59 protein-coding genes and 1 pseudogene (1 of these 60 running past the window's edge) are annotated in these 55,342 nt (G+C 62.4%); 38 read left to right on the forward strand and 22 right to left on the reverse strand.

Annotated features, from left to right (window positions below):
* The 5 genes from QPK29_RS20550 to merR form a co-directional block, all read right to left on the reverse strand.
* Window positions 1-249, reverse strand: partial view of a TniQ family protein gene (locus QPK29_RS20550; RefSeq protein ID WP_003465063.1) — the 5' end (the start) only. Its footprint begins 969 nt before the window's first position; the window shows 249 of its 1,218 coding nt (coding positions 1-249); the start codon lies at window positions 247-249; its stop codon lies off the left edge, out of view.
* On the reverse strand, window positions 246-1,154 hold the full coding sequence (locus QPK29_RS20555) for a TniB family NTP-binding protein (RefSeq protein WP_003465065.1): 909 nt from the start codon (window positions 1,152-1,154) through the stop codon (window positions 246-248). The genes QPK29_RS20550 and QPK29_RS20555 overlap by 4 nt, the downstream gene beginning before the upstream one ends.
* A gap of 2 nt (window positions 1,155-1,156) precedes the next feature.
* On the reverse strand, window positions 1,157-2,836 hold the full coding sequence (locus QPK29_RS20560) for a Mu transposase C-terminal domain-containing protein (RefSeq protein ID WP_003465068.1): 1,680 nt from the start codon (window positions 2,834-2,836) through the stop codon (window positions 1,157-1,159).
* Window positions 2,837-2,937: 101 nt separating this feature from the next.
* Window positions 2,938-3,111, reverse strand: a complete 174-nt coding sequence (locus tag QPK29_RS20565; protein ID WP_449820726.1) for a recombinase family protein — start codon at window positions 3,109-3,111, stop codon at window positions 2,938-2,940.
* A 142-nt stretch (window positions 3,112-3,253) separates the two neighbouring features.
* Window positions 3,254-3,652, reverse strand: coding sequence for an Hg(II)-responsive transcriptional regulator (merR, locus tag QPK29_RS20570; RefSeq protein WP_371771095.1), 399 nt, complete (start codon window positions 3,650-3,652; stop codon window positions 3,254-3,256).
* Between the two features lie 75 nt (window positions 3,653-3,727).
* Between merR and QPK29_RS33545 the strand changes: the two are divergent.
* The 5 genes and pseudogenes from QPK29_RS33545 to QPK29_RS20600 all read left to right on the forward strand — a co-directional run bounded on the left by QPK29_RS33545 (window position 3,728) and on the right by QPK29_RS20600 (window position 9,883).
* Window positions 3,728-4,362, forward strand: a pseudogene (locus QPK29_RS33545) (mercuric transporter MerT family protein).
* Between the two features lie 7 nt (window positions 4,363-4,369).
* On the forward strand, window positions 4,370-4,582 hold the full coding sequence (locus QPK29_RS20585) for a GDCCVxC domain-containing (seleno)protein (RefSeq protein ID WP_371771098.1): 213 nt from the start codon (window positions 4,370-4,372) through the stop codon (window positions 4,580-4,582).
* A gap of 41 nt (window positions 4,583-4,623) precedes the next feature.
* The gene (locus tag QPK29_RS20590) at window positions 4,624-7,593 is read left to right on the forward strand and encodes a Tn3 family transposase (RefSeq protein ID WP_371771099.1); all 2,970 of its coding nucleotides are present in this window, start codon (window positions 4,624-4,626) and stop codon (window positions 7,591-7,593) included.
* Between the two features lie 526 nt (window positions 7,594-8,119).
* A complete protein-coding gene (locus QPK29_RS20595) occupies window positions 8,120-9,139 on the forward strand; it encodes a DUF6685 family protein (protein ID WP_371771100.1) in 1,020 nt (339 codons plus the stop codon).
* A 102-nt stretch (window positions 9,140-9,241) separates the two neighbouring features.
* The gene (locus tag QPK29_RS20600) at window positions 9,242-9,883 is read left to right on the forward strand and encodes a DUF6012 family protein (RefSeq protein WP_371771101.1); all 642 of its coding nucleotides are present in this window, start codon (window positions 9,242-9,244) and stop codon (window positions 9,881-9,883) included.
* A gap of 257 nt (window positions 9,884-10,140) precedes the next feature.
* Here the strand turns inward: QPK29_RS20600 and QPK29_RS20605 are convergent, their stop codons facing one another.
* Window positions 10,141-10,833, reverse strand: a complete 693-nt coding sequence (locus QPK29_RS20605) for a hypothetical protein (RefSeq protein WP_371771102.1) — start codon at window positions 10,831-10,833, stop codon at window positions 10,141-10,143.
* A gap of 197 nt (window positions 10,834-11,030) precedes the next feature.
* On the opposite strand from QPK29_RS20605, the gene QPK29_RS20610 reads away from it, so the two are divergent.
* The 3 genes from QPK29_RS20610 (at window position 11,031) to QPK29_RS20620 (ending at window position 12,654) form a co-directional block, all read left to right on the forward strand.
* Window positions 11,031-11,438, forward strand: coding sequence for a hypothetical protein (locus QPK29_RS20610; protein WP_371771103.1), 408 nt, complete (start codon window positions 11,031-11,033; stop codon window positions 11,436-11,438).
* A 22-nt stretch (window positions 11,439-11,460) separates the two neighbouring features.
* Entirely contained in the window at window positions 11,461-12,036 is a 576-nt protein-coding gene (locus tag QPK29_RS20615; protein WP_371771104.1) for a hypothetical protein, read from the forward strand.
* A 156-nt stretch (window positions 12,037-12,192) separates the two neighbouring features.
* Window positions 12,193-12,654: a hypothetical protein gene (locus QPK29_RS20620; RefSeq protein ID WP_371771105.1), complete on the forward strand. Its 462-nt coding sequence runs from the start codon at window positions 12,193-12,195 to the stop codon at window positions 12,652-12,654.
* A gap of 44 nt (window positions 12,655-12,698) precedes the next feature.
* On the opposite strand, the gene QPK29_RS20625 is transcribed toward QPK29_RS20620, so the two are convergent.
* A complete protein-coding gene (locus tag QPK29_RS20625) occupies window positions 12,699-15,266 on the reverse strand; it encodes a hypothetical protein (protein ID WP_371771106.1) in 2,568 nt (855 codons plus the stop codon).
* Between the two features lie 131 nt (window positions 15,267-15,397).
* Window positions 15,398-16,639, reverse strand: coding sequence for a DNA methyltransferase (locus QPK29_RS20630; RefSeq protein WP_371771107.1), 1,242 nt, complete (start codon window positions 16,637-16,639; stop codon window positions 15,398-15,400).
* Between the two features lie 127 nt (window positions 16,640-16,766).
* Between QPK29_RS20630 and QPK29_RS20635 the strand changes: the two genes are divergently transcribed.
* From QPK29_RS20635 to QPK29_RS20645, 3 genes are all read left to right on the forward strand, one after another.
* A complete protein-coding gene (locus tag QPK29_RS20635) occupies window positions 16,767-17,051 on the forward strand; it encodes a hypothetical protein (RefSeq protein WP_371771108.1) in 285 nt (94 codons plus the stop codon).
* Entirely contained in the window at window positions 17,048-18,376 is a 1,329-nt protein-coding gene (locus QPK29_RS20640; protein ID WP_371771109.1) for a hypothetical protein, read from the forward strand. Before QPK29_RS20635 ends, QPK29_RS20640 begins: the two co-directional genes overlap by 4 nt.
* 63 nt (window positions 18,377-18,439) lie before the next feature.
* Window positions 18,440-19,018 carry a hypothetical protein gene (locus QPK29_RS20645; RefSeq protein ID WP_371771110.1) on the forward strand — a complete coding sequence of 193 codons (579 nt, stop codon included), beginning with the start codon at window positions 18,440-18,442 and terminating at the stop codon, window positions 19,016-19,018.
* A 67-nt stretch (window positions 19,019-19,085) separates the two neighbouring features.
* On the opposite strand, the gene QPK29_RS20650 is transcribed toward QPK29_RS20645, so the two are convergent.
* Window positions 19,086-19,910, reverse strand: a complete 825-nt coding sequence (locus QPK29_RS20650) for a hypothetical protein (RefSeq protein WP_371771111.1) — start codon at window positions 19,908-19,910, stop codon at window positions 19,086-19,088.
* 304 nt (window positions 19,911-20,214) lie between these two features.
* Window positions 20,215-20,928: a hypothetical protein gene (locus tag QPK29_RS20655; protein ID WP_371771112.1), complete on the reverse strand. Its 714-nt coding sequence runs from the start codon at window positions 20,926-20,928 to the stop codon at window positions 20,215-20,217.
* A gap of 105 nt (window positions 20,929-21,033) precedes the next feature.
* Here QPK29_RS20655 and QPK29_RS20660 point away from each other — a divergent pair, with 105 nt between their 5' ends.
* A complete protein-coding gene (locus QPK29_RS20660) occupies window positions 21,034-21,252 on the forward strand; it encodes a hypothetical protein (RefSeq protein WP_371771113.1) in 219 nt (72 codons plus the stop codon).
* A complete protein-coding gene (locus QPK29_RS20665; protein WP_371771114.1) occupies window positions 21,245-22,090 on the forward strand; it encodes a nucleotidyl transferase AbiEii/AbiGii toxin family protein in 846 nt (281 codons plus the stop codon). Before QPK29_RS20660 ends, QPK29_RS20665 begins: the two co-directional genes overlap by 8 nt.
* 215 nt (window positions 22,091-22,305) lie before the next feature.
* Here the strand turns inward: QPK29_RS20665 and QPK29_RS20670 are convergent, their stop codons facing one another.
* On the reverse strand, window positions 22,306-22,983 hold the full coding sequence (locus QPK29_RS20670) for a hypothetical protein (protein ID WP_400189814.1): 678 nt from the start codon (window positions 22,981-22,983) through the stop codon (window positions 22,306-22,308).
* Between the two features lie 11 nt (window positions 22,984-22,994).
* Window positions 22,995-24,764 (reverse strand): competence protein CoiA family protein, encoded by a 1,770-nt coding sequence (locus QPK29_RS20675; RefSeq protein WP_371771116.1) that lies wholly within the window; start codon window positions 24,762-24,764, stop codon window positions 22,995-22,997.
* On the opposite strand from QPK29_RS20675, the gene QPK29_RS20680 reads away from it, so the two are divergent.
* The 5 genes from QPK29_RS20680 (at window position 24,757) to QPK29_RS20700 (ending at window position 27,853) form a co-directional block, all read left to right on the forward strand.
* A complete protein-coding gene (locus QPK29_RS20680; protein ID WP_371771117.1) occupies window positions 24,757-25,131 on the forward strand; it encodes a response regulator in 375 nt (124 codons plus the stop codon). The genes QPK29_RS20675 and QPK29_RS20680 overlap by 8 nt on opposite strands.
* Window positions 25,132-25,973: 842 nt before the next feature.
* Window positions 25,974-26,096 carry a hypothetical protein gene (locus tag QPK29_RS20685; protein ID WP_400189815.1) on the forward strand — a complete coding sequence of 41 codons (123 nt, stop codon included), beginning with the start codon at window positions 25,974-25,976 and terminating at the stop codon, window positions 26,094-26,096.
* Between the two features lie 3 nt (window positions 26,097-26,099).
* Complete coding sequence (locus tag QPK29_RS20690; protein WP_371771119.1) at window positions 26,100-26,573, forward strand: hypothetical protein; 474 nt, start codon at window positions 26,100-26,102, stop codon at window positions 26,571-26,573.
* 82 nt (window positions 26,574-26,655) lie between these two features.
* Window positions 26,656-27,069: a hypothetical protein gene (locus QPK29_RS20695; RefSeq protein ID WP_371771120.1), complete on the forward strand. Its 414-nt coding sequence runs from the start codon at window positions 26,656-26,658 to the stop codon at window positions 27,067-27,069.
* Window positions 27,070-27,163: 94 nt separating this feature from the next.
* Entirely contained in the window at window positions 27,164-27,853 is a 690-nt protein-coding gene (locus QPK29_RS20700) for a YkgJ family cysteine cluster protein (RefSeq protein WP_371771121.1), read from the forward strand.
* A gap of 89 nt (window positions 27,854-27,942) precedes the next feature.
* Here QPK29_RS20700 and QPK29_RS20705 read toward each other — a convergent pair whose 3' ends face one another.
* The 4 genes from QPK29_RS20705 to QPK29_RS20720 all read right to left on the reverse strand — a co-directional run bounded on the left by QPK29_RS20705 (window position 27,943) and on the right by QPK29_RS20720 (window position 29,581).
* The gene (locus QPK29_RS20705; protein ID WP_371771122.1) at window positions 27,943-28,260 is read right to left on the reverse strand and encodes a hypothetical protein; all 318 of its coding nucleotides are present in this window, start codon (window positions 28,258-28,260) and stop codon (window positions 27,943-27,945) included.
* A 95-nt stretch (window positions 28,261-28,355) separates the two neighbouring features.
* Complete coding sequence (locus tag QPK29_RS20710) at window positions 28,356-28,802, reverse strand: DNA ligase LigA-related protein (protein WP_371771123.1); 447 nt, start codon at window positions 28,800-28,802, stop codon at window positions 28,356-28,358.
* A 14-nt stretch (window positions 28,803-28,816) separates the two neighbouring features.
* Window positions 28,817-29,152 (reverse strand): hypothetical protein, encoded by a 336-nt coding sequence (locus QPK29_RS20715; protein ID WP_371771124.1) that lies wholly within the window; start codon window positions 29,150-29,152, stop codon window positions 28,817-28,819.
* Between the two features lie 144 nt (window positions 29,153-29,296).
* Window positions 29,297-29,581 carry a hypothetical protein gene (locus QPK29_RS20720; protein ID WP_371771125.1) on the reverse strand — a complete coding sequence of 95 codons (285 nt, stop codon included), beginning with the start codon at window positions 29,579-29,581 and terminating at the stop codon, window positions 29,297-29,299.
* A gap of 195 nt (window positions 29,582-29,776) precedes the next feature.
* Between QPK29_RS20720 and QPK29_RS20725 the strand changes: the two genes are divergently transcribed.
* Window positions 29,777-29,917, forward strand: a complete 141-nt coding sequence (locus tag QPK29_RS20725; RefSeq protein ID WP_371771126.1) for a hypothetical protein — start codon at window positions 29,777-29,779, stop codon at window positions 29,915-29,917.
* Between the two features lie 69 nt (window positions 29,918-29,986).
* Here QPK29_RS20725 and QPK29_RS20730 read toward each other — a convergent pair whose 3' ends face one another.
* The gene (locus tag QPK29_RS20730; protein ID WP_371771127.1) at window positions 29,987-31,837 is read right to left on the reverse strand and encodes a DNA cytosine methyltransferase; all 1,851 of its coding nucleotides are present in this window, start codon (window positions 31,835-31,837) and stop codon (window positions 29,987-29,989) included.
* Window positions 31,838-32,230: 393 nt separating this feature from the next.
* Here QPK29_RS20730 and QPK29_RS20735 point away from each other — a divergent pair, with 393 nt between their 5' ends.
* From QPK29_RS20735 to QPK29_RS20760, 6 genes are all read left to right on the forward strand, one after another.
* Entirely contained in the window at window positions 32,231-33,043 is an 813-nt protein-coding gene (locus tag QPK29_RS20735; RefSeq protein ID WP_371771128.1) for a hypothetical protein, read from the forward strand.
* 143 nt (window positions 33,044-33,186) lie between these two features.
* The gene (locus QPK29_RS20740; RefSeq protein ID WP_371771129.1) at window positions 33,187-33,456 is read left to right on the forward strand and encodes a hypothetical protein; all 270 of its coding nucleotides are present in this window, start codon (window positions 33,187-33,189) and stop codon (window positions 33,454-33,456) included.
* 267 nt (window positions 33,457-33,723) lie between these two features.
* Window positions 33,724-34,305 carry a hypothetical protein gene (locus QPK29_RS20745; RefSeq protein WP_371771130.1) on the forward strand — a complete coding sequence of 194 codons (582 nt, stop codon included), beginning with the start codon at window positions 33,724-33,726 and terminating at the stop codon, window positions 34,303-34,305.
* Complete coding sequence (locus tag QPK29_RS20750) at window positions 34,302-35,075, forward strand: hypothetical protein (protein WP_371771131.1); 774 nt, start codon at window positions 34,302-34,304, stop codon at window positions 35,073-35,075. The genes QPK29_RS20745 and QPK29_RS20750 overlap by 4 nt, the downstream gene beginning before the upstream one ends.
* Before the next feature lie 83 nt (window positions 35,076-35,158).
* A complete protein-coding gene (locus QPK29_RS20755; RefSeq protein ID WP_400189816.1) occupies window positions 35,159-36,520 on the forward strand; it encodes a hypothetical protein in 1,362 nt (453 codons plus the stop codon).
* A 54-nt stretch (window positions 36,521-36,574) separates the two neighbouring features.
* Window positions 36,575-37,060 (forward strand): hypothetical protein, encoded by a 486-nt coding sequence (locus QPK29_RS20760; RefSeq protein WP_371770896.1) that lies wholly within the window; start codon window positions 36,575-36,577, stop codon window positions 37,058-37,060.
* A 25-nt stretch (window positions 37,061-37,085) separates the two neighbouring features.
* On the opposite strand, the gene QPK29_RS20765 is transcribed toward QPK29_RS20760, so the two are convergent.
* Window positions 37,086-40,697, reverse strand: a complete 3,612-nt coding sequence (locus tag QPK29_RS20765) for an ADP-ribosyltransferase-containing protein (RefSeq protein ID WP_371770897.1) — start codon at window positions 40,695-40,697, stop codon at window positions 37,086-37,088.
* A 445-nt stretch (window positions 40,698-41,142) separates the two neighbouring features.
* Between QPK29_RS20765 and QPK29_RS20770 the strand changes: the two genes are divergently transcribed.
* The 3 genes from QPK29_RS20770 to QPK29_RS20780 all read left to right on the forward strand — a co-directional run bounded on the left by QPK29_RS20770 (window position 41,143) and on the right by QPK29_RS20780 (window position 43,163).
* Window positions 41,143-42,663 carry a hypothetical protein gene (locus QPK29_RS20770; RefSeq protein ID WP_371770898.1) on the forward strand — a complete coding sequence of 507 codons (1,521 nt, stop codon included), beginning with the start codon at window positions 41,143-41,145 and terminating at the stop codon, window positions 42,661-42,663.
* 135 nt (window positions 42,664-42,798) lie between these two features.
* Window positions 42,799-42,990 carry a hypothetical protein gene (locus QPK29_RS20775; protein WP_371770899.1) on the forward strand — a complete coding sequence of 64 codons (192 nt, stop codon included), beginning with the start codon at window positions 42,799-42,801 and terminating at the stop codon, window positions 42,988-42,990.
* Window positions 42,990-43,163, forward strand: a complete 174-nt coding sequence (locus QPK29_RS20780) for a hypothetical protein (RefSeq protein ID WP_371770900.1) — start codon at window positions 42,990-42,992, stop codon at window positions 43,161-43,163. The genes QPK29_RS20775 and QPK29_RS20780 overlap by 1 nt, the downstream gene beginning before the upstream one ends.
* Window positions 43,164-43,425: 262 nt before the next feature.
* On the opposite strand, the gene QPK29_RS20785 is transcribed toward QPK29_RS20780, so the two are convergent.
* Both QPK29_RS20785 and QPK29_RS20790 read right to left on the reverse strand, forming a co-directional pair.
* A complete protein-coding gene (locus tag QPK29_RS20785; protein ID WP_371770901.1) occupies window positions 43,426-43,779 on the reverse strand; it encodes an H-NS histone family protein in 354 nt (117 codons plus the stop codon).
* Between the two features lie 68 nt (window positions 43,780-43,847).
* A complete protein-coding gene (locus QPK29_RS20790) occupies window positions 43,848-44,402 on the reverse strand; it encodes a hypothetical protein (RefSeq protein ID WP_371770902.1) in 555 nt (184 codons plus the stop codon).
* 153 nt (window positions 44,403-44,555) lie between these two features.
* Here QPK29_RS20790 and QPK29_RS20795 point away from each other — a divergent pair, with 153 nt between their 5' ends.
* The 5 genes from QPK29_RS20795 to QPK29_RS20815 all read left to right on the forward strand — a co-directional run bounded on the left by QPK29_RS20795 (window position 44,556) and on the right by QPK29_RS20815 (window position 48,727).
* Complete coding sequence (locus QPK29_RS20795) at window positions 44,556-45,266, forward strand: hypothetical protein (RefSeq protein ID WP_371770903.1); 711 nt, start codon at window positions 44,556-44,558, stop codon at window positions 45,264-45,266.
* Between the two features lie 260 nt (window positions 45,267-45,526).
* Complete coding sequence (locus QPK29_RS20800) at window positions 45,527-45,730, forward strand: hypothetical protein (RefSeq protein ID WP_371770904.1); 204 nt, start codon at window positions 45,527-45,529, stop codon at window positions 45,728-45,730.
* The gene (locus QPK29_RS20805) at window positions 45,730-46,725 is read left to right on the forward strand and encodes a deazapurine DNA modification protein DpdA family protein (RefSeq protein WP_371770905.1); all 996 of its coding nucleotides are present in this window, start codon (window positions 45,730-45,732) and stop codon (window positions 46,723-46,725) included. Before QPK29_RS20800 ends, QPK29_RS20805 begins: the two co-directional genes overlap by 1 nt.
* Window positions 46,722-48,023 carry a hypothetical protein gene (locus QPK29_RS20810; RefSeq protein WP_371770906.1) on the forward strand — a complete coding sequence of 434 codons (1,302 nt, stop codon included), beginning with the start codon at window positions 46,722-46,724 and terminating at the stop codon, window positions 48,021-48,023. Before QPK29_RS20805 ends, QPK29_RS20810 begins: the two co-directional genes overlap by 4 nt.
* A 68-nt stretch (window positions 48,024-48,091) precedes the next feature.
* Complete coding sequence (locus QPK29_RS20815) at window positions 48,092-48,727, forward strand: N-acetylmuramoyl-L-alanine amidase (protein ID WP_371770907.1); 636 nt, start codon at window positions 48,092-48,094, stop codon at window positions 48,725-48,727.
* Between the two features lie 587 nt (window positions 48,728-49,314).
* Here the strand turns inward: QPK29_RS20815 and QPK29_RS20820 are convergent.
* Window positions 49,315-49,551: a hypothetical protein gene (locus QPK29_RS20820; RefSeq protein WP_371770908.1), complete on the reverse strand. Its 237-nt coding sequence runs from the start codon at window positions 49,549-49,551 to the stop codon at window positions 49,315-49,317.
* 279 nt (window positions 49,552-49,830) lie between these two features.
* Window positions 49,831-50,100, reverse strand: a complete 270-nt coding sequence (locus tag QPK29_RS20825; RefSeq protein WP_371770909.1) for a hypothetical protein — start codon at window positions 50,098-50,100, stop codon at window positions 49,831-49,833.
* A gap of 167 nt (window positions 50,101-50,267) precedes the next feature.
* On the opposite strand from QPK29_RS20825, the gene QPK29_RS20830 reads away from it, so the two are divergent.
* The 5 genes from QPK29_RS20830 to QPK29_RS20850 all read left to right on the forward strand — a co-directional run bounded on the left by QPK29_RS20830 (window position 50,268) and on the right by QPK29_RS20850 (window position 55,079).
* Complete coding sequence (locus tag QPK29_RS20830; protein WP_371770910.1) at window positions 50,268-52,223, forward strand: adenine nucleotide alpha hydrolase family protein; 1,956 nt, start codon at window positions 50,268-50,270, stop codon at window positions 52,221-52,223.
* 193 nt (window positions 52,224-52,416) lie between these two features.
* Entirely contained in the window at window positions 52,417-52,950 is a 534-nt protein-coding gene (locus tag QPK29_RS20835) for a DUF4262 domain-containing protein (RefSeq protein ID WP_371770911.1), read from the forward strand.
* Window positions 52,947-53,261: a hypothetical protein gene (locus QPK29_RS20840; RefSeq protein ID WP_371770912.1), complete on the forward strand. Its 315-nt coding sequence runs from the start codon at window positions 52,947-52,949 to the stop codon at window positions 53,259-53,261. Before QPK29_RS20835 ends, QPK29_RS20840 begins: the two co-directional genes overlap by 4 nt.
* A 27-nt stretch (window positions 53,262-53,288) precedes the next feature.
* Complete coding sequence (locus QPK29_RS20845; protein ID WP_371770913.1) at window positions 53,289-54,275, forward strand: coiled-coil domain-containing protein; 987 nt, start codon at window positions 53,289-53,291, stop codon at window positions 54,273-54,275.
* Between the two features lie 453 nt (window positions 54,276-54,728).
* Window positions 54,729-55,079, forward strand: a complete 351-nt coding sequence (locus tag QPK29_RS20850) for a hypothetical protein (protein WP_371770914.1) — start codon at window positions 54,729-54,731, stop codon at window positions 55,077-55,079.
* Window positions 55,080-55,342 lie beyond the last annotated feature (263 nt).

Genomic DNA, 55,342 nt, shown 5'->3' on the forward strand with positions numbered 1-55,342 from the left:
CGGCACCCAGCCTGCAAGACTCATGCTGCGCAACCGCTCCAGCTCGACGCCACTGCGCTGGCAGAGCGCCGTCAGCAACGACAAGGATGGTGCGGTATCCAGGTCATCAAGTTGGCTGTGACCAAGATCGTGGGCCAGCAGCTCGTGCACGTCCATCTGGTAGCAGGCGGCGACCCGGTTGAGCCATGAGGACAGGGCTTCGCCTTCCTTGGGTGCCGGATGCAGCGGCCAGCGCGGCGCGGACTTCACATCAGTTCCCGCTCGAACTGTCGCCGCCGCTCACTGGGGCCGATGTAGTCGGCCATGCTGAGCGTGCGGTGGTTGATCGCTTCCTCGCCACTCTCCACGGCGGCGACGGCCGCCGCCACCAGCAGATGTGCAAGCTCGCCGATGGTGCCTTCGCTCCGGGTGAGCAGGTAGCGGGCCATGTCCAGCGTGGCAATCGGGGATGGCCGCCGTAGCGGGAGTGACGCCGCGAAGCTGGCCAGCAGCGAGCAGCAGTCCTCATTGGCCTCCCACGGCGGCAGCAGCATCGGCTCGAAGCGGTTTTCCAACTGATCGTCCGAACGGATGGCCAGGTACGCCTCGCGCGTGCCGACCCCGACCAGGGGGATACGCAGCTCGTTGCCGAGGAAGCGCAGCAGGTTGAGGAACTCGCGCCGGTTAACGCTGTTGCCAGCCAGTACATTGTGCAGTTCGTCGATCACCAGCATGCGCACGCCGACCTTGCGCAGCAGGGCCAGCGCCAGTTGCTCCATTTCCGGCAGCCGTGGGCGCGGGCGCAGCGGCGCGCCCATCGCAGCCAGCAGCGCGACATAGAAGCGGATCACCGATGGCTCTGACGGCATCTGCACGACCAGCACCGGGATATGTTCTTGGTCAGCGTCGGTGCCGACCGGGTGCGCCCGCCGGAATTTCTCGACGATCATCGACTTGCCGTTGTTGGTGGGGCCGACCAGCAGCAGGTTTGGCATGCGTTGCTTGTTCGGCCACGCATACAGAGTTTCCAGCCGGTTCAGCGCCTCGACCGCGCGCGGGTAGCCGATCCAGCGGTCGGCGCGAATGCGCTGGATGCGCTCGTCTGCCGGCAGCCTGGCCAAACCCTGTGCCGCTGGCAGCAGGTGGGACAGGTCAATGACGGGATATTCGTCCACGGCTACCACTCCTCGATCTGATCGAACGGTTTGGCCGGCGGCAGGTTGTCTGCCTGCGGGTCAGCCATGTCCACATCCGGCGGTATGGGCTTGGCCGGTGGCTCCGACGTCTTGAGGTGCTGGCGGCGATCAGCGTCGCGCCGCGCCTTGCGCGTGGCCTTCTGGGCGGTGGTCACGATCTCGCGCATCTGCCCGATCATGCGGAACAGCGCCGACTCGTCCACCTGCTCGCGCCCGAGCTGACGCAATTTGGCCAGCGCCTGGCGTTGTTCCCAGAGGGTGACGGCCGGATGGGACAAGGTGCGGTAGTGGATCTCCAGATAGTGCTGACCTTCCGGTTCCAGTACCCAGATGCGGCTGATGTCGCGCGGATCGCGCCGGATCAGGAAGGCGGGCAAGCGCTCGCGCCGGGCAATCCACGGCTTGAGGGCGTCGGCGTAGTAGTGGATGTGGTCGATGACAAAGCCGGTGCGGGTCAGGGTGCGGCGGATCACCGGCAGGAAATCGACCAAAAACGCGGTGGGGCGGGTAACGACGGCCGGGACGCCAACGCGCTCCACGGCCTCGGCCCAGCGCGCGGCCGGCGGCTGGAGCAGGCCGTTGTGCACGGAGCCGTGATAGGTGCCTACCGCCAACGCGAGCCAGCGCTCCAGCTCGCGCAGCGTCAGGGTGGCCATCTTCTCGGAATCGTACTCGCCGCGCTGGCCGGGATTGGAGAAGGTCGTCCCCGGTAATTCGTCGTGGATCATCTGCATCGCCGTGCCGATGATCCGTTCCACGATGCCGCCGTAGTGCGGCTGGCCTGGTGGGCGATAGTCCAGCCGGATGCCATGCTGTTCGCAGCCACGGCGCAGCGCTTCGCTTTTGAACTCGGCCGCGTTGTCCAGATAGAGCAGCCTGGGCTTGCCGCTCATCGGCCAGTCCATTTCCACATTCAGCCCTTCCAGCCAGGGCCGCTTGTCGCAGGCGGCATGCGCGAGGCATAGGCCGACCGAGACGGCGGACGGCGCTTCCAGCGTGACCACCATGCCGAGTACGCAGCGCGTGAACACGTCGATGGCGAGGGTCAAATATGGGCGGCCAATCGGTTGCCGGTCGCGCTCGTCGACCACGATCAGGTCGATGACGGTGTGGTCGATCTGCACCTGTTCCAGCGGCATGGTGACTTCTGGCGGAATGCCACCCGCGCCTTGCAAGGGACGGGCAGCGTCCTGCCCGCCCCGGCTGCGGGCTATTTTCGCCGGGTGTAGTCCGGCAATCCGCTGGGCCACGGTGTTGCGCGCCGGCACCGGCAGCTTCTGGGTTTTGCACGCCTGCGCGACTTCGCGGTGGAACGCCGCCAGGCTGCGTTTCTGCTTGGTCAGGAAGCGCTTTTGCAGCAGCTCGCGGATGATGCGCTCGACCGGTTCCGGCAAGCGCCCCTTGCCTTTGCCGCCGCCGGATCGGCCGGGCGTCAGGTCTGTTACCAGGCCAGTACCCTGCCGGGCGCGACGGATCAGGACATATACCTGTCGCCGGGACAGGCCCAGCGCTTGGGCTGCCTCATCGGCGGCTTCATGCCCGACCACCTCAAGCGCTGCCAGTGGCCCGATGATTTCCGTCCGGTGCCGGGCTTGCGCCCATGCCTCGTCGGGCAGGGTGGCCACGCCTTGCGCGGCAATCGGTGGAGTGTCTGATGTCATGCCCAAACCTCGCTTTGGTGCACACGAGTATTGAGCATAGTCGAGATTGGTGCAGACGACTCCTGATATTGGGCTGTCAGGAGCCGTATGCACACCAGGCGTTACATCCAGTCAGATGGTGCGGTCGTCTTCTGAAAACGACACTGCGGCCGCAAAGTATCTTTACCCGATGCCTTGTCGATGAACTGCTTATCGACCTGGACGTGATCGAGTTGGCGTTCTGGGTTTTGGTCGAAACTGCTGACTCGGATGTAGCCGATGCGTTGACCGTGCAAGATGCGTCTCCAGGTGGCGAAAGTGTCAGGGCAACTCTATGACCCTTTGCGGCACCTGTCAAGAAATTAGGATTTGCACCCTATTCGGACTGATCTATTCAAGCTATCCTGACATAAGGTTAGGGTATAGCCTAACTAGACACTATCCCCCGGCCAGGACGTCGATGATTGGGCAGGTTGTATGGCCGTCACCGGCATCACACTGCTGCACCAGACTGCCTAGTGCCTGCTGCATTGCGGCCAGATCCGCCAACTTTTGGGCGATCAGACCCAGCTTGCGCATGGCGAGCGTTCGCGTCTCGTTACAGGCACCGGCTGCATCCAGCGTCAGTAGCGCACCCACTTCATCCAGCGTGAAGCCAAGTGCCTGCGCTCGCTTGATGAAGCGTACCCGTTTGGCTTGTTCCGGTGCGTAGCGTCGATGCCCGCCCAGCGGTTTGGCCGGCTCGTCCAGCAGGCCGCGCCGCTGGTAGTAGCGGATCGTTTCGATATTTACCTCCGCAGACTTCGCTAGCATGCCGATGGTCAGTTCTTCCGTCATCACATTCCCCTTGATACCGTACTTAGGTACGGAGTGTAGAGTAACACCTGGACAAATCGAACCTAAAAAAACTGTATGGCACTACTTACTGGAAAAGGCTCGTTGATCGCAGGGGTACTCGCCGCTATTGGCGCGTCCGTGTGCTGCGTCGGCCCGCTCCTGCTGCTGGCCCTTGGCATCGGCGGTTCCTGGGTGGGCAATCTGACCGCGATGGAGCCGTACCGGCCCGTCTTCATTGGTCTGACGCTGCTGTTTCTCGGGCTCGCCTTTCGCAAGCTCCACCTGGTGCAGCAGGTCTGCGCGCCGGGCACGTCGTGCGCCGATCCGCGCACGATCCGGCGACGGCGCCTCATGTTCTGGGTCGTTACCGTGTTTCTGCTTGCCTTGCTGGCCGTCCCGTGGTTCGCCCCACTGTTCTACTGAAAGGAAATTCCATGCGCAAATTACTAATTGCCGTTCTCGCCGCGCTGCCTCTGGCAGTGTTCGCCGCTACCCCTACAACCGTCACGCTGGCCGTGCAGAACATGACCTGTGAGATGTGCCAGGTCACGGTCAAGAAGTCGCTGGAAAAGGTGCCTGGTGTGAGCCTGGTAAAGGTGGATTTCGACAAGAAAACGGCCACCGTCACATATGACGCTGAGAAGTCGCAGGCGGAGACGCTGACCAAGGCCACGATGAACGCGGGCTTTCCGTCCAACGTGCAGAAGTGACGACACGATGAGCGCCGTCATTCTTGAATCCGTGCTGACCTGTCCGCACTGCGGGTCTGCCAAGCAGGAGACCATGCCCACGGACGCCTGCCAGTTCTACTACGAGTGTGAGCGCTGCAAGGCGATGCTGCGCCCCAAACCGGGCGACTGTTGCGTGTTCTGTTCGTTCGGGTCGGTGCCATGTCCGCCGATTCAGCAGCAGACCGGGTGCTGCGGCTAACGCATTGGTGTTGGTCGCCATGATCTAGACGCTTCCGTTCGATGCCACGCCGCTCGCTCCTTTCCGAAACCGAACGCGTCAGTTTGTTGGCATTGCCGGAAAATCAGGATGACTTGGTCCGGCAATACAGCTTCACCGACGCGGATATGGCCTTGATCCGGCAGCGGCGAGGCGCGGCCAACCGCCTTGGCTTCGCAGTTCAACTATGCCTCCTGCGTTACCCGGGCTACGCGCTGGCTAGCGACACCAGGTTGCCGGATCCGGTCATCCATTGGATCGCCAAGCAGGTAAAAAGCGAAGCCGAGGCGTGGTCCGAGTACGGTGACCGGGAGAAGACGCGCAACGAGCACCTGCATGAGCTGCGTGCTTACCTGGGACTGTCCGTGTTCGGACTGTCGGACTTTCGCAAGTTGGTGAACAGCCTGGGCGACCTCGCGCTGCAGACCGATAAGGCCATGGTTCTGGCTGCGCATGCCCTCGATACACTGCAGCAGAAGCGCATCATCCTGCCCGCACTGACCGTCATCGAACGGGCCTGTGCCGAGGCGGTGACAAGGGCGAACCGACGCATCTACCGCGCGCTGATCGAGCCATTGGAACGCCGCCACCGGCGCGCTCTGGACAACCTGCTGAACGTCATGCCAGACAAGAGTATCACCTGGCTAGTCTGGCTGCGCCAGTCGCCCATGAAGCCCAATTCCCGCTACATGCGCGAACACATCGAACGCCTCAAGGTGTTCCAGTCATTGGCCCTGCCGGAAGGACTCGGCCGCCAAATCCACCAGAACCGGCTGCTCAAAATGGCGCGCGAGGGTGCGCAGATGACGCCGCGCGACCTTGCCAAATTCGAGGACGAACGGCGCTATGCGACGCTCGCGGCGCTGACCATCGAGGGCATGGCCACGGCGACGGACGAGCTGGTCGACCTGCACGATCGGATCATGATCAAGCTGTTCAGTGCGGCCAGGAACAAGCATCAGCAGGACTTCCAGAGGCAGGGCAAGGCGATCAATGACAAGGTTCGCTTGTTCTCGAAGGTCGGCCGGGCGCTGGTTGAGGCCAAGGACTCTGGCGGCGACCCGTACGCGGCGATCGAGGCGATCCTGCCGTGGTCGGATTTCGCGCAAAGCGTCACCGATGCAGGCAAGCTAGCGCAGCCTGAGTCGTTCGATCACCTGTCCCTGGTTGGTGAGCAGTACAGCACGTTACGCCGCTACACGGCCGAGTTCCTGGACGTGCTCAAGCTGAAAGCGGCGCCGGCCGCGCAGCCGGTCCTCGACGCGATCGACGTGCTGCGCGCGATGAACAGGACCGGTGCGCGCAAGGTGCCTGACGATGCGCCGGCCACCTTTGTCAAGGCGCGATGGAAGCCGCTCGTCATCACCGACGAAGGGCTTGATCGCCGCTTCTACGAAATCTGCGTGCTATCGGAGTTAAAGAACTCGCTGCGGTCCGGCGACATCTGGGTGCAGGGATCGCGCCAGTTCCGCGACTTCGAGGAATATCTGCTGCCGGCGGCCAACTTCGGCGCCATGAAGACGGCGCATGAACTGCCGATCGCGGTCAACCAGGACTGCGACCAATACCTGCATGACCGCTTGCTGCTGCTCGAACAGCAGCTGGCCACGGTCAACCGCCTGGCACTGACCAACGAACTGCCCGACGCGATTATCACCGAGACGGGACTGCGGATCAATCCGCAGGACGCCGTGGTGCCGGACGGGGCGCAAGCGCTGGTCGACCTTACCGGCGGCCTGCTGCCTCGCATCAAGATCACCGAGCTGCTGATGGACGTGGACGACTGGACCGGGTTCACCCGCCATTTTGTCCACCTTAAGAGCGGAGAACCGGCTAAGGATCGCACGCTGCTGCTGTCGGCGATCCTGGCCGACGCGATCAACCTCGGCCTGACCAAGATGGCAGAATCGAGCCCTGGCGCGACCTACGCGAAGCTGTCATGGTTGCAGGCCTGGCACATCCGGGACGAAACCTATGCGGCGGGCCTGGCCGATCTGGTCAATGCCCAGTTCAAGCATACGTTCGCCGAGAATTGGGGCGACGGCACCACGTCGTCGTCGGACGGCCAGCGCTTCCGCGCCGGCGGCCGGGCGGAGAGTACAGGCCACATCAACCCAAAATATGGCGCCGAGCCGGGCAAGCTGTTTTACACCCATATCTCCGATCAGTACGCCCCATTCAGCACGAAAGTAGTCAACGTCGGCGTGCGCGACTCAACCTATGTGCTGGACGGCTTGCTGTACCACGAATCGGATCTGCGCATCGAGGAGCACTACACCGACACCGCCGGCTTCACCGACCATGTGTTCGCGCTGATGCACTTGCTGGGCTTTCGGTTTGCGCCGCGTATCCGTGACCTGGGCGACACCAAACTGTATGTCCCCGGCAAGGTGTCGGACCACCCGGCGCTGCGGTCAATGATCGGCGGCAGTTTAAACATCAAGCACCTGCGGGCTCACTGGGACGACGTGCTGCGCCTGGCCGCCTCGATCAAACACGGCACCGTCACGGCGTCCCTCATGCTGCGCAAACTCGGCAGCTACCCGCGGCAGAACGGCCTGGCGATCGCGCTGCGTGAACTGGGCCGCATTGAGCGCTCTCTGTTCATCCTGGACTGGCTGCAAAACGTGGAATTACGCCGGCGCGTCCACGCGGGTCTGAACAAAGGGGAGGCGCGGAACGCCCTGGCCAGGGCAGTCTTCATTCATCGGCTGGGCGAGATCCGCGACCGGACGTTCGAACAGCAGCGGTACCGCGCCAGTGGGCTAAATCTGGTCACGGCTGCCATCGTGCTGTGGAATACGGTCTACCTGGAGAGGGCTGCACAGGCCTTGCGGGTCTTCGGCAAGCTTCCGGACGAAGGCATGCTTCAATTCCTGTCGCCGCTGGGATGGGAGCACATCAACCTGACTGGGGATTACGTCTGGCGGCAGAGCCGGAAGGTCGACGAGGGCAATTATCGGCCGCTGCGCGACCTCAAGGGTCGGCAGTAGGGCTTAGCGCCCGATTTTTCCCGTTTTCCCTGTTCACCCCAAATAGGGCAGCGGTGGCGTCACCGGCCGCCGTTCCGCTGGCCGCCCGTCGCCGGTGACCTCGGTTGTGCCCCTTCATGGATTGTCCGAATCGGGGTTGGGGGAACCCCAGGGATTGGGTAAAACATGGATTGGCGAGAACCAGTTTTTTGTCCGAAACATGATCCGGGCGAGCCCAGGGGCGCGGCGGGCCTTTTGGATTGTCAGGCACAAGGGGTTTGTCAGGGACCAAGGTTGGGGAGGATCCCGGCCTGGCAGGGACCAGGGTCCGCGGCGGATCGGTACTGCCTGTTTAGTATAATTATCCGACCGTTAATTGCAATTCCAATAGCGGTGGCGCGGACTGGAGACAACCAGAAGAGGGGACGTGCTTCGCACGTCCAGGAAAAAGAGGGCGCGGGTTCCGCCGGCACAGGAGCAATGGTACTGATGTCAAGCAGACGTGGTTGCAACAGCGCAAGTGTTTTTTGTGTCGTATCATACGCATATGACGAAACAACAGGGCCACCTCCCTCTCAGCGACATGAGCTCCTTCATCCAGACCCTCGGCGACCACGTTCGCGAATCCCTCGGCAACCCGGCGCGCCTGCGCCGCTTCCTGGGTGACCGCCCGGACTTCAAGGTCGACCTGCTGGCGCCAGAGGACAACATCGACATGGGTCGCGTGCCCCGGTGGCACCACCTCACCTCGGCCTCGGCACAGCGCCGGCGCGCCGATCGCGTCGAGCTAATGGGCTGGCGCATGCAGGGTGGCCAGATGTCCAGCTTTATCCAATACGACGCGGCGCTGGATAACCTCGTGCGCCGCACGACCGTCCACGCCTGGTCGTGCGACCTCCAGGACGTGCACGGCTTCGCACATTCGAAATCGGATCTTGAGAAGTTCCGCTCGACCGATGAGATGGTCAAAGCCAATTCGCAGGAAATGATCGGCGACGTCTCGATCAGCGGCCTGCGCAAGAACCTGGCCCACGACGAAATCCGCCTGCTGCGCGAGCGGCCGACCGACTGGCTACAGGTGCACCAATGGGACGGGCGCATGTTCGTGGTCAACGATGGCGGCTCGCACCACCTCGCCGCAGCCAAATACATCGCCGGGCGGATCGGCGCACCGGTACCGCTGCGCGCGCCCCTGCATTACTACTCGATCGACCCGAACGCGGTGGCGCTGCTGCGCGGCGATTACGACATCTACCTGGTCAAGGACGAACCCGAGCTCGCGAACGCATTCTTCGATGCGATGCAGTCATACGGCGCCACCTGGCTCTGGCACGACCTGCCGCAGCCGTATGAAAAGGCGAGGGCGGTCTTCCTGCCGCGCGCGGAGGATCGCTCGATGCGCGTGTCCCAGGCCTTCCGCGAGGCCGGGTTTGCCGAGCTCGGCCAGCACCTCGAAGACGTGGCGCGCAGCGGCATGCCGGAAGTCCTGCAGCGGCGCCTGCACAGCCAGTGCCAGGCCGAGCAGGACGAAGAGACCGAGGCCGACAGCGACGCGCCGCGGGCGTGATAGACCAGAGCCCCGTCGAGCAGAAGCGCTTCGCAGGGAGACCAGAAAGCCGCGCCGCTGGCGCGCCGCCCCGGCCGGTAGCCGAGCCACAGAGGAACGACGATGCTGATCCATATCACCCCACGCTTTTACACCGGCAACTACGCAATTCCCCTTCAACTGGTCGATGTAACCGTCGAACCGCTGGGCCTCGTTCTGCGCGATGGCGTGGACCTTGTCATGCGCCAGCCTTTTCCGAACAAGCGGATCTACGTCGCCAGCCGCAAGGCGGGCCGTAAAGCCATGAACGGCCTGCTCATCGATACCGGAACGGCGCGTGTCAAAGAGTTCGAAGTCATTACCCGATGGGCGGTTTTCGCCGACGACGTGGTAACCCATCGCGTGAAGCATGTTGTGCTCGACGACGAATTCGATGCGGTGTCCACCGAAATGGCTCTCTGGCACGCCATGTGCGAAAGCCTGGGCGGCTGGGAGTCGCGCATGCCGGCGCTGCCAGCCAATGCGTCGCCGGCCAGCCATATGCCGCGCATGGCGATCATGCCGGAGGACCGGGACCAGCGAACGGGTGATGTCGTCGATAAGCTGAACGGGGCCGGCATGCTGACGGAGCGCCTTGAAGTGTTCACGATGCCGACGATTCAGCCGGAGCGCCTGCAAAATCGTCGCATGGACCATCGATTGCCGCAGCTGCAGGATGCCTTCATGATCCCACGTGACCAGGCTGGCCAGCGCGCGGCCGCATAATCGGACTGCCGGACAATGCCGAAGGCGCCCTACGACCATGTGAAGCTGCGCGTGACCTGGCACGGTTCCGAGCCGTGCCAGGTCGGCGACGAGCTTGTGACCCGGACCGGCCGGCGGTACCAAGTTTTGACGATGAAGGGCAAGCAATTTGGCTGCATGGTGTTGCCTCCAGCGGCCAGCGTTCAAAGTAAGCAGTGGTGCCTGACGTGGAACAGGTGACGTTAGAAAGCCTTGCGCTACCGAGATCAGGAGGTGCGCTATGCCCGGTGGACGTGATTCAGCCGATGGAGCTGCGCGCGGCCACCGGCCAGCTCCACCAGGACCCGGCCGGTGAGGATAAATACTTGATCGAAGACGTCGAAGGGATCGTCGGCCGCAAGGTGCCCCTGCAGGAGAGCGATGGCGTGCTGGCGCTCCAGCGCGAACGATGGCCAGTTGTCGTAGATGACGAGCCACTGCTCGTCGTAGACGGCGTAGCCGGGCTTTTGGGCGCTGGCCACCTTCCTCCCGATGAAGTGCGCCATCGCCTCGGCCCAGCGCCGCTCTACCGAGTCACCAACCATTGGCGGCGGGAACCTGTTCTCCTCGATCTCCTTCAGTAGCTGCTTGCGTGACTTTCTGGGCTCACCGACCACCGCCGGCATTACCAGGTGGACTCCGCCGCCCAGGGCCGCGCGCAGCCTGCTCTCGTGTGCTGTGTTTTCCGGCACCGCCTCCGTGTGTTCGATCCCTATCGACCGGCCGCCCAGCTGCAGGGCGAAGTCCGGCCGCTCCCGTTTTGCGAGCTGCAGAGGGAAGTCGTCGGAGCAGAGCGGGATACTGCCCAGCAGGTGGACGACCGAATATAGCTCTGGCGTCTCGCCGCGCGGCGCTGGGTGCGGCGGCACCTCGAAGTTCAGGCCGGGCAGGCGATCGTGTAATTCATCAAGCGTTTGGGCGGTGAGCAGCATGGTGTAGCCGAGGAGCGCGGAACCGACATGATAGGGCATGGCGGCGGCCCCGAAAACCGGCGCAGCGTCCCGTCGAGGCATTTTCCACGTCAGGAATCTAACACGTTTCCTTGTGAGAACGGGCAGGCGCTACATAGAATTGCCATATAACGGAACAACAAGCGCCGCCGGCGCCCGAAAACATGAAGGAGCACCTGATGGACACCCGCTATATCGACGCCGAGCGCAAGCTCGCCGCATCCCTCGAGTGGACTGAAGCCGCATTTGCCGGCGCCGTCGACGAGCCATCCTGGCGCACCGTAGGCCTGACGCCGCGCGCGATCGAGCGCTCGTGCATCCCTGCATGGGCACGCTCCAACGACGACTGCGTGACCTTGATGATCGAACATGTCTGCTTCGTTCACAAAGAGAAGACCACCGCTGGCGAGTCGGTGATGGTGGCCCGCTGGCACGACAAGCACGGCTTCGTCGAACGCATATCCGTGCCGATTTCCGACCACGCCAGCGAAGCTGCCGCCTTCCGATACGCCGCCGTGCTGGGCGTGACGTCGAAGGTCGACACCGAGAGCCGCGCTCGCGAGCTCGGTGAGATGGTCGCCGCATGAGCGCGGAGAAGGCTTGATACAGATGAAGACCTATACCCTCGAACAGCTGGCGTACTTCACGGACAGGGGCATGGACCGGCGGGTGATGCTACGGTCGATGGTGGCGCTGGGCCTGGACGAAGACGCGAGCTTTGCCATCCGTTCAGCAGACGCCACCCGAGACGGCGACGTCGTCAGCCTATACTGGGACTACGGTGGCCAGTATGGCGCGCAGCTGGAAGCGCTCATCGACTGGCACCTGGCCCAGGAGCCCGATAATTCTCGCAACGTTGCCGCCGCGGGCGCGCCAACGTACGCGCTCGGCCAGTTGGCTTGGATTCACGCGACAGGGATGTTCCAGAGCGATGTGGCCCGAGACATGCTGGCGCTGGGCATCACCGGCGGCGTAGCGCAGGACCTGGTGACGTCTGCGGCAGCGCACCGCACGGTCATCGGCGTCTGGAAGCAGCATGGCCAGCGTCACGCCTTGGCGATTGGGACATACCTGGCCAAGCGCCTCGAATCCTACCGAGCCGGCTGGCCACACTTCCCGGCCGCCAAGACATCGGACGTGGAGCAAGGCGTCGACGAGCTGGCAGAGAGCGCGCCGACGCTGTAGGCGCTTGCTCCAGCGAGTGGGTGAGGCGGGTGCGAAAAAATAAATCCCATCTGCTATTCAAATAACCGGACCTTTCAGCCCTCTCTGGGGCCGACAGGCGCCGTACCGTTCCTATACTTTCCTGGAACACTCCTCAACCCACAAACTGGAACCACCATGCGCTCTACCAAGTACACGAAAATCCCAACTGCCCGCCGCCAACTCCTCACTACTGCCATCACGCTGCTGCTCTGCATTCTCTTCTTCTATTTCTTCAACCCCGACGCGCAGCTTTCGGCCGAGATGAAGCGCTTCATGAACCGTGCTGGAGCCGCCTCCATTATGGAAAGCGGTGTCCTGGGGGCCTTCGGCCTCATCTGGGCGGCGAAAAACGCCAGGAATCGCCACCAGGCGGACCGGTACCTTCGGGAGCATGTCGAAGCGATGCGCCGCTTGACCGGTCAGGGCAAGGACCTTGCCGCGATTGCTTTGTTTCTCGAGCAGGCCGACCAAGACATGGTTGAGGCGGCCGAGGTGAGCGCGCTCGCTTCGAATTTCGACAAGACGGTTGCCAAGGTGGGAATCGGGGCACTTGCCTTCCTGGTCGCGGGAACAATCTTGCAGTTTTGGGCCGCTTGACCCTGCTGGCGCTCTCGGCCGGCTGGTCGAAGAGCGCCATCATCTCAGGTAGCCTGCTGATGTAGCTGGCCAGCGCCAGTATCCTCGAACAGCTGCGCCAGCGGCACAGTGAACGCCCGGTCCCCGAAGCCCAAGAAAGCATCGAAGAGCGTGAAGCTCAGGTGGGTGCGCCGGACCTCCCGCGGCCGGGTGTAGTTCGCCACCTCCCATTTCTTTGCGCGAGCCAGGTCGATGCGCCGCTGGCAATTACCGACGATCGCATTCCCCGCATGCACGGCCGAGACATTCCTGCGCTGCTTGAAGTCGGCGGACGCCGCAGCGCCCTGCCAGCAGAATGCGTAAGTCTGCGCGACCGAGTAGCTGGTAAGCGCGTTTTCGATCATGAGCATCGTTTTTTCACCGGTTGGCATCGGCAAGGTCCGATCGTCAGCGCAATGCCGCAGGTACGCGAGGCACTCGTGGGCAGCCAACTCGCGCGCTACCTCGGGCGCCTGGTCCCGCCAAGATTCTGGACCGCCACCAGTCAGGCAGGCCTGCTCGATCTCGCGAACGAGCCGCATCGTTGCCGCCGGCAGCTCCCAGAACAGGTCCTGGAGCACGTAGGCAGTGACCCGCGCCGGGGACTGCTCGACGGTGAAGGCAGACGCCGGCGTCTGCCGCGAGATCCTCACCACGCCTGTACGTAGGAGCCGGAACAGCGGTTGCAGGAGCTCTGGCGTCGGCGCGAACGGATGCTCGCTCGCACCAAAGGGCTCGAGCTCGAGATCCTGCTCGGCGCCACTGCACGCTCTGTACAGCGCCAGCAGGTACAGGGCCTCTTGGAGAGTGAGCTCCGCGATCGAGGTCGGCGTCTCCATGTCCTGGAACTCCTCGATTGCCCGGTCGATGATGATCCGCTTTCGGGCGTCGAACGGAACGAGCATCAGCTGGTTCGCGCACGCGGCCGCGTGGTGGTGATCCTGGGCGAGACATGCTTCGTACCCGGCCAGCGCCTGGTCAATGCGTCCGACGTACTGGCAGGCGAGGCCGTAATCGAACCAGACGACCGGCGTCGGCTCGGCGCCGGCCGCCCGGTGCGCATCCACGATAGCATCCATCAGCGTGTGAAAACGCGTGTGTAGCTTGTGTTGCAGCAGCGGCGTCCGCAAGTAGGTCGCGGCGATTTCATATAGGTGATCGACCAACCAATCCCCCTGGCCGCGCGTGCCGGCGGCGAACGCCTCTACCATGCCCTTCGCGAACTGGTCGACCACCTGCTCGTCGTTGAAAGGCTCATCGTCGAAGATTGAATCGTTGTCGTAGGCAGACCAGGTTGCCGGCGCCTCGGCCGCGCGCGCCAGCTCGAATCGTGCGAACGCCCTGCCGGCGTCTACGAAATGGCCGGTATCCATCGCCGCCCAGCCGACGTGACGCTGGATGAAAGGGCTTGCGCTCTCTTGACCTGCGGCCAGCGTAAGCTCGGTCGCCTGGTCGGTCGACAGGGTCGCGTACGGCCCGTCATGGCTCGCGTACAGCACCGTCAGGAGCGCCCGCACATCGGTGTCGGCCACGGCCCGTAGGATCTCTTCCCGCAGCGGCACGAGGTCGGCGGACACCTGGTACGCGATCGACTCCGCGCCGACGGTGATCAGCACCAGGTCAGGATCCAGAGGGGATGGCTGGTCGACCACGGCCATGACGCCATACCGACAGAAAGCGGCTGCCAGCGCCTTGGCTGCGTCCGCGATCGCGCCGGCGTCGCCGCGGGCTACACTCACCTGCAGCAGGGCCTTTGTCGCATGCAGCGCCACCTCGCGCTCGTGGTCGTCGTCCAGGTTCAGCGACGCGACGAGTGCCTGGAGGCCGGCAGCCGCACGGTCGAGATCACCGGCAAGGACATGGACATCCGTCTCTACCAAGGCGAGTGCGAGTCGATCCGGGCGGCCGCTGGCGCTGGCCAGCCGGCGCACCAGCGCCAGCGCTTCCGGGTGGCGCGCAAAGCTCAACAGGATCTCGTGCCCCTGCCAGAGGTCCTCCGGAGCGGAATCGACCGGGGCCGCCGCTTCGCGCACCAGGGCGCAAACGTCCGCTTCCGGGGCGCCGGCCGCCCATAGCGCGCGGGTGTATCGGCGTCGAAGCGCGACCTCTGCGGGGAAGCTCTCCCACCCCTTGCGCAGCGCCTGCAGGCGCAGCACCGGGTCGATCACGTGAACGTCGGCCAGTTCATAGAAGTGGGGGGCCGGGTCAGGGAGAGCCAGCAGGGCACGCACCAGACGGTCGATTTCTGCGTCCCGATCTCCGGCACGGCTGTTCATGCCAGCAAGGCAGCGAATCAGCGCCAGCAGCGGCAACGTTTCGCCGCGGCGCGCAGCCTCTCCCAGATATTTCGCGCCGGCGTCCCACTGCTTGAGATGGGAGCAGCACCATCCCATCTTGGCGCGCAGGCGCCAGGATGCGCCACGTGCAGCTCGGTAGGACGCAAAGGCGTCGGCATAGCGGGCTTGCGACAGGGCCAAGTCGCCCTCCAGCTCCAGGGCGATCCGGTCCGGAACCCCGGCCTCGGGCGTAGGCGGGGCGTATCCGGTCGCCAGGACAGAGGTGAGAGGGGCAGGATCGGGATGCGCAGGGATCATGTGTATCGGTGCCGTGAACGAAACTTGTCGACCGCGATATTACCGCGTGTAGGAGAGAGTCATGTACGTCAAGGTGGCCAGCAGGACCGGCCCCAAGGCTTGGCGCCGGTCCTCCGCCAGCGAGACGCGCATCACCCGGCGCCGCGCACTTCTTCGAACCCTGGGTTGATCTCGAACCCAGGGAACTGCCGGAAAAGCTCGGCGCTCGGGCGGATGTAGTCGAGAATGTTCTCGGTCACCATCCAGCGACGCCCCAGCCGCTCCGCCGCCAGTCCGGTCTTGAGGGTACCGCCGAACATGTCGACCACCAGCTGGCCCACTTCCGTCAGAAAGCGGATGAAGAAATTCGGGATCGAGTGGGGGAACGGCGCGCCGTGCGTGGCGAACCCCAGGTCGCGCGCACGGCGGCGGTGCGCGGCCGAGTCGGCGCACTGGTGGCCAAAGGCCAGGACGTTGCGAGGGATCGCGCCTGCCGTAGGGTTCCCGAAGCTGCCCGGATTGATGCGATAGGCGCCGTCGCCGAAGACCGCCTGACGCTGCTCACCACCACGAGCGATTAGAGCCGCGTGGCGTGCGCTGTGCGGCTGCAGGACACGGCGGTTGTCCGCGTTGACGCGCAGCGGGTCTGCAGCGAACCAGTACACCGGCTCGTATGCGACGTTGACCTGCACGCGCTCTTTGCTCGCCCACTGGATCGGGCCCGGTGGTTTGCTGGCGTTGTGCCAGACGAAGCGATCCATCAAATGCAGGCCCAGGCGATCGCAGATGGCCAGTACCAGGCGCTCGTTGTAGGTGGAGCGCGCGGGGCTGCGGCTCATGAAAATGTCCTGGCTCACATTCAGCACTATCGACCCTTCCGGCGCCAGGTTCTTGACGATCGGCTCCAGCGAGCGGACGACGAAATCGACATATTCCTGCTCGTTGACGTTGCCGTAGGCACGCGCGCAGCGCAAAGGGTAGGGCGGCGACGTCAGCGCGAGCATGATGGGCTGGCCCAGGTGCGGGTAGACGTCTTGGTTCGAACCCCAGATGGCCACACCCAGCTTCGTCGAGAACGCGACCATCTTTACGCTGGACTGGCTCCTCTTGAGTTTTCGGCCCGCCTCCTCGGTGAGGCGCCAAACGCCCCGTGCATCGGGCACTTTTTCGATGACGCCCATCGCGCGCAGATCCTGCTGGTACCAGCGCACGGCGCGCTTGATAGGGCTGCGCTGCGTGCGCGCCTTTCCGATCGGGACGGTTGCGTTCATGGCGCCGATGTCGATGCCTGCGCGGTCGGCGACTGCCCTGTAGAGGGCGTCGTTGGTCAGTTCGCCATCACTCGCGCTGGCGTAAGCGCCGGTGATATGGCTGAAGAGGTCGAGCTGGTTCATGGATGAGCTAAAGCAAGGATTCGATGCCTCATTTTATGGATCGACACCTAGGTCTCACAAGGAAACGTGTGATGTTTTATAGCAACGATGTAGAATTCACAAACGAACAGCACGTGCACTCGAAACCATGCCCATACCCAGCCAGCCGTCCATCCACGCGACCGTCGTGTTCGCACAAAACAAGCCCGGCGCCATACTCAGCATTCCGCCTTTGGGCGTGCCGACGACGTTCGTCATGCGGGCCGGCGGCTTCTTCACGGCCGAGGGGCGCGAGCTGGTGATCTCAGACGCCCAGGCGCGCGCACGCGTGCTCCGAGCCTTCGAGGAAAACACCGAGAGCGTGTTCGTGGTCGAGACCGGGCCTCTGGGCTTCGTTGCGGACTATCCGATTGTGAAGGAAGGCCAGCCATGAGCGCGCAGCTGAGCCGTTTGCAAGCGTTTCTCGCTGGCGCCGGCGAGCTTGAGGTCGTCGCGCCAGCGCCAGCAATTCGCCCAGATTACTTCGGCCGGTTTGCCAAGCTGATGGGCGCTACGGTCGTAGTCGCGCATGTCGCTTCGGCTGCTGCTGCCGGCCCGGCTCCACAGCCCGCGCCAGCAGCAGCAGCGGCGCCGGCCACCGCCGCAGCGCCGACCGCGCGCGATCGCGCCTCTACGCAGGCATCGATCATTTCGGTCAAGAAGATCGCCGCGCGCTACCTTTCGGACGGCCACTCGCCCCTCAAGCCTGTGATCACGATGATGAACCCGGAAGAGGAGCCGGACGTCGGCCCAACGGCATCGGCGCTTCCCGGCGACAAGTGCGTCATCGAAGGGGTTCGTACCGACTACGGCAAGACGAAGCACCTGGCGACGATGGCCGGAACACCGGAGCAGCGCGCCCAGGTGCTGGTACACGAGAGCATGCACTGCCGGCTGGGTCCTGCGCTGCTGCGCTATGTGGCGCACAACCCATCGGCGGCCAGCTTCGCGGTCACGTTCAGCGAATCCTCCGCAGACGCGATGGCTATCCTCACGACGGCCCGGAAGGACGGTGTCCCGGCGGCGCTGGCCGCGCTCGACCACTGGTATAAAATCCGCGAGACAGAGGCGGCATCGCCTGACTCGGATGGCCTACACGACTCTCGCGAGACACTGAACCGCATCCGCGAGCTGCTGACCACAGCGCCGGAACGGATCGACTCGGACGGCGTGGCGTTCGCTCTGGCGATCACGGAAGGCTTGGCCGGCGCCTCGAAGACGTACGCGGCCGCGCTCCCATCCGAGCGCAAAGACTACATCGCCAGCACGGAGTTCCAGGCCCACATGGCTGGTTTTCACCAGGCGGTGGAGGAGATGGCGCACGGGTATCTCGAAGGCCCGTATCAACTTGGCGCGCCCGAGATTACCCTCAACGACCAGACCCTATCATCGGGTGCACCGCCCGTGCCGAGCGCCTGGCAACTGCTTGCGATGAAGCTGGGCGGGCAGCCGTTCACGGCCGCGGACCTGCGCCGGCAAGTGGAGGCGATAACGGGCTCGTTCATCAATGCGGCTGGAGGCTCGACCTCGCAGATGCTGACCGCCACCGCGCCAGCGCCGGCGGCAGCGCCAGCAACACTCGTTGGCGCGGCCGGCGCGATCGCCCGCCTCAAGTCGCACCTGAACTCGATCTACGTCGATCCGGTACCAGTCGTCGAGACCCAGGTTCCTGACCTCGACAACCGCTCGGCTATCGAACCTGGCCAGCCGGCTATGTGACCACCGCAATCCGCGGCTCGATCGCGCCATGTCCCTGTAGAATCTCACCGTTGTGGAATGAACATGAACCAGTCCCCCCATTTCGTCACCGTCTCTGTTGGAGCGCGATCGCCGTTCCCGGCACTTCCGGCCGACCAGCTCACCGTCATGATGTCGCTCGCTCAGTCGAATCCCGTGGTGATCGTCAGCCTGCCTGACGTCACGGACGAAGACATCACCAACATCAAGGCGCCACCTCAAGCCGTGGCGTTACGCCGGTCCGCCAAGATGCCGGCCGGCGCGCTCCTGTTGGTACTTAAGACGAACGAGGAGGAGGTCTGGCCCATCAGCGTGCCCTTCCTGGACGAAGCGATACTGATGCGCTCTTGGGCGCGTACCCAGACCGATAGCAACATCATCTTGCTCGTCTTGGTAGACGCCCAAACCCAGATCGTCCGCGCCCAGCGCACGATCGGGCTCCCGCCCAGGCTATTGGAAATGGTGCGTCAGGGGATTTTGCAGGCGGTGCACATTGATCAGCGCGCAGCGATGGAAGAGCTGGCCGGGCTGGACGACCACACGATCTGGTCGCAGTCGACATGCTGGCAGGACCAAGGCGACGAGGACTTTACAATGGTCGCGGAGGCGCCCGTCCATCCATAAGCGCCTCCGAGCCGACGGGCAAACTCGGCCGCCGCCCGCGATCGGTTGCTAATCAGAATTAAGAATTTTAATATGGGATTAGCCAGCTTTCATCGGGCACATGCCCGGCTCTCGTCGCCGCGTTGTAATACTGCGTTAGGCCGGTGATCGCTTGGCGCAACGCACTTCCAGGCGTATCGTTCCAAGGACGGCTTGTACGATACCCGTCTATTTGCATCGGAGTTTTGATTACGTGGCTCTGGGAGAATTCAATACCAAATTCACCTCGCCTGAGGGAAATCGAGATCTCGGTTTTAAGAGATCCAACACGAACATAAAAAGTATCTTTTACGCGACGCGATCCTGTAATCAACTCATCTTTTAGAGCGGCTGCCATCGTCCAGCCTTCACCGAAATCGACAAGCCCACTTGTCGAGATAGCTTCTTTTTCTACTGGTCGATAAGTCGTTACCCCTTGGGCTCTATGCTGATTGCTGAACGGGTATTGGGTAATGTCGCGTGGGGCTCGCGTTCCAATCGCACCGCGTTCGTTTTCGGCAACATGCTCATCACAGAGGTAAGGGCACGTATAGTCCTGCTGGTCAAAAATTCTGACGCCATCTGTCCGTTCATAAAGGTCAAACAGCCGGACTTCGACAGCTGCATCTCTCGTGCATCCATGGACGGCACAGCCCAAACGGACGGTGTGGCCGTCATTCAGTTCGTCGAGCTTGATACCACCTTGCTGCTTGATCGCAGCCGAGAGAGAATGTTCGTTGTGGCCAAAAATCGCGGCAATCGCCTTATTGGCTAAGGTGTGTTGGATTTGAACTCGCGTGTGCTCCTCGAGGAAGCTTGCAAGTCGACGCGCCATAGAAGCACGCGTCTTGGAAGAAATATTCAAGAAGGTCATAAAATTCCCATTAGATTTTATTACCGCACAAGACGGAGCTTCCCGTTGTCCGTCTGCGGATCTAAAAGGAACGGATCTGCATGACGCATTTGATTAGCAGGTTTTCCGTACCCCGTTGCCGAGGTGGGAAGAGAACGCTTTCTGCCGGCGCACAACAATGCTATCAGATTTCGATAAGTTGTGCGCTTGAGCTTTCACTTGCCGCTGTTGCGTACTGCCTCGCTGTGCCATCTGTTCGGCCGAGCCCGGCCTTGATGAGTCTGCGATAGCCGATCGCGGCCGCACATGGCGCAAGCCCGAGCGTTCATATGGTTGGCGCGCACACTTCCTCGTCATCTGCAGGTACGCTCGTCTCCACCAAGCCGTCGGCGAGGCCGGCCAGGCGCTCTTGGTGCTCGCATGCGATCATGAAGCGCGCCGCGGCTTCAGCCTCGGCCTTGGCAGTGGCCAGTGTTGAAGGGCAGGTGCCCATCAACGTGCCGTAGCGGCTGCCGGACTTCCACACCGTCTGCAGGCAGCGCTCACCGTCGAGCAATTCCCACTTCCCGCCGTCATCGTGCGCACAGCGGCGCCATTCGAAATCCGTGAAGGGAGCGAACGAGCACACCTGCGCGGCGATCGCGCGCACCATCGCCCCCAGATCGCCGGCGTCGGCGCTGCTAAATTCCATACGGCCGTTTTCGCCGAAAGCCGGGTCGGTGCCCCAGAGCGTTGCGCCCTTCTCGTCCGCGCAGGCGCGCAGGAACTCGACGGTGGGACGGTAGATCACTTCGCCCTCCTTGATACTGGACCGGTAGTTGATGGCGTGGGTGAAGCAGATCATCTTCATGCCTTTGGCGACCTGGAGCGGGCGCAGAGCCAGCAGCGCGTCTCCGTACATGCGATCCCGATCGGCCGAGAGCACGTAGCCGGCCGGCACGCGGTCCCGAAGCGCCTCGATCAGCAGTTGACGGACCAGGTCGGCGCGCGCGTTGAAGATGTGCTTGTACTCGGCAGGGGTGATGTTTTTGTCGAACATGGTGCAGGTCATGGATGAGGAAGACTGCAGGCTATCCACATTGGCCACGCGTGGTTGCAGTTCCCTGCGGTTGACATTCCTCCCGAGCGCTCCATAATCCTGTTCATGAATACCCCGCCGACCACTCTGAAGATCGGGCAATACCCCCAGCTGGCCCTCATCGCGTGGAGCAGGCATCCGGACGACGAAATCACGGCGGAAGAAGCTTTTGGGCTCTACGAAAGCAACTGGCGCTTTGTCGACCAGGATAGCCTCGAAAGAGGCGAGCGGGACCTAATCGAGGTGCTGACCAAAACCTACGGCAACGGGCTGATGAATGTTTAAGCGCGACCACCACAACCGCATCCAGACTCTGCTGTCGGCCCTCAACACCGATTTCCTCACGCGGAACCAGTGCTACTTTGGCGGAGGAACCGCAATCGTGCTGGCGCTAGACGAATACCGCGAATCGGTCGACATCGATTTCCTGTGCGCGTCCCAGGACGGCTACCGCGAGTTGCGCAACACAATCGACAACGGGTCCCTTGGTGAGATCTTCGCCCGGCCCGTAGAGCTGGCGCGCGACGTGCGTGCGGACCGATACGGCATCCGCACCTTCCTTCGCGTCGACGACGTGCCGGTCAAATTTGAGATCGTCAGCGAAGGACGGATCCAGATCGACGGCGCGGTTGATCCGGTCACGGGCGTGCCCACGCTCGCACGCAGCGACATGTACGCCGAGAAGCTGCTCGCGAATGCCGACCGGTACCGCGACAAGGCCGTCGCCAGCCGCGACATCATCGACCTGGCCATGATGGTCGGGTACTGGGGCCCGGTGCCGGAGGCGGCCTGGGAAAAGGTGCGCAAGGCTTATGGAACCTCCGCCGAGCGCGCCTACCAGGGCGCCATCGAGATGGTCAGCGATCGGACATACCTGAGCCAGTGCCTGGCCAAGATGCACATGGCGCCCGCCTTGGCCGACCAGCTCCCCGCGGTGCTGCGCGGGGAGTCCACGTTCTCGCAAATTGCCCGCCAGGACATCGATCAAGCACCAGCTGGGATCAAGGCAGCGGCAAGCGGTGTACGTGCGATATACAGTCGCGTGCTCAACACGACACCGGCGATGCCAGAGGCTGACGACGAGCAAGATGCAGCGCAACATGAGTCACCGCAGGGGAAATGACATTTCTTAGGGTTGCGCTCAACAGCAGATTATCGTTTCGGATGCAGTCTATCAACACCTATATCTAATCTTGTCAAGTTACCGACCTGTGATGTACTTAGTGGCTGAGAACTATTTCGATCGCCCGCTTTCACCTGCAGATTCCTCAACCACAAAGTATTCCTTATATCCGTCGGAATAGGTTTTTTTTACGCTCTACGCTCGACATATCACAACTATAAAGAGCGCTCCTTTTGGACAAGGCTTTTAAGGTAACCCATTCGCTTCTCTTTCCCGACTGGCGTCTCTATTCGAATAATTCCTACGTCGAGACTGGTACTTTGAACGGGCCAAAACTCGACATATAGGCCCGGCAAAACCCATTTGTAATTGAAGACTTTGTAACGCGCGCCGGCCTCGTTCTGCGCTTCCTGTTCAAAGATATCAGTCGGTTTACCATATTTTTTTACCAAAGCCTCTAAGGCTTGGTCTTTGGAACTGTATCCTGAGGTGTTAACATAAACGTTCTCTAATTTTCCATCGATATAACCGGAGACTATCGAATCGTTATAAAACCAGTTAGGCGTCTCAGCCACAGGAAAATGTATCCGTCGAGCACTGTAATTGCCGAAACGCTCACTATCAACCTCACGTTCGATGCACAGGCTTGGTTGTACGCCTGCATATTTTCCTGCAGCAGTATACTGACACACTGGCAGCGTTGCAGGTTTGCCAATTTCGAGTCCGAATACATTACCTTGTGAATCGGCGCAGGCGAGTCCGACGCATGCACTCAACAGTGTCCCAAGCAAAGATCTCAAATACTTCATAAAAAATTCGCCATTGTTTAAGAATCGTTGATGTTTTAGTGTACAGGTCGCGTTGACGAAATTGCAAGAGGTTTTGCGAGCCACGCCGTCATGGCTTAAACCAGCACAGTCGGCCCCACGCGAAGATAACCTGTCCGAATCAGGTAGTGCGCGATCGCCTCCTTCGTCGCGCCTATCTGACTCGCCCATTCGCAGATCTGTATTGGGGAAAACCCCGTGTTTCTGTGCATCTCGCTGGCCATTTTGAACCAGCGCCCCGCCTCGTTCACGTTGCGCTTCATGGTTTCCGTAAGCACCCAGACCTGCGCCTTGTCTGGCCAGTGGTCTTTCGGCGTCCACTGCAGGCGCGCCGGATCGAAGTTCCGGTCGTTCTTGACTGCGGTCACGTGTTCGAAGCACGTGAGATCGGCCACGGCGATCACGTAGGAGTTCGTCCTGCAGTCGATCAGTGCGCCGGCGGCCGCGAGCTTCATCAGGTAGTCGTCTATCGCGTCGTTCGCTTCCAGATCGCGTCCCGGCGGAACCGAAAACCGATGGCGCATCCAGGCGCGCGCGTAATTCCGAGCGACCCAGCCGTTGCCTTTTGCCGGCTGCTGGTGCACCAGGCCACCGAATAGGGTCGCTTGCCATACCAAAGGGTCCTTCACGCCGAAAGCCGTCGCGCCACGCACGCTTAGCGACAGGATGGGCGGAAGCCGATCGAGGCCAAGCCGGCGCAGCAGGATCTCCCGCTTTTGCTCCTCCGGCCTGGCCTTGAACGCGGCGGCGCGCCGCAGTTCCTCAAGGCGACGGCGGCGCGACGACTCGTCAGCAACGCGCTTGCGCTCAGCCACCTGCGCGCGCCGCGTATCCGCCGCCTCGACCTCCGCCAGAAGGCGCGCGGTCTGCTGCGCATTCCGAGCCGCGTTCTCGGCCCGCTCGGCTTCCTCGCGCGCCGCGTGCGTGCGCGCCCAGGCTTCGGCGTTCTTTGTCGCGGCGTCGAGCAGCCACTGGATCGATTCCCGCAGGTCGCGCTTCGCTTTGGCCACGCCGGGGTGGTAAAGCCACCTGGTGCAGCGCGGATCGTCGAACAGGGCCCGTTCGAGCGCGGCGAACGTGGCGTCCCTGAACTTCGACAGGTCGATCTCGATTGCCGGGATCTGTTCCTGCTCGATCAGCTGCAGCTTGCGCTCGTCAACGAAGTGGGTGACGGCCACCTCCACCAGCACTGCGCCCAGGCCCTCGGCGTCGACGCGGACGTCTGGCCGGATCTGGCCAAGCCTCTCCTCGAGCACGACGCTCTTCAATGGCCGTCTGCCGCTGGCCACCAGCTGCCGCTCTGGCTTATGCATCGTGCCCGTGTCGTCGGCAATCTTGAGCGAAGCAACGAGTTCCGGGAAGGCCAGGACGGCGCGGGATTCGATCAACTGCTTGGCGGCCAGGTGCAGGGCGGTCTCGAAGCCCGTAGCGCAATCGGAGCCCGGCGCGTGCGCGAAGTGCGGCGCTCGCTTGCCGGACATGCAGTGTTTCGCGTAGACCGGCTGCTTGCACCCTGGGCAAACACAGCCGCAATTCTTCCCCAACGGCACAGCTCGCGGCTCGTAGACCCGCTCGTCGGCCACGGAAAGCGCGAATGGGATCGAGTCGCCCGGCGTGTGCATATCCTGTCGTGTGTAAGGGCTGGCGCCCGTCATGGTGACCACGGCATTATCGCAAAGCCGCTTTCTAGCGTCGAGCGTGCCGTCACGCTCGGAAACGGACGTCGCGATTGTGAACTCTTCGCTAGGATATGGGTAACAAAACCAGCGGGATCGCGCGCCAGCTCGGCGGTCCTCACCAGCCATGAACGCGGAGCCGGCCGCCATTCGACGTAGGGTCTTGATCATCGACGACAACGCCGATGCCGCCACCCTGCTCGCGATGTTTATCGGCTTCCACGGACATGACACGGCCGTCGCCCACAGCGGCGCGGAAGGGCTCGCGCTCGCGTCCACCTTCGCGCCCGAGGTCGTGCTCCTCGACCTGGGCATGCCCGAGATGAGCGGCTACGACGTCGCGATCGCGCTGCGCAAGCTGCCGGGGCTCGCGTGCACTTACATCGCCGCACTGACCGGCTGGAACGATGCGCAGACGAGGGCGCGGGTCGTGGCCAGCGGCTTCGACAAGCACTTGGTGAAACCGCCCGACGTGGGCGTCGTTCTGGATCTTATGGACACGTGCGGGCGATCGCACGCGCGTTCGCGCTGCGCTTGATGCTCTCGGTGGAGCGACGAAAAAGCATAGCCCTGATCCTTGCAAGACCCGGTGTTCGATCGGGATAATGAACGGATCAAAAGCTATCCTGAGGCGAAAAATGGAGATTGACGGCGACCACCGACACGTTCTGGCGCGCGAGGTGCCGGAGTCGATCATGAATCGATTGGTCGTATGTGCGTCGGTGCGATGATCTACCTCGAAAAGATCGGGCGCCCCACAGTCGGCATGCGACTCGGGAGCATTGTTGGCATATACTCAAAAGATTGCCTAAAAGCACATTTCCACCGAATTATTGACCCACCTTTTACCAAAGGTTCATGATGCGCCCGCGACGCCACCTATTCACCCTTGCTGCGGCTTTTGCACTTTCGGGAGCCAGTTACGCTGCGCCCGCAGGCGACGCCTACACACTGTACCGGAACAGCGCGCTCGACTCGAAAGGCCGCTTGCACGTCGCTACCTTCGACGCTGTGGACGGCGCCGCGTACAACCGAGAGAACTGTGACCAGGCGCGGAAGCTCTTCCAGGCTCAGCCGGGCGTGAAGACGAAGTTCTGGTGCGAGCCTGGGCGGTTCCAGGCCGCCGCTGGCCCGGATCAGCCGAAGTTGAGCCCGCAGTTCACTACTGGGACCGACGTTGAACGCACATGTAGTCCGTCAGCTGCTGAGATCGCGAAGCCACCTGGCAGTCGCAAGGCGATCGATTATCGATGCGAACACTGACCCACACACGCAATCCGATCACGAAAAAAGCTCAAGATGCGTCTCTCACCGTTTTTCCTTTGGTACCTGTTGTTCTCGACCTGGCCAGGCCAACTGCTGGTATTTTTTTGCAGTGGGATGTGGATCACGCTGGCGATCGCCACCGGTGCCATCGCACATCCCCGCACCTCCATCATGTCCGCCTTCCTCGCTGGCGGCTATGCCGCGTTCAAGCTGGCGCGCCGGCTACGGAATCGGTAAAACATGTGGGACGATTTCAATGCGCCCCGCGACTTCAGGAGCGACGATGCGAAGCTCCTGCAGCTGCCCCAGAGCGCCCAGGGACCCACGTATTTTCGCTGGGCCTCGGCGCCAGATGAGCCCAGCTCGGTCGTGGTCGCGCTCTTTCTGGATTACGGGTCGAATTGGTCGGGAGGCCGCGATGCGTTCGCGCGGCTCGCGGTGCTGGTCGACGGTACGCCTTCCGCACAGAGCATGGACGCATCGGAGCTCGAGCTCTTCGCCAGCAGCCTTCTCGACGAGATCGACCGCCGAAAGCATCTCGCCGTCACCGTCACCCGCGGCGCCACCGAGACCGCGGTGGTGCCGCTTCGTCTCGCGACAGCAATTCCAACCGATCAGCTTAGCCGGCTGGTGACCGCGCTGTTCGAAGCGGCCGACAGCCTGGAGATCTACAGCCGGACCGGGACCATACGCACCCGCAACCCGGATACCTGAAAGAGGTGAGCAGCGCCAGCACCCCGTGTGGTACGCTCCCCAGATCGAAACCCCATTTCGCCATCAAGCCGAGGACGCAAAAGTGCAGGACCTGAACAACACGATTCAAGCCACCTTCGATCCTTCGTTCATTCGAATGGCGATGCAGATGTGGCGCGAAGCTACGGACCTGAAGGTGCCAGTGCACGACGAGTTCAAGGTGCACTTCATGGAGAATCGAGGGCAGATCCTCACCAATTTCGCGAACACGGCAACGGCCTGGTCGATGATGCTGCGTGCGCTGACGCCGACGTCCCCGGCGGACGCAGACGCCTGCGAGGCGTTGCGCGGAGAGATCGAGGAATTCCAGGCTTGGGCCAAGTCCGAGATCGCAAAGCTCGAGCACCTGGCTGTCGAGGAGGCCCTGAGTGCCTGTCTAGATGACGCGCTGCTCAGCCCAGGGCTGCAGAATCTGTTCAAGCCCACGCGGCCGAAGCCTCCAGCGGGGGAAGCATAATCCCTGGCCAGCGCGGCCCCTGGTCCGTACCAGTCGATCGGACGCAGCCCCGAAAAAGCAATCAGACAAATTCAAGGATTTTATGGATCACCTAATGCGCGATGTTTCCAAGGCGTTTGGCGACATTGAGCCCATCGTTCGATCGGCGTTCAACGGTCTAGGCAAGGGGCCGGTAACACCCCAGGTCGTCCGGTTCTACAGTGCGTTCGACAAAATGACTGCACGCTCGCCTACTGTCATCAGCTGCCAGGCGGGCTGCACATATTGCTGTCACTATCACGTGATGGTTTCCGCCACCGAGGTATTCGCGATAACCGAGGCTATCGCCAAACTGCCTGCGGCGACACGAGATGTCGTGATGACGCGTGTGCATGAGACGGCGGCGCGCACCGCGAAGATGGATCGCGCTACCTATATCCACACGAACGTGGAATGCGCAATGCTGATCGGCGGCCGATGCTCTGTCTATGCCTCCCGCCCCATTGCCTGCCGGGGCCATCACTCTGCCGATGTCGCGGCGTGCAAAGAAACCTTCAACGATGTTCACTCGGACGCGCAGGCGCCAAAAGATTATCATCGAGAGGTCACGTTCAGGGCATTCGATAATGCGCAGCTGAGTGCGAACCATAAAGCCGGTGTCGACACCACCAAATACGAGCTTCACGCGGCGCTCGCGGCCGCACTTGACAATCCGACTTCGTTCAAGCGCTGGAAAGCAGGCAAAAGCGCCTTTCCGGGAGTTGCTGATAAAGTAACGCTTGCTGAGATGATGTCGCCCACCTGAGATTGTGCCGGCGGCCGCGCTGCTGGGCCGCCAGCGCACCGCTATCCCCTGGGCGCGGATGCGCCGGGCGCGCGCGGCGGCGCCGGGGTTCAGCAACCCGGCGCGTCGAAGTCGAACGTGTCGTCGACGATGTCGGCTTCTGCGGCCATTTGCTCTTCACGCGCACGGGCGACGTCGCTCGAAGTGGCAAAAAGCGAGCGTGACGCCGGCGCTGCAACCTGTGCTGGAGCAGCTCGTTGCGGCACCGAGCTACCAGGCCGCACCGGGCGTGGGGCCGAGGCGATGGAAACCTTGCCTCCCTTGCCAGCGAAGAACGCTCGGGCTTGCTCGCCCAGCGGGGACATTGGCTTGGCCGGCGCCAGCTCGGCCGTATCGGGGCTGGCCGGGTCGCGGACATTTCCGAACATGTGGATTCTCCTCAAAGTTGATGCGGCGCCGCCCACGGCGCGCTGTGCAGCGAGGAGTGTGATGGATGCGCCGGCACGTGGTTGCACGCGCCAATTCAAAACAGCGCCATCTGGCTTCCCTCGTCTGCCACCTGATCGTCGTCCTGCTCAAGCGGTGTGGCGGCTGTATCGGCATTCGCCTCGAACATGGTCTCGATCGGCCGGATAGGAATTGCGCAGCGCTGCCCCAGTGCCTCGTGTAAGCGAAGGACGTGGTGCGCACGGTCGACCACCCACGGATACTGCGGAAGGTGCATGCCGGTTGCGCCATCCCAGTCGGCGAAATCGGTGTCGTAGAAGTTCACGACCAGATTCGGATGGTTTCGCTGCAGGAGCCTAAGTTCATTGGCCCAGGCCTGCCAGGTCGAGTCGCTGACGATTGGCCGGTCTAGGACATAGTAAAGGTATGAGTGCACGAACATTTGCGTGCGACGCTGAACGATTCGCTCTGCGACTGGTGTTCGAAAGGGCGTGCCCGTCCGAGTCTGTTTGGCCGTCGTCACTATCGCTTCTCGAATTACATGCGTGGGGACGAGAAACCGTCGTCACCCGTGGAGTCCATCGCTACCTCGATTGCAGCTTGGGCATGTAAGCGCGCCAGCGCTTCCTGGGCGGCGGCACGCTGGGCGGCCAGTACGGCGGGATTAGGCGCTACATTGGAGAGGCTCAGATCTTCATGGCCCGCGTTCAAGCATTGTCCAGTCCTGCGATCCCACAGGCCGAACACGCCCGCGTATTTGGTCACCACCTGGTGCGACGACGCTGTCACGAAGGAGTGCTCGAATCCATCATTACTGTAGAGTGGCCTGTCGACATCGATGATCTTCCCGGCATCCGGTTGAGTTGGAAGCATGTACATTTCCTCGTGTTGTGGTGAACCACCGACGGTGGTGCAGTTGACACGGCGCGGGTGCGGCGCGCTGTGCAGCGAGGAGTGTGAGGGATGTGCCGGCACGTGGTTGCAAGCGCCAGTCTGGCACCATCGGCCGAAACCGCGTCACTCGAACGCGGGATAAGAGAGAAATAGAGTGAGGGTCACTACAACCCAGAACACGATGCGGGAGATGACGCCGTAGACGCTGGTGTCCGGATAGGGGCCGCGCGCAGCAGTTGCATACCTCCGATAGCCCCAGAGAGTCGCCGCAGCCGAGGTACCGATCAGCAAACTTGACCAGAAAAGCCTCTGGTCCGATCGCGCCCACGTTTGCACTAAGGCCCACATGACCAAGGCCACAACCAGGATGCCGATAACCTGTCTTCGCGTCCGGAGGCGCTTGATCATGATGCGATCGGACTTGAATACCAGAGGCTGACCCGCACGCCTAGCGCGACTTCAATCGACTTCTGCATACGAGTCACCATATAGCCCAAAAAATGATGTCGTAATTGTAAGCTCAACCACGAGAGCAGGCTATCGGTAGTGCAGCCAGTAGACTGCATCGGCGACCTTCGCTTCTGACGCAGCCAGGATGAGATCGTGCCATCGGAGAAGGGCGTCGACCAAAATGGCGCCCAGACCGAGCGCATCGACAAGTCAAGCAAGCACGAGCAAGACGAGAAAGCGCGGCAGGGAGATCAGCTGGGCGGCTGCCAGATAGCAGGCCTTGGCGAGTTCTGACAGTTGATTTTTCCAGAAGGGGGTGCCGGCCGCGCCATTTGCGCGCTGCCGGCCGCATGCGGTCCGCCGTCAGGCCGCGAGCGCCAGCAGTTGCTCGTGTGCGAAGTTGGCGCGGATGATCGCCTCGGCCTGCACGGGCGTCACGCTGTTCCCGCACATGCGCACCTGCGCCGTCGCCGTCAACGGAATGCGGGGTACGGTGAGCGGGTCAGCGACCTGTTTGCCGTCCTTGAAAAGCAGCGCTGGATCAGGGATCTCGTCGATGATGTACGACTCCGGGAAGCTCTGTGCGCGGAAGAGCTCGCGCGGCCGAAGCATGCGCAGGGTGATGTCGACCAGGACGTAGTCGCCGACCAGCACCAACTCAGCCAGAGTCGGGAAATGCTCGGGCAGGTATTCGTGCAGCAGGCGCGCGCACTCGCGAGCCTTCGCGGCATGTTCCTCCGACAGCGCGGCCGCTGGCACCTTGACCGTCTGCACCAGCCCCATGCGGCCCTTCGTGGGTACAGTGTGCATTGGCTCGGCCAGGCCCTGCCACTGGCCCCCGGTGCTGTAATACTTGACGCAGTAGGCAGTGATGAGGCGCTGGTTGCTACCGGCCGAGGTGATGGTCGAGAGCGGAGCGTCGGCTGGGCGGCCATCGCCCTCGTAAAAGCCGCCGTTGGCCTGCTCGAAGCACGCCGCCACGAGGGTATGCTTTGGCGCCGCCACGATCGTGCCGAGCGGTTTCTCGATGTCCTGCGCGCGCGGGGCCTGATTGGCCCGTTCGCCGTAGCCGATTGTGATCAGATGCGCGCCGACCAGGGCGTGGTGTGTGCCGCCGGCGGCGACGGTCGACAGCGGTGCCTGGATTGAATGCGCGCCCAGGTGCGCTTCGGTCGTGCCGCGCAGCGGGGCGAGGGTAGGGGCGATGACGGAGAAGTGCCCGCCCTTGACCTGGGCGCAGATGGTGCGCAGCGGCGCGTCTGCAGGCATGTTGCGCTGGGAGCTGCCGTTGGCGTGCTCTCCGATGAACGGGGTCAGCACAGGACCGCTGGCTTCCTTATTGCCCGGCCGGACGATGAAGGGCTTGGCCGCGGTCAGCACGTGCTTCCACAGCCCCTTGGCCACGCGCCGGCGCGTGTTCACTGCCAAGTCCTTTTTACGGAAGAAGATGCTCCGCGAAGGCTGGTCGAAGTCGATGCACTCGGCGGCCGAGCGCCAGGGTTTCAGGTTGCCTGCGATGACGTCGGCGCTTTCAGGATCGCCGTGCGTGGCATCTGGCCAGACAATCGGCAAGCCGTCGCGACGCGCGATCAAAAATAGCCGCTTGCGAATCGTTGGCGCTCCGTTGTCGCACGCGCGCAGCTCGCGCCAGTCCACTTCATACCCGTGCGCGCGCAGCTGGCGCACGAAGCTTTCGAACGTGACGCCTTTCTTTTTCGGATCGGGACGGGCCTTGCCTTCCTCATCAACGATGACCGGACCCCATGTTGTGAATTCAACAACATTCTCTAAGGCAAGTACCCTTGGTTTGCAGGTGGCCACCCAGCGCATGCCGACCCAAGCCAGGCCGCGGATTTTCTTCTCGACAGGGGTACCGCCCTTTGCTTTAGAGAAATGTTTGCAGTCTGGACTCAACCATACCAAGGCCACTGGACGGCCCTTCGTGACCTCGCGTGGGTTTACGTCCCACACGCTTTCGCAAAGGTGGAGGGTGTGCGGGTGATTCATCGCGTGCATCGCGATGGCTTCCGGGTCATGGTTGATCGCAATGTCGACCGGCCGACCGAAGGCCTTCTCAAGTCCCGTTGACGTACCCCCGCCGCCTGCAAAATTATCAACTAAAAGTTCCTGGCCGAGGTCGAGGCCGCGGGTGTGCGGATCTCGAACCGACGCCATCGCGCGGTGCAAAACGTTCAGTGGCAGGTCACGCTTCATATTCGTCCTTCCGGCCACGCGGCCGAGTTTGCTCGTTCTCAGTACGGTACCGGTCGGCTTGACGTCTCGCAGTGCAACCACGCCGCGCCACAGCACCGGCTGCAGACATTCCAGATGCACTCAAGGGCCATAAATGCATTTCGCTGCACCTAAACGGCCAAGCAATGCACCGACCACCTACAAATTTCGGAGGCCGATTTTCGTGACGCGTCTTTCCTACCGGCAACCATATTTGTGTTTGATAATGTATCTTATCAAACATAAATCCGCTCTCACAATATTGCGTAATATGATTTACGTGCGTAATAATACGATCAATGGGGCGCGGGAAAAAGCGCGTTGGACGCCGTCAAATTAGCGGCCCCTTTGAAAACACAGTGGAATGGAGCACGTATGTCGAAGCACGCCTGGAATTGGAAGATCACGACCCCGAACGAGCACGTCACGACAGGAGTGGCTTGCGCCGTCGACGTCCGGGAGGCGCTGGCAGCCGCGCTGGGAACGCCGGCTGGCGTCGGACTCACCCTGGCTCACGGGATCGGGGAAGACGATCTGGTGGAGATGCCTGGTGCGTCGGACATTCGGCAGCTCTTCACGGGCAAGGGCTGCGAGATCCTGCTCGAGCGCGCTGATGCAGGCGGAGCGGCCGCGCCCAGCCTCTGGCACTACACAGCGGGGCACAAGCTGCAGCTGATCCGGGAATCCTGTGCGCTGCACCCGAACGGCGCAAAGGTCGCGCCCAATGAGCGCCCCGTCGTGTGGTTCTCCGCCGACGCTGTCTATGAGCCGACCGCCATCAAGCTGCTGCAGATGCCTGGCCAGGCGCGGCTGCGCCGCCCAACTGTCGCCGAGCTGCACGAGCTGGTCGGGGTCTTCCGATTCGCGATCGACCGGGACGACCCTCGTCTCGCGGCCTGGCCAGCCGTTCACCGAAAGGCACGGATCAGCACCACCGGCGTCGCCAACATGATCCGCGCGGGGGTCGAGATCGGCGCCAAGCCGATGAATTGGTTCGGCGCCTTGGAGGAGATCCCACTCGCCGACCTGCGCTTCGAAGCGTGGACCGGCGAGCACTGGGTCGCAGCCCAGATCGACGCCTCGATCGCGCAGATCCGCGAGAGGATGGAACTGGTACGCTCAATCTCGGCAGCGGCCTACGGTCCGGCGGGCATCAAACGCGCATGGCAGGCTGGCGCGAACGCCTGAGGACAATACATATTTGCGTGACGCGTCACAGTGAAGTTACGCGTAAGGTTGACCGGACTGGTACACTTTCGCACCTGATGAAGCGTTCCAGCTAATTCGGTGACCGCTAATGGCGACGGCCAGTTCATCCAAGGAAGAGATTAATGATGGGTACACGGCAATTTGAGAAAAACGACTCTGTAGTGGCCAAAGCTGACGTTCGGCGTGCAGTTGACGACTTTCCGTTGTTCCATAAGGGGGAGCGATATCCGGTCATTGACGTGCCAGACAACCAAACCATCACGGTGCAGGCGAACGGCGCGCAAATCGAATCAATTCGTCTAGACGACAGCTTCAACGAAATGTTTTATGCGGTTCATGGCGACGACCCATCGTGGGAACGAACGGCCGCCGGCTGGATCAAAGCGGCCTAGCGAAAACACGCCTTCGAATTTCGTGCTGCTGGCGAAAGCGAAGCGCCGAACGCGGAAGTATCACGACAGGGCGGCGCGCACATCGGGGGCGAGGGCCGAGGCGGAGCACCCCCGCCGACAGAATGTGGGCAACTTCCGCTCCGCTATTATTGCCAACTCGACAATACATTTTCTAATGTCGAGTTGATGAATCGGCTTTCGAATTCCTGGCGTCGACGAAGGTGGGCACGTATCATCACGACCATCTAACTCCGAGCGTGATTTCGCATGCCTATACCAAATAAACACCTCGAAGAGGTCGTGTTTCTTAGCGAGCTCGAACTGAACTGCTCACTTTTTAACCGTGCGTTCTCAGCCCTGCAAATATCGGCGCGCCACCGAATAAATCTCGACAACGGTATCGACGACGAACAGCCGGGCTCTCCGATACTGATCGTCGAGCAGTGTACGGTTTGCTTATCTGCCCTCGCCGCTATTCGTCGTATCCTGTCCCCCGTTTCGACAAAGCCGCGCACACAGGAGCGGGCAAGTCGATTGCGGGATCTCCTCGATAGCCCATCCCTCCCCCACGTGACAACGGTCGCAGTTCGCAACTCCTGGGAACATCTCGACGAACGACTCGACGCCGTATTGGTAGAACGCGCCACGACCAGTGGACCAGTTGAACAGCTCAGCGTATCGTCGCGTACACCGAACCCAAATTCATTTGTTCTACGCAGATTCGATCCTACGACATTTGCGATCCAGTTCGCTGGAGACGCAATCCCACTTCTTCCGTGTGTCGACGAGATAAAGGAGCTTAAAGCTCGAATTGACAAAGCGTACGAAAAGCTAAACATCGACGAATGAACGAACTGATGGTGGACCACGAGCACGAGGACGACGATCCCAATATCGACGACGAAGACGGCCGTGACGCGCTCGTTGAGACGATTCTAAAGCTGGCTGTCAAGGTCCGTAGCCGGCACGACGTCAGGCTTTTCCTAGGCGACGGCACCGAACCGCTTGACCACCCCGCTTCATTGCGCGGGCATCCACTGTGGCTGCTGGCCGAGTTCCTCTGCGTCCTCATCGTGCTCGACGAAGCTCAGAGCGTCGGAACGCGCGAGGTGTACCGGCTGAGTGGGCGTGTTCCGCTGGCGGTTCCGTTTGTGCGTGACACGCAGCGACGTTTTCTTTGGATCCAGCATTCCATGCGCGGTCGCCAGAGCGGTTTTCTTTGGCGGCCGGACCTAGTGATCACCGAGGACGGGCAACCGCCGTCGGCAGAGAACGTGCTGGAGATCGTCGAGTGTAAGCATCGTCGCAAGCTCGATTCGGCCACCATCCGCTCTGAATTCGCCAAAGGCTTCGACCTCGAAGCTCCCGCGTACCTCATCTGGTCTTACTTCGAAGTGAGCCAGCGGGTGCGCGACGGCGCTGATGGCCTGGGTCTTCGGCTTCGCACTATAGGCCTCGCCGGTCCTGAGCGCGCCAGGCTTCGCAACCCTGACGAATTGGCCAGCCGAATCGCCACGGCCATGCGCGAAACGCGCGAAGCTACGCCACTGGCCGCCGCTCTGGTGCGAGGAGCGTCGACCGCTGCCGACAAGGCAGACCGCGAGCGACGCCAGCGCTGATCACCACTCCCTGCAACCACGTCCCAAGCATCTTCGTAGACTCCAACATCTGCCCGAACCGGGTATATCGAAACGAGGATGCGATGAATATGTTTGGCGTACCCGCATACGGCGCGCAGCTCGCCCAGCTGCTTGCCGAAGTAATGAAACTGGATGGGCACCTCCAGGCCCCGCCCAAGGACCTTCGGGATCTGATCGTGGCCGCCCGAGGCGTCATCGCCGCCGGCGCTCGAGTCAACCACCCTGTCGTACTCGACGCGGCCCTGACGGACGGACATGCCCAACGCCTTTGGATCGTCACGGACGACGCCGGCGTGGACGTGATGATGTGCCCGCAGAAGCCCGACGCTACCGAGATCGAGAACCTCGAGGCCAAGATCGGCCGCAAGGTAGAAGTCGAGGAATTTTTTCTGACGCCGAGCAAGCTCGCGAAGCTGGTCGACCGCGGCCTCATGACGCCCCTGCCCGACCAAACCCCAAACGACCCGCGCCAGAAAGTCTACAGCGCCGACGAGGTGCGCCAGGCGCAGGCCGAAGCAGTGGCCCTGGACCGTAGCGTGCATCCCCGCATCACGGATGCCCCGACCCCGGTTCTTGTGGTCGAGATAGATGGCGGCACCATCCTGAAGACGAGCGGGACGCAGGCCGCCCACGTCATCTTCATCGACACCGACACCGACGGTAGTGACGACGACCAGGTGGTACATGTGCTCGGCGAAGACCATCACGTCATCCAGCAGCAGGCCGAAGTCAGCCCGGCCAGCGCCACTCTGGTCGACCACGTCTTGGAGGCAGTTACTGCCGCTGCCGAGGCTGCAGAAGCCGCGTTGCCACTGCCGCGCTACGTGGTTGGCCCGAACTGGACGCAGTTCCTCCCCGACATGGACGAGGAGCAGACGATGCGCTTCGTGTTCGACACCCAGACGCGCGAAATACTGGCGATGCAGCTTGAGACGGACAGCGGGCACGTGCGGGCCCCGCTGGCGGCGACCGCCCACGTCCTCGAAGGGCTGTTCGACTGCCACGAAGCGCTTGCGAATCCGGATTCCTACGGTCTCAAGTATGTCGACGAAATCCCGGCGTGGGCGCAACCAGCTGCGACGCTAACGCTGCCCGCGCCGGTCTACATCGCCCTGCAGAACTACGACGTCCCGCCCCACTATTCCACGAAGGCAGTGCAGGACCACGCGATCGAGTACTTGCAGGTCGACCGGCTCGCGGCCGGCCGCGAGTTCCAGCACCCGCCGTCGATCGACGATCTGCCAAACCTCCCTGCCCCCGATTTCCCTGGAATGCCCGAGCACGGTGTCGACCCCCACTTTTCGAAGGCCCAGCTATTCGCTTACCGCGAGCTCGCGGCCGAGGTGGAGCGTGACGACTACGCACACGCGCTGATGGACGCTGCGGAAGAGGAAGAAGAGAAAGCCGAAGCCCCTCGCGGATGATAGTGAAGACGGCCGGCGCCATCTCGCGCCGGCATTTGCCCGGATGATGACTACATGAACTTCGATCCAGTCAGTACCAAGCCCCCCAGCACCAGCGAGCGTCCCGCGGATCGCGCCGCAATCGCCGCCATCCTTGCCGACACCCAAGACGACCCTATGTGCAACAAGGCGGTGCGCATCGCGCACGAGGTCCTACGCCAGGTGCCCGGCGCCGCATTCGACGGAGAGCCCTTCATGCTCACTGGCCTGGCGCGCGTCGGCGACAAGGAATATGTCGCGTGCACCTGCTTTTACCACACGGTGCTCGTGCTGGAGGACGTCGCGTTCGTGTACACGACGGAGAAAGGCGGCATGGTGCCGTGGATGGACCACCCCAGGGTCTGCTTGCCACGCATGGACTACTTCGATTGCCGTGTGGTGCTCGACCCCACCGTACACCCAACCCTTCTGCCCTACGTCAAGGACCTGATTCAGGAGCACCAGGATGCACCTGCCGAGCTGGCCGCCGAGGACGCCCCTTCGACGGCGCCCGGCATGTAGCCGCGGCCGGCATGGCGCCAGTCCTCTACATCGAAGGCGCTGGCGCTTCGCCCCCGCCTTCGCCCTCCTCTTCTCCTTGATGGGCTTGACCGGCCCGATAACCGAATTTGTGAAGCAGTCGCGCGGCGTAGGAATCCAGCACCGCCGCTTCGGCGCCAGTCGCAAAGCGCTCGGTCAACGTCTTGGCCGCCGCCAGATCTGCGTCCTTCGGAATCAAGATCCCGCGCGCGCTGAGCACATTCGATCCTTCGCTGTAGTACTCGCCCTGCAGGACGTAGTTGGTCTCGCTCGGCCCAAAGTCCGCCAGGTACGCGTGCGCGTCCTTCCGCCCCACGGCGGTGTCATACGTCTTGAGGGCGATCGCCGTGCTGCGCTCGATCGCTGCCCATCCAGCGGCCACAAGCTGGGCCACGATGGCGGCGCGGAGCGCCTGGTCGGTTTCATTGGAAGCGCTAGTCTGGCCTGGCATGTGAGATCCTTCAACGGTCAAGTGGTTCGAAATGGCTGTGCCAGCATTTTCCGGCCATCGGCCCAGCGTGGTTGCAGCGATCGTTAGCCGGGCCGCGGGCTGGGACGCCGGGGCGTCAAGATCGTCATCATCCGCCGCCCGGTCGACTGCAGGACGAAGGGCCAGGACGCGCAAGCTCGCGAGGATGTTCGGGTCGCGCGGATCAAAGCCGCCACGGTTGCCGATGGCGCTTTTGATCTGGGCCGGCTCGAACACGGCAAGGTTTTTGACCCCGTCTTCCTTCACGTACACACCATCGAAACCAAGCTTTTTGATCGTCGCGATAAATGTTCGGTCTTCGAGCCTTTGCCACTTCCCCTGCTTGATCTGACTGATTGCCAAGCTCCCGAGACTAGCTCGGGCCGCGACATACTGGACGTGCTTTTTGTTTTCATAATCAAAGGGGTTGGAAGCCGCAACGTACACGAGCATGATCGACGCGCCCTCTGGAATATCGCCGCTTTCGCCCGCCAAAAATCGCGCCACCCAGTCGGGGGACCGGCTAACAAAGTGCATTCCCCGAGCGTTCTCTTTGAAAGCGTCGAAATCATTGAGTGTGCCGTGATAGAACAGCTCCGGAAGCCCTCGTTCGTCCACGGCCTTGCTGGCATCGAACCACCGTTTGAACGCCGGGCTTTCTTCTTGGGCACACGATCGCGACAGCATCGATTCAGCGGTAGCGTGGACGTCCGAGAAGTCGGCTGGGTCGCGCTGCATCGCGTCCGCCAGATGGTGCGACGCCGCCAGCGCCGCGTCCAACCAGGAGGGCGCCAGACGCTGGCTCTTCGCGCCGAAAAGACTGGTCCGGATCCATCCAACGAAGCGCTGCCATAAGGTCTTACCGTTATATTGGCGGCTTGCGAGATAGGCCTGCAGCACAGGGTCCGTCATCGCACGCACGAAGAACTCGTCCGGGCTGCGGCGCGCCTCGCGCACAGACAGCTCAAGCTCGGAATTTTCCAGCGGCTCCCCGGTCGCCGCATTGCAGAACTCGCGCCACAGTCGATGGAACCGGTCGATCGCGGCGGCGGCCGCTGACCGTTTACCCTCGCGCGCGGCCTCGAGCGCCAGCGACTTGTACCGGGCCGCGACGCCGACGTGCAGCGATTCGTGCAGCAGCGTCTCGTACGCCAGCCCGGTGCGTCCCTCGGCCGTGTAGAGGCGAATGTCAACATGTGGCGCCAGGTGCACAGCGCCGTTCATGGGCGTGAGGCTGGTGTCGTCGATGGTAAGGCGCACCGATCCGTCGCGTGGCAGCAGCCGCTCCACCTTCGCGGCCAGCGTACGCAGGTCGTGCGGGCCGGCCAGTGCGACCTCCTGCAGCGCGCGTCGCAGAAGGAGCAGGCCATTCTCACCAGTCTCACCGCTGACACGACCATCGCGCAAGATGCGCTCGATGTGAGGCGCGACTCGCCTGCCGGCGGCGGCCAGATCGATAGGGCGTGCGCGTCCCAGCGGCACGCCAGCGCCCGCCGGGACCGCGCGCGCCGCAGCGCGGGCAGCTGCCGACATCGCTTGGGAGCGCTGCGGATTGAACCGCGAGAACAGCGGCATCCCCTCCTCTACGCTCGAACGCAAACCGGGCGTGATGTCGAACCCTGGCTGCTGGATTCCTTCAGGAGCGCCGTCGTTATAGATGGCCGCGCCCTCGCCGTCGATCCCGACCACTTCAGGCTCTCCGCCGTAGCCGAGCTCGACCAGTCCGACTCTGCCGCCATCTAGCTTCTTGAGCACCTCGTTGATGGTCTGCGGCACGATGCGATCGTAGAACACTCGCATGCCCTGCCCGCCAACCTTGAGACTCTCCCCCGTGAGAACATAGGCTTTATCGCTGCTGTCTGTGTAGCCGGGCCCCGGTGACTGCATGAGTCGGGCTGCCGCTTCGTACCCAATAACGTCTGCGAGATCGCTGGCGCGGGCGTCCACCTTCGACAGCACCTGGTTACCCGAGTCGTCGTATGCCGTCAGTAAGCCGGTTCCCTCCTTCGGGCCTTCCGTACGCTGGCGGTACTCGACCGACTCGACGGCTTTGGACAGGCCATAGCGCTGCGCCGATTGCTCGCCTGTGATGAAGGCAACGCGGTCATAGCCGTGCTCGACCCCATACTGGATGATCCGCTTGATGCTCAGCGACAGCCAGGCCTTCGTATCGGTCACGAAAGGTGCGGCAGGAATGCTGCGCATGCGCGACACCACCTGCTCGGCCCGCTCTTTCGTATCCTGCTGGTCGATGACCTGCCCGCGCTGATTTTTGATGTTCCACCACTCGCCGGCCTGCTCAATGCTGTTGGTGCCGAAACCGTGCTTCAGGCCGTCCTGCGCCCAGTCGGACTGCAGCTCCTCAATAAACAGCACGCGCCTGCCGGCAGCGTCGACGCGCTCATTGAAACGAATATGGGCAAGGATGTTCGGTTCGTCCCAGTGGTTAGACGTGTAAAGCGAATGGCCGGCCTTACCTGGGTCGTTCACGCGACGAAAGGCTGCGATGTCCTCCGGCGTGGGTTTGGCCAGACGCCCGCTGCCATCACGCTTCGCCTGCAGCTGGGCCGCCGGCATCGGCAACGTCAACAACAGCTCGCGATAGTTGGACCCGCCCGGCAAGCTGTGCTGCTTGTACTTGGTGCCGTCTCCGTACATGGTTGCCGCAGCCTCGCGATGATCCTGGGTCGACTCCAGGTCGGCCACGACCAAAGCCCGCTGATTGGGATCGTCGAAATCAAAATCCTCCCCGAGATATTGGGGGCCATGCTCCTCGATTGCGGCGGCGCGCAGCTGGGACTCGCTCATAGTGGCAAAGCCTGTCTTCCGCGGCGGGATGCCCTTCACTACCTCGGCAACCCGCACGCCGTTGTCGCGCACGAAGCTGATGATGTCGGAGACGTGCACACTCGACTGCCGCGTCTTCAGCCAATCGTCGAGGCCGGACCAATGGAGCTCACTGAGCTTGAACCATCCGTCGCGCTGACGCGCGGCGATCCAGGTAAGGGCCTGGTCAGGTCGGATATTACCGTCGGCGCCAGCCACCTTCCTGATGTGCCGAATCGTGCGCGCGAGCGCCGAATAGAAGCCGTGTGCCGGGTTGTAACCGGCTGCATCGCGATCGTCGGGAATTCGGGACAGGCTAGACACGGAAGATCCTTCAACAACGGAGGTGGGCAGGAAAAGTAGGGTTCGATTGTGCCGAGCCCGCTGCGACGTGGTTGCAGTGCAGGGCCCTGACGTTGGAGCGAGCCCGACTGGGCCGTACACAATCCGGTTTCGGTCCTGCCGATGGCGTCGATTAACGGACGGTCCGTGAAATGTAGGTGTGGTTGTGCGCCGTGCTTACATGGGTGCACCTCCAGCCCCTGCGACACGCTAGATCACGACGAGCTTGATTTTTTTCACAGGCCGTGATCTACTCCCATCGCTTGTTGAGCTGCCGCTGAAGGGCTATGCCCTGCGCCTCACAAATTAGTTTCAAGTCACGCTCCAGTTTGAACGTCACTTTTTTCGAAATTCACGCAAGACATTCAGCGATCTGACCCTGCGGCATGTTGCCGTCGGTGTGAACTCATCACGAAAAAAGGACACCATGAAAGCGTTCGCGCACCTCCCTGTGACCGCACAGGACAAGCCCATTCTCGAAGATATTGCCAAGCTCTGCTGCGCGCGCATGCGCAAGGCTGCCGGACTCGGTAAGGACTTCGCACCATTCCATCGCAACCAACTGGACTTCGTTGCCCGCGGCATTGGCCGTTCCTCCGCCGGCGCACTCTTCGCCTCGGCGCCCCCGACCATCCCTTCGATCGAGGGCATGTTCACGCGCGAGGACGTCCGCAATCTGTTCAAGCAAGCACTCGAACAGGGTGTGACCGCTCTCGCGCCGCGCGAGATGGAAAAGCTGACCAGCAAACAGCTGAAGCAAATCCTCGACGCCTTGCCTGCCATTGTTCAAAGCGCTGACGAGAAATTGAAAGCCCTGGCCGTCGATCGCATCACCTTCGAGCGCGCGGTCCTCGACCCGCTGCTCGCAAAGCACGTTCCGCCGTTCGAATACACGATCCTTCGCGATCGCACCAAGGTTTTCGTGATGGAGAGGGCGCGTGAGCAAATGCGGCCTCGCGCAGCCTCCAACAGCGTCGATGAGCTGCAGACTCTCGCCAGCGAAGAAATCCTTGCTGTTGTTCGTGCCAGCTTCTACCCGTTGGTTGACGTGGTAACTGGCATGAATTTCCCGCTCACCCACAAGACTATCGTCTTCGCTGACGAGGAAGGCAATCTGGTCGGCGCCGGCTTCCAACACCCGGACCACGACGGCGTAGTACCTGTTTGCTGCGAGTCCGTTGAGCGTTTCGCTGCAGTCTGGGCGGCGCTGTCGCTGCCGGGCCAGGCGCATATGAGCAGCGTCTCTTCGGATATCGCAGACAACCCGAACTACGCCCAACCGTTCCGCACTGGCTTCTCGCACCACGAACGCGAGGATGGCCCGGCCGCGTACTTTGCGCAGGTCGAGCCAAAGCAAGCGATCGAATACTTGAAGGCTTTGGAAAAGGCATACGAGCCCGCACGTATCAAGTGCACTGAGAACGCAATCCGAACACTGCGCGGCGCGACTCTCAGCTGGGATGACATTTACACGCCTCGTAAAGGAACGCGCCGCCGCTGGGGGCTGCGCAGCGTTGCCCCAGCGGCAGGCGCCACGTTCATCATGAGCGCTTCCGGTACGCTTGCGAGTGGCATCCAAGGCGACTCGCAGTGGTACCTGAGGCAGGACGTCTGGATCGACGAAGGGGACGTGCCGGAGCTGGGCGTTCCGTTGGCTTACCCGGTCGCCCCGGAGCCTTACGACAACGAGGCAACGAAGATCATCCCGGTGTCGGCCAGAACGTTTTACCACAGGGCGCGTGCTCACGTTGACAGGATGCCGGAGCCAAAGAAGTCATCCGCCTCGGTCCGCGCAGCGCTGAAGCGGATTAAAGACCAGGACAATCGACTTCGGGAGATCCAGGCCGCGATCGAGAAAGATGCCGAGGCGCGTCGGAACGCAGTTAGCCCGAGCTTGACGCGGTTCGGCTTTGCGGGCGCCGTCTGCCCGGTGCCCGTCGACGGCTGAACCGAGAATCGACGCCGCCTCCCTGGTTAGCGTCTCCCCATGTTCTGCCCTGGTCCACACCAGGGCTTTTTTTTTGTAACCGCGTCATAGTTCTGGCGTATCGTGGGTCACTTTGCTGACCAACTTCTATACCAGATGAGCCGCTCTAACTATCACAACCGCGACCACATCGTCACGAGCGAGGCGTCGCTGCGCGACATCATGACCGTTCCGCCGGCCTCGGCGGAAGCATATGCGGCACAGCGCCAGCGCCAGATGCAGACCCGCCTGCGGCTCGAAGAACTGCGGGACGAACGCGAGCTCGCGGCAGACAGGGGCTGGCACTGATGAACGGGATCGCGATGACACCCTGCGCCGAGTACGCCGAGGACGTGCTCAAGACCCACGACCTGGCCGAGATCGACGCTGTGGAGGTGCACGGTGTTCGCGCAGCCCGCGTGGCCGGAGACGAGCCGGTGATCGACAACGATGCGCCCGATCGCTTCTCGACCTATTTCTGAAAAACGTCGGGCGAGTCGGTACGCTGCTAAGACCTCACGGAGGACTGGGCCGCGCAGGAGTACGCCGCCACACTCTCGGATCAGCATAACCTGCCGGTGGTCGATCATGCCCTAGGCGCTATCCTTGGCCGCGATCCCGTCGAATCGACCGACCATATGAGCCGCAGGCCTGGGATGGAGCCCTGGTCCAGACAAAAAAAAGGAGCCGGGCGGCTCCTTCTTGTTTGGACAAAGGTTATTCCTTGCCGCGCTCAGTCGTTCATCAAGCCCTGATTCGCAGGTCATCGAGTTTGCCGCCCGCTGCCAGATGTTTCTCCACCCAGCCCGGCTGCCGGCCCCGGCCGGTCCACGTCTTCGACGCGTCATCCGGGTTCCGATAAAGCGGCTGCCCCTTGATGCCGGAGCTTGAGGCGCCTTGGACTTTCTTCGGCTTCTGATTGAGGACGCCAGTTTGCTCCAGCAGCTCCTGGACGCTCATATCGAGGGACTTGGCCATCTCCTGGATCTTCTCGCCCGCGCGTTGAACTTCCTGCTGTTTGGTAGCAGCGATTTGTTGGGCCACTTGTTGGCCTAATTCTTTGAGCTGGGCGAAATCCAGATTAAGCAGATCGATCATTGCGATGAAATGGTAGTTGAGTGGGTCGGACTTTTATTCTATCGGACCCGAACTCGATCTCGCCAGTATTAAACGGAAGGCGCCTGGGCTTCGCTATCGTAGTCCGAGCTATCTTCGATAGCCGGAGTCAGGATATCCCAGTCGATCGGGCCCGGAGCACCATGAACAGGAATTGTCGCGATCGAGCGGGGACGATCGGGCAGGTCCCAGCCGTCGTAATGATCGCGCCATGCGATCTCGGCATGCTCGCGCGAGATAGCGCGCACGATCAGGTCGACGTTGTCGCCATCGGGCGTCCTCGCGCTCACGTAGACCATTTCGGTTGCCTGCTTTTCCAGATCCGGATTGGTGACCAAAAACACAGCCATCTCGGTCGTATTCGGCATCGGCAGGCGCAGAGCGCTGAATAAGGCCAGCGTGATCGGGCGCTGGTCGCCGGCGGCGGCGATGCACTCCGCGGGGTTCGCTTCGTATTTCCGCAGCCAGGTCTTTGCGAAGGCGCCTGGATCGATATGGCGCGACTCGGCCGGGAGTAAGCGCCGGTACGCAGCGGCCAAGGTCTCAGGAGTGACCGTGCGCATCGGCGCGTCCGGCTCGGTAATGGGGTGAACAGGCTGGACCATTTCTCTTCCTTAAATGAGCGATAACGATTACCGCTTCTAGCCACCGAATATACGGTCGCCCAGCTTTCCCTCGCAAATCCTGCCCTTGCAACCACGCCTCTGACTGCTCCCTACACTAGCTCGCGTCAAGCAACCCTGATTTTGGAGCACACAATGGCGGACCAACACCCTGCACTCACCCTCGCTGGCCAGCACGTGACCGGCTCCCACAACACGACGCCAGCAGCTGGCGCTGGCCGATACATCGTCGGCGACTGGTCCCACATTTTCGCGGACGACGGGCCTGCTACCGACGTGCGCATCGTCTTCGATACCAACTCCCGGCGCCTGGTGGCCATGCAGATACACACTCATCGCGGCTACGTCGACGCCGGCCGCGCGCAGCTGGCCGACGTGCAGGACAGCCTTCTGACCGCAAACGCCCACGTCATCGAGTCGCCGGTGGTGGAGGGCTTCCACCTCGCGGCCGAGATGCCGGACTGGTCGGCGTCGGAGCGCCGCAACGCCGCGATCGTTCAGTTCGAGCGCGAGATCGCATTCAGCAAGGTACAGCATGGCCAGCTGATCGAGACCCTCGTGTTCGAACTCGAGGCCGGCAGCGACGAGGCAACGGACGAGTTTCGGTGGGATGTGGTGGACAGTGCCAAGAGCAACCTCGGCACTGCAGCGGCCAATGCCTCGACGGACGACGCAGCCGACCAGGAGGCTGCGATCGCCAATGCTGAGGCATGGGTCGCCGACCGGATCGCGAATGGCTCGCTCGCCGACATCGTTGCCACCTCGATCGCGCTGGGCAGCGCCGACGAGACCCAAGCGACCGTCTTCGATCTGCTGGCTGCGCCAGCGCCGACGGCCGCGCCATGACGTTCAACTCGCACAACTACCTTTTGGATCGAACATGACAAATAGCTTTTCCAAGCCGCCATTGCTCAAGCTCCTCGGAGGGATCGTTTCCGCTGGTGGGCCAAGTGGACATCCCCGAGCGCGTAGCTGGGGGTTAACGGCGATGTACCGCACCAGCTCGCGGGCTTTCTACTGGTGGACTGCTCGTACGATGATCGTAGGCTACCTCCTGGGAAAGCTGATCGAATGGGTTTTGGCGTGACGGCACCGGGAGGCGAGTGATGGCGACGACCTTGAACCGCAGCCAGCCGCGGCGCGACATCGAGCGCGGCGAGAACCAGGCCACCCTCCGCGCAATCATGACGGCACCGCCGATGTCGGCAACAGCACATGCGGCGATCGCGCGCCAGCGCACTGCGGCACGCCGTCGCGTTGAAGACGCCCGCGATCGTCGCGATCTGGCCGCCGAAGACTGGAGCGCGTGATGACGACACCTGCCCTCATCCGCGCAGGCGTGCCGCTGCCTGGCGGCCGGCTGGTCGAAATTGCCCGAGATGCGGGCCTGCCAGTGCTCTTCTCCGCCAACGCATTCATGCGGCGCGACCCGTCGGGAGAGATCTCCAGCGTGCGCATGGCCGATCGCGGCCTTTTCGGCGGGCTGGATGCCGCCCTTGACTCGGCCGGCTTCGTGGCGGCCGCGCGCTACCTGGGCTATCCGTGGTCCATCGAGCAATACCTGAACTTGGTCGATTCCTACGACTGGTCCTGGTACGCGTCGATGGATCATTGCGTCGAACCGGAGATCGCGGGCGATAAGGCGGGCGTCATGTTCCGCGTGGCCGAGACGGTGCGCATGTTTCGCGAGTTACGCCGCGCTGCCGCGGACCGCGGCCTGGGTGCGCCGATGCCGGTCCTGCAGGGTTGGACGCCCTCTCAGTACGTTTGGTGCGCGGATCGTATGCCTTTACTGGAGTGGCCGGAATTGATCGGAATCGGTTCAATGTGCCGTCGGAACCTGCATGGCGAGATCGGCGTCTTCGCCGTGATCGACGCGCTCGACAAGATCCTGCCCCCGCACACTCGCTTCCATTTATTTGGAGTCAAGGGGAAAAGCCTGGAGCACTTGGGCCAACATCCGCGCATCGCGAGTATCGACTCGATGGGATGGGACTTCGCCGCCCGCAAGGACCACCCGACCGGCCGGAACATGGAGCTTCGAGGGCAGTACATGCTCAACTGGGTCGAGCGTAACCGCGCTGCGGCTGCCGGCGCGCAGGTATCTCATACCCCGTCACTGCTCCCGGTGAAGGCGGAGACTGTCGACGAGCGCACGGGCGCCTGGCTCGACCTGGTGACGTCCAACGAGATCTGTGGGCCGGACGCGCGCTGGCACGCGATGCATGACATCGGGCAGCATGACTTCCTGGAAGAGGGCGACGAAGGCGAAGACGAAGAGCGCTGCGGAATGGGCATGGCATGAACGGCGGCCCGGTGATCAGCATCGAGCAGCTTCGCCAGGCCGTAGAGTCCTACCGGGAAGCGCACGGCCTCTTCCCGATCGCGGACGACGGGCAAGCGCTGCCCGGCCTCACATGGAGGACGATCGACCGCCGGCTTCGCGACGGACACCGAGGTTTGCCGGGCGCGACGTCGCTACGGAAATGGCTTGACGAGAACTACCAGGCCGAGCGTTACGTGGCGCCATACAGCAGCGCTAGCATGCGCGCCTGGGTCGTTACGCACCGCGAGGCCAATGGCGGCGCCTTCCCACACGTCGCTTCTGGCGAGATCCTCGGCGCCAATCGCACCTGGATGGACGTCAACGACGCACTGCGCAAGCGTCAGCTCGCGTTCACGAAAAGCGGCTCCCTGTCGTCATGGCTGGACGACCAGTTTCCCCTGGACCGAAAGAAGAAGGCGACACTGCTCACGGCAGACCTGATCATCAGCCTGGTGGAAGCCTACCGGGCTGAGCACGACGGTTCTTTCCCCTACCGGGAGTCTGGCAAGGTAGCGGGACTGAACATGACATGGACCCAACTGGACAACGCGCTGCGTCAGGGAGGTAAGAGTTTGGCAAAGTGGCTGGGCCGGCGCTATCCGGACTATGTCGAGGTATCGGAGCAGCGGCTGCGCGCCTGGGTCGATGAATACGCCTGCGCGAACGCACGTGCGCTTCCGAGCTTGGCATCTGGCGAGATCGCCGGTACCGGATGGACGTGGACGCAGGTCGACCGGGCATTTCGGAGAGGCGAATGGCGCTGGGCGCCGGCCGACAGCCTTTCTGCCTGGCTCGACGCTACTTTCCCGGCCGAGCGTATCCTGACGCCGGCGAACGTACGCATGTGGGTGGAGAACCACGTGACTCTGCATGGTTCCTTCCCGACGAAGGAAAGCACTACGCCGGTGGCCCCTGAAAGCGCCTGGACCTGGCCGAGGATTAACTCGGCGATGATAGCGGGCTCGTACAGCTGGAGGGAAAAGGCGACGCTGGCCGCCTGGCTAGACCGCCAGTATCCGGAATGCCGGATACTGGCGCCTGCCAATCTCCACGCCTGGGTGTCTGGCCACGCGGCCGCGCACGGCGACCATCCGACCCGTCACAGCCTCGAGCCGGCTGCGTACGGAGCGCACTGGAACTGGTTCGAGATCGATAAGGCCCTGCGGCGCGAAACCGGGGGATGGCAGGGCCGGACAACCTTGAGCGAGTGGATCGGCGCCAATGTCCAGCCTATCGAGGACGACCTGCAGGCGGCCGACATGCCTTCACCGGCCTGACTCTCACCTGCAGAGGTGATCGTGTCGTATCATGCGACAGTCGTGCGTCCCGACCACCTTAGAACAACATGAAACTGAAACTCGCCGCAGCAATTCTCCTGACGGACATGCTCGCCACTACTGCCGCCTCCGCTCGGATCAACGCGGTCTATGTCGACAAGGGTCTGCTTGGTCCGCGGCTTCCTGAAGCTGGCCAGCTCGCGGAACCATTCCTCGAGCACAAGCTTGCTGCCTACCTGACCGAGGCGCTCCAGGCCCGGCGCATCCGGGTGATTGAGGCGGCTAACGATCCATCGCCGACCCTGTTCGGTCGCGACACGCTCTACGTTTCGCTGTCATACACCCGAATTCCGGAGGGTACCGACAAACCGAACCGGTACCGGGGCTATGCTCTGTACGTCTCCCAGAAAGACCAGGTATTCGATAAGAGCCTGGCGTGCTCCTGGCAGGTCGCTCACGCCCTCTCCATCGCCGGCGAAAAGCCCTGGGCGGCACGCGCTGGCGCCGCGCCGACGCTGCTCGATCCGGCCGGCGTGCGCGGTTACGACCCGTTGACGGCGCCATCCTTCGTGAAAGGCCCGTCCGTTTTCCTGGAGGCGGGCGTGATGGTGAGTGAGGATGAAGTGGCGCGGCTGCAAGACCCCGCCACGCTACAAAAGATGGCGAGCGCGATCGCGGATGGAATTGACAGCTGCACGCTGTGAGGTTACGCGAATACTACACACCAGGCGAGCCGAGCATCGTTCGACTAACCCCTGTCGCCAGGTCATTACAGTGTTCTATGAATTGAACTCGCTCCTCAAGCGGTCTGTTCGCGATCTGGTTTAGGAGTCTCTTGCGTTGACCGGTATTCAGGTGCAGAATGCGTTCGATCAGATCGCTCTCAAGGGTCTCTGCAGCCGTGCTGCAAACCGTGGAAAGAAGATGTGCACCGGCGATGTCTTGCCACGGCACGGGATCGATTGCCTCGACCCTGTCAAAATGCTCACCGAAAGCGGTAGCCAAAGCCTTTACGCCCTCCGCGCTAGGACACTGTTCGTAGCGACCTCGTACGACTGAACCGTGGAGAAGGCGGCCGCCGAAGCGTCCATCCCCACGGTCCCACACGTACAAGACGCGTTCCACATTTTCAGACGTTGCTTCGTGACTCATCGCATTCCCTCTTTTAAACGATTTATATCATATAAACCGTTTATATCGTTATTACATATTTCGCTGAGCGAGCTTTAACACGCGTGAGGCTCGATCGTTCGGCGTGCTCTCCACGCATCACTGGGCCGCGCCAGTCCGGTTAGCTATCGAACTGTTGCTTGATCGTCCCACCGTCGGTGAAGTGAGACGTAACCGTGCTCGGCCCGCCGGCCGGCCGCCAATGAATGGGCCAGCTAAACCCTGCGTGCCCGTCAAGGGTCGTCCGCGCGCGCATCGAACGCAGGATGTCCGGCAGCTCTGATACGATCTGCTCGAAGTGCGCGTCGTCCGCAACGGCCAGCACGTCCTGTAGTGTTGCGAGTGGAATCGTCGACATCGCGTTCTCCCTACCTCCAGCCTACCAAGTCAGCAGGCACATCAATCCGGTAATGCAGCTGCATCTGCGTCCTGAAGTCATCCCATGCGGCAGGTCCAGCAGGCTCGTGGGTACAGTGCAAACATTGACTTCCGCCCGCCGTCTGTTCCGTCAACGTTCTGTGCACGTCCAATCCGAACCTTTTGCTAAAACGTCCGATGCAGGATCCGTCGGCAGCGTTTATCCAGACTGTATTCCCGTCAGATGAAACGTCGATGCAATAGTCGATGCCCTCGACCATCATTCACCGTGTTCCGGTAGTTCGGCGCGCATCGACGTTGTCAGCAGCACGATCCGAAGGGTTCCGTCAGCTTCCAATGTGTTCATCAGTTCACTGTCCACCTGCACGGCATCTGCCGCGCCGCCGCGCCGCTTGGGAGCGCTTAGCCACCAGCCAGACCCGCGGTTACGCAATTCGTGGCCGGCCTTCAGGCTCTCGATAATCTGTTCCTTCTCCATCTGGTTTTCCTTTGCGTGACGAATCACGCGTTTGACGTAGGGTGGTTGCACCGATTATCCCGGTGCCGCCTCAGGTCTCGCAAGCATTCCGTTCGCAGCGCGACGCTGCTATGCACAACAGTGCAACCACGCGGGCTCGTCCTTCCTACACTGGCGGACACAAACAAACGGCCCGGATAACACAAACACCGGGCCGCAATAACACAAACAGGCCGCCCATGAAGATCGAAACCCTCCAGTTCAGACCGCCTACCGCGGCCGCCATTTCCGACGTTCTGGCGCTGAAGTTGGCAGCAGCCGAGGATGCAATCTACCGCCTCTACAAGGCAGGCCATCCGGTGTATTACGGATATTCGGGCGGGAAGGACTCGGCCGTGATCACAGATATCGGTCTGCGCGCTGCGCGTCGATATAAGGCCGAGGGCGGCTATCCAATTTCAGTGGTTGGAACCAGCAACACGCTCATGGAAAATCCCGAAATCCAGGCACACTACAGTAGCGAGCTCAACAAGATGGGCAGGTACGCGCGCCGGCACGGCCTGGCCTTGCAAACGGCGATCATCGAGCCAACGCTGGCCTCTACCTTTCAGGTAAAAATTCTCACTGGCCGGGGCATCCCGAGCTTCGCGGGAGGCGAAGGTGACTGCACCTCGGATTTGAAGATTTCGGGGCAAATTCGGTTCCGTAAGAACCTGTTCGCGAACTGGATGAAGCAGGGTTTGCCGGAGCCAGTAACAGTGCTTGGGGTGCGTAGAGAGGAGTCGGTCATCCGCGCGAACCGCATGCGCGAGCGAGGCGACAGCGCGGTCGAGCCGGTGCGGAACAAGAACAAGGATCTCGTACTGTCTCCGATTGCAGACTGGTCCGAACTGGACGTGTTCGAACACCTCGGTAACGTCACCAACGGCTTTGTCGAATCCTATTCCGATTTCAAGGAGACGGATCGCATCTACGCGCACTCGGCCGGCACCAGCTGCTCGATTGTGGCGATGGACGTTCACGAGACACGCAAAAGTCCTGGCTGCGGCGCGCGCCACGGCTGCTGGGGATGTCAGAAGGCCGAAGATAAGAGCCTGGAAGCGATGATTGCCCACGACCCTCGTTATGAGTACGCCCGAGGCCTGAACAAGCTGAACAAACTGATCCGGGCAACGCGCTACGACTGGTCGCTTCGGCACTGGGTCGGCCGCACGATCCAGGGAGGCTATATCGAGGTTAAGCCGGACACCTATCACCCGAAGTTCATCCGCGACCTGACGCGCTATATGCTGCAGCTGGATTACGACGAGGAGGTGCGCGCGCGCCGCGCCGGCGAGCCGTCGAAGTTCCGCATCCTGCCGCTGGAGATGATGATCGCGATCGATGCCCTGCAGAGCCTGAACGGCCTGGCGAAGCCATTCCAGGTTTGGGCCGACCAACGCGACATCCGCCAGCGGAAGATCCGCTACGACATTCCCGATGTGCCTACGACGCCCCCGCAGCCGCTGCCTCCGACGAGATACCTTTACGTCGGCACCGAATGGGACGACGGCCTCAATTCGAACTGGCACGGTCTACGAGACGACTACCTAGAAGGGATCGTCGGAGAGACAGGCTGCCTGCTGCCCCTTCGTGAACTGAAGGGAGGCAAAATGGTCTGGGACATTCACCACGACCAGCAGTTCGGCATCGACCAGGAGGCGGCGATGATGATTGAAGACTTCGAGATCGAGAACCTGCTGGCGTACCACGACCGCGGTTTCGCCGCGACCTCCATAGGCTTTGCGTACAAATGGTATGCGCAATACGGGGTACTCACGCTCTCCCACGCGCAGCTCGCGAAACACGATGAGGTGCTGCGCCGCACGGCCTACAAGGACAGCCTGGGCCTGACTCTGGACTATTCGATTGGAGACCTGCTTGCGCAAACGGTCGCGTTCGAAGACCTCCCCGTTGAGGCGCAGCTGGCATGGAGCGAGCCGAAGAAGCCGAAGAAGGAGAAGAAGGGCAACAAAAAGGACGAGGCGGACGATGAGGCGCTCTCCCCCCGCTATATGGCCGTAGCGCCCGCCCCCGCGGCACCGCGTGGAGCCGGCGCGCCGGGCGGGCAGATCGCCCCCGATTGCGATGAAGATGCCCCCGACGACCTCGACTTGGTCGACGGTGGAGGGCCGCAGCTGCGCCTCTCACTGTGACGGCTCGGCCCCCTCGCCCTTCTTCCAGAATGCGCTGGGGATGCGGCGCCACCGAAATTCCTACGCGCGAGCCATCATTGTTTGACGCATCATTTACGTTAGGTGACTATACCACGTAACAATATTGCGGCATAATCAACCGGATATTCATTGGCCCAGCGCCTGCGCCAGGGCGCTTACAAAGGAGAGCGTGATGTCCGGAGATTTTATTTGGAACAATGTGCTGGACCAGATCGATGAGAGAGGCTGGGCCTGGTTGGCGATCGGGCCGGACGACGGCTCACTGTCGGACGAGGAGTTTCCCGCATATTGCTACACAGTTGGGCTCGCAGCAAAAGGCCTGCCAGATCTCATCATTATCGGCCTTGCGCCCCAAACCGCGTTCACAGTCGGCGACCAGCTTATCAATAAGGCTCTGGCCAACGCCGCCGGCACGCAAGCACCCCCCTTTGAAATGAATACCGATCTGCTGGAGGTATTTAAGGGCACACGCGCGATGCTGGTCGACGTGCCGCATGAACATGCCGCGAAGCGCACCCTTTTCGCTCTCGACTATGCCGAGGCGGTTTCCAAGCCGCTGCAGACCGTGCAGCTGCTCTGGCCGGACCGTCAAGGGCGCTTCCCATTCGAGGATGGTGTCGCCCCTACGTTCGCCGCAGCCCAACCTGTTCTGAAAAACATGCCCCCGCCCGCTCCCGGCTATGCGGAATCCCCCGTACTGCAATGACTGCCCCCGTTAAAATCGAATGCGTGCGCCTCCGCGGACTGTGGCTGCCCTGCGAGTATGAAACCTGCCAGGACAAGGTTATCATTCGATGTCTTGGCGATATCGACCGTGCGTGCCTGGATCTGCCCCGCCGACGTCTACCTCTGGACGAAGCGCTGGAGCAGTTCTTCGCCGCGGTACCAGAATCGCGCAAGATGGTCGTGCTGGTACCGCGCGACGGCGTGAGTCAAGACCGGTGGGCATGTAGACAGGCGCTCAAGCGTGACCTGGCCGCCGAGATCGAAGAACACCTGGCGTGCGCCGCTGCTTGAGGCGCGGCCGCCCCAACCTGAAAACCTATGACCGAACCGAATCGCTACGACCTCACCGACGCCACTCCGGGCAACTCGCGCGCCCTTGCGCGCCAGATTGCGGCTGAGATGGTGCAAAACCATGAGATCCCGACCGCGGAGGCCGTGCGCAAGCGAATCGTCGAGCGCACGCGCGGGGAGCTTAACCCCTCGGCGCTGACGATCCAGACCGAGATGAAGGCATGGTACGGAGAGGAGTTCTGGCCGACCTTCCACGCGATGGGTACCGTGCCGAAGGATTCCGAAGTGCCGGCCCAGGTGCGGGCGATCTTCCAGTCGTCGTTCCAGACGATAGCGGTGCAGCTGTTCGCCGCGGCGCGGACCAGCTTCGATGGCGAGCGCGAGGAATATCAGCGCCAGATCGCCGAGGCCGATCGCGTCGTGCAGGACCTGCAGCAGAAGCTCGGCGAGCAGGAGACGCACACGGGCGCGGCCCAGGAGCTCTTCGCGATCGAACAGCACAACCACGCGGACACAAGGCAGAAGCTGGAAGCGGCCGACGCCCAGGTCCGCGAGCTGGCCGTCAAGCTGCAGGCGGCGCACGAGCAGCAGGCCAAGCACGAGCAGCAGCTGAACGAGATTCGCACGTCGGAGCGCCAGCGCGCAGATACCCAAATCGAGGCCGCGCGCGCCGATGCCCAGCGCCACCTGCAAGAGATCGATAACCTGCGCCAGCGCGTCAAGGCCCAGGATCTGTCGCTGGCAAGTCAAACCGCCGAGAACCGCCGCCTCGGCCTCGAGCACGCGAAGATCGCCGCCGAGGCGACGGCGCTGGCGCAAGAGCTAAAGAACACTCAGGCTGCCAACGCCAAGGAGGTCGCGCGCCTGGCGGCCGCGCTGCAGGCGGCACAAGCCGGGACAGCCCAGGGCGAACGGATGAGGCCGGCGCTTCGGGCAGCTGGCGGAACGGTCGCGATTGCACGAGGTGCCGGCCGCACCAAGAAGTCCCTGCGCAAGCCCACACGTAATACCTGATTCCGCACCCGATCGCTTAGATCTTTGCAACCACGGCTGGCGCTGGCCAGCATACTGTTCGCTCACCTACCGTCAGCGAACAGTACTACCGTCAGCGAACAGTATGCAACAGCAACCAGCATCCCCAAAGCTCCATGTCCAGTGCGATACCGTCGACGACGTGCGCGCACGCGAGCTGCGCCAAGACCCGGCCGCACGCGACGTCGGCTTCGGCTGGCTGCGCATCGCACAGCAAGAGTACTTCCCCGACCGTGTCCTCCTGATGAGCGTTGTCACGCCAGTCTCCGTGACCTTCCGCCACGAAGGCTCGGGCGTTGACCGCATGCGCGCGTCGCTGACGGCCAGCGTCTACGCCTGCAGGAACCCCCAAGCAGTGCCCCGACGAAGATCCCGACGTCGACGAGATCGACGCCGCCACCTCCGCCCCATCCGCTTTCTAAAAGGACGATCACCATGTCACGCTACCGCAATTATGGCCAAGCCCGAGGAACCCGTACTTACCTGTCGCGCCGCGAGGAATTCGGCATGTCGGAGGAAGAGAAACACGCAGCCTACCTGCGGCGCAAGACCGCCGAGGAGGCCGCAAAAAAGGCTGGCGTCGGTCGGCCGCTCATGCCCTATATGCCGGCCGGCCCGACCGCGTGCGAGGTCGCGCGCGCGATGGCTGAAGAACAGGTGCAGGCCACCGCACCCCGCGCGGTCAGCGTCGCCCCTGCGCATCCAGTGCCGCAATCGGGCGACCTGTTCGCTGGCCTAGAGAGTGAGGAAGAGGAAGAAGAGCTGGGCGAGGTGCCGGCGCCCTAACGCGCTGTCGCTCTCCCGAACCGTCCAGGCCGCCGCCGGGCTTCATTCGAGGTCCGGCGTACCGCTCCGGCAAGACCGACATTTCTAAGAAACAGGGCTCCCGCGCCATATCCTCGCGAAACGCCTTCAGCACCAGCGACACCCCTTCTCCGAACGGCGAATCACCGTAAGCGCGCTGCAGCTGGTCGGCACGTAGCACCATCGTGCGTAGCAGGTGGATCTCCCACAGGGCTGCGTAGAGGTCATCGGACTGGTGGTCATAT

It is taken from the genome of Massilia orientalis, assembly GCF_030411975.2.
GTDB lineage: Bacteria > Pseudomonadota > Gammaproteobacteria > Burkholderiales > Burkholderiaceae_D > Telluria > Telluria orientalis.

Bases quoted from the DNA above. Each gene is read 5' to 3' on its own strand.
- QPK29_RS20560 (WP_003465068.1), bottom strand. From the start codon at position 2,836: ATGACATCAGACACTCCACCGATTGCCGCGCAAGGCGTGGCCACCCTG.
- merR (WP_371771095.1), bottom strand. From the start codon at position 3,652: ATGACGGAAGAACTGACCATCGGCATGCTAGCGAAGTCTGCGGAGGTA.
- QPK29_RS20585 (WP_371771098.1), top strand. From the start codon at position 4,370: ATGAGCGCCGTCATTCTTGAATCCGTGCTGACCTGTCCGCACTGCGGG.
- QPK29_RS20590 (WP_371771099.1), top strand. From the start codon at position 4,624: ATGCCACGCCGCTCGCTCCTTTCCGAAACCGAACGCGTCAGTTTGTTG.
- QPK29_RS20595 (WP_371771100.1), top strand. From the start codon at position 8,120: ATGACGAAACAACAGGGCCACCTCCCTCTCAGCGACATGAGCTCCTTC.
- QPK29_RS20600 (WP_371771101.1), top strand. From the start codon at position 9,242: ATGCTGATCCATATCACCCCACGCTTTTACACCGGCAACTACGCAATT.
- QPK29_RS20605 (WP_371771102.1), bottom strand. From the start codon at position 10,833: ATGCTGCTCACCGCCCAAACGCTTGATGAATTACACGATCGCCTGCCC.
- QPK29_RS20610 (WP_371771103.1), top strand. From the start codon at position 11,031: ATGGACACCCGCTATATCGACGCCGAGCGCAAGCTCGCCGCATCCCTC.
- QPK29_RS20615 (WP_371771104.1), top strand. From the start codon at position 11,461: ATGAAGACCTATACCCTCGAACAGCTGGCGTACTTCACGGACAGGGGC.
- QPK29_RS20620 (WP_371771105.1), top strand. From the start codon at position 12,193: ATGCGCTCTACCAAGTACACGAAAATCCCAACTGCCCGCCGCCAACTC.
- QPK29_RS20625 (WP_371771106.1), bottom strand. From the start codon at position 15,266: ATGATCCCTGCGCATCCCGATCCTGCCCCTCTCACCTCTGTCCTGGCG.
- QPK29_RS20630 (WP_371771107.1), bottom strand. From the start codon at position 16,639: ATGAACCAGCTCGACCTCTTCAGCCATATCACCGGCGCTTACGCCAGC.
- QPK29_RS20635 (WP_371771108.1), top strand. From the start codon at position 16,767: ATGCCCATACCCAGCCAGCCGTCCATCCACGCGACCGTCGTGTTCGCA.
- QPK29_RS20640 (WP_371771109.1), top strand. From the start codon at position 17,048: ATGAGCGCGCAGCTGAGCCGTTTGCAAGCGTTTCTCGCTGGCGCCGGC.
- QPK29_RS20645 (WP_371771110.1), top strand. From the start codon at position 18,440: ATGAACCAGTCCCCCCATTTCGTCACCGTCTCTGTTGGAGCGCGATCG.
- QPK29_RS20650 (WP_371771111.1), bottom strand. From the start codon at position 19,910: ATGACCTTCTTGAATATTTCTTCCAAGACGCGTGCTTCTATGGCGCGT.
- QPK29_RS20655 (WP_371771112.1), bottom strand. From the start codon at position 20,928: ATGTTCGACAAAAACATCACCCCTGCCGAGTACAAGCACATCTTCAAC.
- QPK29_RS20660 (WP_371771113.1), top strand. From the start codon at position 21,034: ATGAATACCCCGCCGACCACTCTGAAGATCGGGCAATACCCCCAGCTG.
- QPK29_RS20665 (WP_371771114.1), top strand. From the start codon at position 21,245: ATGTTTAAGCGCGACCACCACAACCGCATCCAGACTCTGCTGTCGGCC.
- QPK29_RS20675 (WP_371771116.1), bottom strand. From the start codon at position 24,764: ATGATCAAGACCCTACGTCGAATGGCGGCCGGCTCCGCGTTCATGGCT.
- QPK29_RS20685 (WP_400189815.1), top strand. From the start codon at position 25,974: ATGTGGATCACGCTGGCGATCGCCACCGGTGCCATCGCACATCCCCGC.
- QPK29_RS20690 (WP_371771119.1), top strand. From the start codon at position 26,100: ATGTGGGACGATTTCAATGCGCCCCGCGACTTCAGGAGCGACGATGCG.
- QPK29_RS20700 (WP_371771121.1), top strand. From the start codon at position 27,164: ATGCGCGATGTTTCCAAGGCGTTTGGCGACATTGAGCCCATCGTTCGA.
- QPK29_RS20705 (WP_371771122.1), bottom strand. From the start codon at position 28,260: ATGTTCGGAAATGTCCGCGACCCGGCCAGCCCCGATACGGCCGAGCTG.
- QPK29_RS20715 (WP_371771124.1), bottom strand. From the start codon at position 29,152: ATGCTTCCAACTCAACCGGATGCCGGGAAGATCATCGATGTCGACAGG.
- QPK29_RS20720 (WP_371771125.1), bottom strand. From the start codon at position 29,581: ATGATCAAGCGCCTCCGGACGCGAAGACAGGTTATCGGCATCCTGGTT.
- QPK29_RS20730 (WP_371771127.1), bottom strand. From the start codon at position 31,837: ATGAAGCGTGACCTGCCACTGAACGTTTTGCACCGCGCGATGGCGTCG.
- QPK29_RS20735 (WP_371771128.1), top strand. From the start codon at position 32,231: ATGTCGAAGCACGCCTGGAATTGGAAGATCACGACCCCGAACGAGCAC.
- QPK29_RS20740 (WP_371771129.1), top strand. From the start codon at position 33,187: ATGATGGGTACACGGCAATTTGAGAAAAACGACTCTGTAGTGGCCAAA.
- QPK29_RS20745 (WP_371771130.1), top strand. From the start codon at position 33,724: ATGCCTATACCAAATAAACACCTCGAAGAGGTCGTGTTTCTTAGCGAG.
- QPK29_RS20750 (WP_371771131.1), top strand. From the start codon at position 34,302: ATGAACGAACTGATGGTGGACCACGAGCACGAGGACGACGATCCCAAT.
- QPK29_RS20755 (WP_400189816.1), top strand. From the start codon at position 35,159: ATGAATATGTTTGGCGTACCCGCATACGGCGCGCAGCTCGCCCAGCTG.
- QPK29_RS20760 (WP_371770896.1), top strand. From the start codon at position 36,575: ATGAACTTCGATCCAGTCAGTACCAAGCCCCCCAGCACCAGCGAGCGT.
- QPK29_RS20770 (WP_371770898.1), top strand. From the start codon at position 41,143: ATGAAAGCGTTCGCGCACCTCCCTGTGACCGCACAGGACAAGCCCATT.
- QPK29_RS20775 (WP_371770899.1), top strand. From the start codon at position 42,799: ATGAGCCGCTCTAACTATCACAACCGCGACCACATCGTCACGAGCGAG.
- QPK29_RS20780 (WP_371770900.1), top strand. From the start codon at position 42,990: ATGAACGGGATCGCGATGACACCCTGCGCCGAGTACGCCGAGGACGTG.
- QPK29_RS20785 (WP_371770901.1), bottom strand. From the start codon at position 43,779: ATGATCGATCTGCTTAATCTGGATTTCGCCCAGCTCAAAGAATTAGGC.
- QPK29_RS20790 (WP_371770902.1), bottom strand. From the start codon at position 44,402: ATGGTCCAGCCTGTTCACCCCATTACCGAGCCGGACGCGCCGATGCGC.
- QPK29_RS20795 (WP_371770903.1), top strand. From the start codon at position 44,556: ATGGCGGACCAACACCCTGCACTCACCCTCGCTGGCCAGCACGTGACC.
- QPK29_RS20800 (WP_371770904.1), top strand. From the start codon at position 45,527: ATGGCGACGACCTTGAACCGCAGCCAGCCGCGGCGCGACATCGAGCGC.
- QPK29_RS20805 (WP_371770905.1), top strand. From the start codon at position 45,730: ATGACGACACCTGCCCTCATCCGCGCAGGCGTGCCGCTGCCTGGCGGC.
- QPK29_RS20810 (WP_371770906.1), top strand. From the start codon at position 46,722: ATGAACGGCGGCCCGGTGATCAGCATCGAGCAGCTTCGCCAGGCCGTA.
- QPK29_RS20815 (WP_371770907.1), top strand. From the start codon at position 48,092: ATGAAACTGAAACTCGCCGCAGCAATTCTCCTGACGGACATGCTCGCC.
- QPK29_RS20820 (WP_371770908.1), bottom strand. From the start codon at position 49,551: ATGTCGACGATTCCACTCGCAACACTACAGGACGTGCTGGCCGTTGCG.
- QPK29_RS20830 (WP_371770910.1), top strand. From the start codon at position 50,268: ATGAAGATCGAAACCCTCCAGTTCAGACCGCCTACCGCGGCCGCCATT.
- QPK29_RS20835 (WP_371770911.1), top strand. From the start codon at position 52,417: ATGTCCGGAGATTTTATTTGGAACAATGTGCTGGACCAGATCGATGAG.
- QPK29_RS20840 (WP_371770912.1), top strand. From the start codon at position 52,947: ATGACTGCCCCCGTTAAAATCGAATGCGTGCGCCTCCGCGGACTGTGG.
- QPK29_RS20845 (WP_371770913.1), top strand. From the start codon at position 53,289: ATGACCGAACCGAATCGCTACGACCTCACCGACGCCACTCCGGGCAAC.
- QPK29_RS20850 (WP_371770914.1), top strand. From the start codon at position 54,729: ATGTCACGCTACCGCAATTATGGCCAAGCCCGAGGAACCCGTACTTAC.